The sequence below is a fragment of the Streptomyces sp. NPDC052910 genome (assembly GCF_055585605.1).
This window is the reverse complement of the sequence record NZ_JBVJJR010000002.1, coordinates 1,192,414-1,249,687: the sequence shown is the minus strand read 5'-3', so window position 1 is coordinate 1,249,687 and position 57,274 is coordinate 1,192,414. Positions and strand designations below refer to the sequence as shown.

The following is a 57,274-nucleotide window of genomic DNA, read 5'->3' as shown; positions in this document are numbered from 1 at the left end:
CGGGCCCTGTCCTCGCCGCTGCCCGTCTCCTGGGTGACCGCGGACGCGCTCTACGGCCAGGACTGGCACTTCCGCCGCATGATCGAGGAAGCCGGCCTCGGATATGTCGTCGCCGTCCCGAAGTCACAGCAGGTCAAGTCCCTCGCCGGGTGCTGGCGCATCGACCATCTCATCGGCGATGCCCCGGACGACGCCTGGGAACGGCTCTCGTGCGGTGACGGCGCCAAGGGCCCACGCGTCTACGACTGGGCGGCCGCCCAGCTGCCCGCCGTCCCGTTCTTCGACGGCGGTGAGCCCTCCCACCGCCGGTGGGTGATGGCCCGCCGCAGCATCTCCCGGCCCGACGAGATCGCCTACTACCTGGCCCACGCTCCCACCGGCACTACTGTTGACCAGCTGGTCAAGGTTGCCGGCAGCCGCTGGGCCATCGAGTCGTGCTTCCAGAGCGCGAAGAACGAGTGCGGCCTGGACCAGTACGAAGTCCGCCGCTACCCCGCCTGGTACCGGCACATCACCCTGGTGATGCTCGCCCACGCTTTCCTGGCCGCCATGACTGCCCAGGCCAGAAGCGAAAGGGGGGCCGCAGAAACGGATCACCCCTCGCCCCGCTCAGCCTGGCGGAAATCAGGCGGCTCATGGCAGTTGGCCTCTCTCGGACAGCCCACCACCAACGTCGCCATGTCGATCGGGCACTGAGGTGGTCCTGCTGGCGCCGACGCCATCAGGCCACCGCCATGCGCTGCCACTACAAACGCCGCACCGCCGGTCACGAACTTCCGCGACATGACGGCCAGTCAGCCGACTACACTCAAAAACAGGCCCCTGACCAGCGGCGATAGCGAACTGCAACTGGAGTACTAGGGCAACCGGTGATCCAGAAAGGACGAGGTGTAAATCCGGGAAGTCGCCGCTGTAATGATCTACCAGATGAGCTGGCTCTGCCTTCCGCCCCGTTCGTCAGCGGGCGCGTACGGCGTTGCTCGGCGAAGGGATGGATGGGGGAAGGGGAGCTGCGGCGGACAGGGCAGGGCGTGTTGACCGGGAGGGAGGCCGGGAGTTCCTGTCCGTGGGCCATTTCGAAGGTGAGGTCCACCAGGAGGGCTGCGGGGGCCTTCGCGACAGGTGGAGTGCCCAGTGCGGCTGGTGGGCTGCGTGGCCGCCCCAGATGGTCCAGGTGGGGAGGGAGCCGTTGGTCTTCTGGGCGGCGAAGGCGTCGAACTGTACGCCGGCGGCGTGAGTGCCGGGGCCTGCCAGGTGACGTAGCGGCCGTCGATGGTGTGCTTCCAGCCCGCGTCGGTGAGTGGCCGGGTCGCCTTGGCGATGGCGGTCTCGGTGCTGCTGGTGGACGGCCCGCGGCCCCAGGCGTCCTCGGTGGCGATGCTGTTCAGCAGGGTGCCGACGATTTGGGCCGCGGTTGGGGCTGTGGCCGTGCCGTGCCCCAAGAGGTCGCTGACGGGTGTTTCGTAGGCGGCGAAGGTCCTCTTGATGTCGCGGCCGTCAGCGTCGTGGTCGAAGAGGGCGCGCAGAGTCAGGGATTTGTGGCTGGCGACGGTGGTGTTCTCGTCCCAGGTCCTGACCTTCTCCCAGTCGGCGCGCGAGGCGAGGAAGTCGCGCAGGAGGGCTTCGTGGTCGCCGGCTTCGGCGGCGTACACCGGGACTCTCTCCGGCGCCGGCCGTTCGGGCTCGGATGTCGCCTCGGGCAGGGATGACGGGGGTGTCATCGTGGTGGTGGCCAGGGCCCTGGCAGCGCGGAGCTCGGTGTCGGTGGCGGGTGCGTGGCCGGGGCGGACGGCGTCGCCGTACAGCCGCTGGAACTCCGCGATGGCTTCGGTGGGGGTGTCGTAGGTGAGGGCGACCTGCCGCAGGTGGGCTTCGCCGTGGAGGTGGATGCTGTCACCGCCTCGGTAGGTGCCGACCGCGACGTGGGTCCAGCCGTCGTGGGCGTGGGCGTGGATGATGAGGCGGTCGGAGACGATGTCGTCGTGGATCTCCTGGGCCGCGTCGGAGACTTCGCGGATCTCCTCCCGGTTCAGCCAGTGCATGGGGTAGTCGGTCCAGGTCCACTCGGTGTCGATGTCCTCCTGCAGGCGGGGCGTGACCTCGACCGTGACGCCTGCTTCCCGCAGAGCGTGGGCGGCCCGGTCGGCGTAGTGAGGCTCCTCGTGGCCGATGCGGGCCAAGATCATCGCCTGGTCGCTGGTGGGGCGAAAGCCGTGGACGCTGAGCAGGGCCCGGGCCGCGTACGTGTCGATCCCGGTGATGGTGGCGGTCACTGCGGCGGGGTGTTCGGGGTGCCGCCCGAGCCGGACGTGGGCCTCGAGGGTGGGGTCTGGCATGGGTGCTCGATTCGCGAGGCCCGGCCGGCCGGCCGGGCGGTGGGGTCATCGGGTGACGCGCTGCGAGGAGGAAGCGGGCAGGCCGACGAATCGAGGTACTGCGAGAGCTTCGCCGGGACCTCTGGGAGGCAGACCGATCGCTTCCCTACATCTGGGATCCGGTCGACGAGATCTGACGCTAATCGCGCAGGGGCTGCGCAAGGTTTCAGGGGGGCGTCGCGGCCGTCGCTGCACGCCGACGCCCCGCCGACTCACAGGTGCGTGATCCGCTACTTCCAGCGTGCCGGAGGCGCCCAGAAGGTGTGGACTGACCGGATCCTTGACGAAGCCGACCACACCGAAGTGTAGGTACGCAATTGGAATGTCCCGTTCCGTCGTGTCGACCTGCATGTTCCCGCGATGTCTCAATCGGATGGCCCGCCATTCTGTCTCACGATCTTGGCCCATCAGGCCCTAGAGGGACGGCCCGGACTGCGCCGAGGCGCCGACGAGCGGGATCGTCGCCAGGGTTTCCCAAGTGAGGGTCTACTCGGCGCCGTTGGCGACGACGTCGACCAGCGCGACGGTTTCGAGCCGTAGGGGCGCGTGACCGGGACGAACCCGGCGGAGCCGGCGGTGGATCTGGTGATGGTCCAGGCCGACCTCGACGGTTGACGGTAGCGTCGGATATTGGAACTCTCGGAGTGCCCGGAGCGCTGGCGCAGTTCGTCCCTCCGATCGGCTGTGCTTGCCGAGAGTGGGGAGTCCGTCGGCGACTTCGGACGCTGCGTCCGTGCCGAGTGGACCGTTTGGCCAGGAGAAGTTGGCAGGAACACCGTTGATCGTTGACGCCCCTTCATGAGCATGGTCCAGACCGCTCCAGGCGCATCAAGCCGCGAAGTTGATCTTGCGCGGCTATCGACCGGCAGATACGCAAGAGCGAGAACGAGGATGCCTCGCGACCGTGCGGGCAAGCGTTCGTACGTGCTGCGGCAAGCCGGAACGGGCCGACGAAAGGCATGGCCCACACCCTCCATTATGGACGCATCCTTCAATGACTCCCTGCTGCCTGGAACAAAATTGAAGGTTCCTCGGCGCGCGCTACCGATGCGGCCGGATAGACCCACAGAATCGCATCAGTTCACCGCTCGACCCGCAGGCGCCCGCACGTAGCTGACGAATGCACGTCGAACGGAGACTCGTTCCTCCGTCTCAGTTCGCTCGCCATTCAGGAGGGCACGGGGAGCGCCGGGCAGGTACGACGACCGCGACGAACACGAATGGAAGTGATCGAGGGTGACCGCCGATATTGCCGCCAACAACGACCTGAGCATGGATGCCGCAAAGGGTCGCATGCTGGACTTCCAGAATGGCCTGAGGTTGGCGCATCTGCTGTACGCCGTGGCCGAGTTGGGCGTGGCCGATCAACTCACCGAGGGTCCGCTTCCGGTGGACGAGATCGCCAAGCGCGTTGAAGCGCATCCCAACACGCTGTACCGGGCGATGCGAGCCATCGCCAGCCGCGGAGTGTTCACCGAAGTCACGCCGAGCACCTTTGCGCTCAACACTATGGCTGAGACGCTGCGCTCGGACGTGCCGGGTTCCCTGCGGGATCACTTCCGGTACGAGGGGCAGCCGGCACTGCAGCAGGCGTACGCCGCGCTCGGGCACAGCATCCGGACCGGGGAGTGTGCCTTCGAGCACGTGCACGGTACCGACCTGTTCTCGTATCTGACCGCTCGTCCCGAGCTGGGACAGATATTCAACAACGCGATGGGCGAGATCGTCAGTCATCTCCAGAGCGTCGCGGTCGAGGCTTACGACCTGTCCGGGATTCGGCAGATTGTGGACATTGGTGGCGGCCATGGATATCTGGTGGCCCGAATCCTTCAGCGCTATCCGGAAATGCGGGGTGTGGTGTTCGACCTGCCCAAGGTCGTTCCGGGAGCCAAGGATGTACTCACCGAAGCCGGTGTCATCGACCGCAGCGAGACGGTCAGCGGGGACTATCTGACCTCTGCGCCCGTCGGCGCCGACGCCTACGTGATCTCCCACGTGATACACCAGCTGAGCGACGCAGAAGCGATCACTGTGCTGAAGAACATCCGCGAGGTCATGGATCCGGCCGGCCGGATCGTCATCCTCGATCCCGTGATCCCGGAGGGCGACGTCCCGCACCCCGGCAAGTTCCTGGACATCGTGATGATGGCGCTCACCCCGGGACGGGAACGCACGGAGGCCGAGTTCGTCAGCCTGTTCCAGGCGGCCGGGCTGCGCCACTCGGAAACGGTGGCCCTTTCGGCACCTTCGAGTGTCATCGTGGCCGTGGCCGACTGAGGCAGGCGAGGTCGAGAGGGCTTGGCTGAGGGGTCATCAGGCCGACACGCTTGCCTGCGGGTTCTGGCTCGGGTGGCATAGCGGGGGTTGATCCATGAGGCTGGGCCTCTTGTAGCTCGGGAGTTTGCAGGATCACTCGAGCTCCAGGAGGCCCAGCTTCTGCAGTTTCGCCGCTCGTCAGGCTCATCCTCGCGGGTGATGACGAGCACCGCGTGATCCTCCGCCGGCACACGCGAGCGCATGCTCAGATTCCCAGAACCGCCCGGGCGGTGAGGAAGTAGATCACCAGTCCTGTGGCGTCCACCAGCGTCGTGACCATGGGAGCCGAGACCACAGCGGGATCAATGTGGAGACGTTTGGCCAGGAGGGGCATGGCTCCGCCGACTGTCGCAGCCCATCCGCAGATGATCACCAGTGCGATGCCGACCACAAGAGCAATGTGCGCGCCCACGAACACCGTGCCGAGCGCCATCCCGAGGGCTGCCAGCATCGTTCCGAGTACCACCCCTACCCGACACTCCCGCCAGATGATCGCAGGCAGGTCGGAACCGCGTACCTCACTCACGGCGAGCGCGCGCACGGCGGTGGTCGCTGCCTGTGCCCCGGCGTTTCCGCCTGTGCCGATCAACATCGGAATGAACATGGCGAGTTGGGTGACCCTTTCGAGGGTGCTCTCGAATGCCTGCGTCACCGTCACGGTGAGCGTCGCGGCCAGCAGCAGGAGCAGGAGCCATACGACCCTGTAGCGTGCCAGCTGCCACACGGTCGCCGCCATGTAGTGGCCGCTCCATGGCGCCGATCCTGACTGCCGTGCGACGTCCTCTGTGTCCGCCTCCTCGATCACCTCGACCGCGTCGTCGATGGTGAGCAGCCCGACGAGTCTGTCCTCACTGTCGACGACCGGCAGGTCCAAGGTGTTCGTCTCACGCATCAGACGTGCCGCGTTCTCCGCGGAGTCCGCGGCGTGCGCGGGGGACGTCAGGGACGACAAGGTCAAGAACGTTGCGCCCGGGCGGGCTGAGCACGAGCTCACGCAGCTCGACGACGCCGGTCAGGCGGCGCCCTGCGTCCACCACGGGCAGTGTGTAGATGGTCTCGGCATCCGCTCCCTTGGCGCGGACGTCTTCCAGCGCCTGTCGCACGGTCAACCGCTGGTCCAGGACGACCACCTCGGGCGTCATGTAACGCCCCACAGAGCCTTCCGGGTATCCCAGAAGGGCAGCGGTCACCTGGCGCTCATGCGGGCTGAGTCCCGCCAGGACCCTCTGGACCACCTTGGCCGGGGCCTCACGGAGCATGCGCACGCGGTCGTCGGGCTCAAGCTCTTCCACCAGTTCGCGGAAGGCCACGTCTCGCAGTCCCATCAGGATGGCCTGCTGGTCGACGGGTTCCAACTCCTCGAAGACCTTGATGGCTTCGTCCTTGTCCAGCAGCCGGAACGCGACGACCGCGTCGACTGTGTCCATACGGGCCAGCTCGTCGGCGATGACGTGGGGTGGGCGTTGGCCGAGCAGGAATTGTGCGTCACGCAGGTCGTGACGTTCCAGCGCGTCCTGGAGTTCGGTGGGCATCTGGCCGTCGGGCAGCTGAGTATGCGTCATGGGAGGAGTCACCTCGGCAAGCGGTGGGACGGGATCCTCTACTACGCGAGGGCGCGTACCGACGCCGCCGGCTCCTGAGTGGATCAGCAGCCCTGACTCACAGCAGGGTCAGCTGGAGGGCACCGGTACGCGAGGTTCGACTGGGGGGTTCGCTCCGCATGGCGAACCACCTCCCCTCTCCTCCTCGTGTGGGCACGTCCGTGTGCCATGACAGCGCTGTGATGCCGGAGAGCTGTCGACGATCCCCTGGGCGGGGCTGTGTCGACAGATCAGATCGTCCCGCGACCTGAAGACGGGAGCCAGCTGTGCCGCCATTTCGTGGGGTTTCTTCCACGCTTAGCCCGGCGGCTGAAGGATAGGTCCACGCGGCGAGAGCGGCAGGCCCCGGCGGAAGGCTCCACCTTGAACCGAACCACCGGAGCCATTCGGTCGATATCAGGCTCGATTGACCAGTGCGAAGGTCACGTCGGAGGGGTCCTTCAGTACGGCGACACGGCCCACGCCGGGCACGTCGGTGGGCGCGGAGATGACCGCGCCGCCCAGCGAAACGGCCTTCGCCGACGCTGCGTCGGCGTCCTCGACGCCGAAGTGGAGGGTCCAGGCCGTCGCGTTCACGGGCCCGGTCACGAAGCCGCCGAACTCCGCCGCGTCACCGGCTGCTGTGACGCGAACGATGTCGCCTGATGCCGAGGGCACGATGGTCCAGCCGAAGACCTGGGCATAGAACGCCCCGGAGCCACCGATGTCCGGGGTGCTCAGCCCGAACCAGGACGGCGTGCCGGATTCGCGGACCAGGCCGGACCCAGGGTGCTTGTCCGGCTCCCAAGCGCCGAAGATCGCCCCGTCGGGGGCCTTGTAGACGGCGGCGCTGCCTGCGACCGACACCTTCCTCGGAGGGCTGACCACGCTGCCTCCGGTCGCCTCCACCGTCCTCGTCGTCTCGGTCAGATCGCCCGTCATGAAGTAGACGCTCCACCCGGCCGAGTGCTCCTCGCTCTCCTTGAGCTTAATCGCACCGACGATCTTCTCTTCGCGCAGCGTGAAGTTCACGTAGCCGCCCGGGAGTTCAAAGGACTCCCATCCGAAGAGGGAGCTGTAGAAGGTGCGCGCGGAGGCAACATCGGGAGTGTCGAGATCCGCCCAGCACGGTGCACCCGGAAGGTGTCGAGTGATCTTCATGGTTCTCTCCTCATACTGCAGCGATCGTTCATTATCGCGGTGGGCCGGCCCTGCTCGAGGCTCAGCTCGATCAGCGTGACGCCCTACTGCAGCGGCGCTCCAGTGAGCGCCCGCAATTCGTAGATTCCTTCCATTGGGCGGGCTGGCCTTGGCAACTTCGCTCATTCATAGGGCGCGTGAGTCGCGTCCAAAGTCTCCATGGCGCCCACCGGCGACTTGCCGACGCCCATCGGGCCGACCAGGGCGACCTGTGGCCCGGTCACCGGATGTGGAGGTTGTCGAGGTAGGACTGCGCGTTGCGGTGGGTCTCGGCCAGGCTGTCGCCGCCGAACTTCTCCGCGACCGCGTCCGCGAGGACGAGCGCCACCATGGCCTCGGCGACGATGCCCGCCGCCGGGACCGCGGAGACATCGGAGCGCTGATGGTGGGCCTGCGCGGCCTCGCCTGTGGCGACGTCTACGGTCTTCAGGGCGCGCGGCACGGTCGCGATCGGCTTCATCGCGGTCCGCACGCGCAGCAGCTCCCCGGTGGACAGGCCGCCCTCGATGCCTCCCGCACGCCCCGAGACACGGCGGATCCCCTCCAACGTGTTCACGATCTCGTCGTGTGCCTTCGAACCCGGCACCCGGGCCGTCTCGAAGCCATCACCGATCTCGACGCCCTTGATGGCCTGGATGCCCATGAGGGCACCGGCGAGGCGGGCGTCCAGCTTGCGGTCCCAGTGCACGTGCGAGCCGAGCCCCACCGGCACCCCGTAGGCCAGCACCTCGGCTACACCGCCGAGGGTGTCGCCGTCCTTGTGCGCCTGGTCGACCTCGGCCACCATCGCCTTCGACGTGTGCGCGTCCAGGCAGCGCAGCGGATCGGCGTCCAGCTGCTCCACGTCGGCGGGGGTCGGGTACACGCCCTGCGGGGCCTTCACGGAGCACAGCTCGACGACATGGCTGACGATCTCGATCCCGGCCGTCTCCTTGAGGTACGAGCGGGCGATGGCGCCCAGCGCGACCCGGGCCGCAGTCTCGCGCGCCGAAGCGCGCTCCAGGACCGGCCGTGCCTCGTCGAAGCCGTACTTCTGCATCCCCGCGAGGTCGGCGTGACCGGGCCTCGGCCGGGTCAACGGGGCATTGCGGGCGAGGTCCTTGAGGATCTCCGGGGCGACCGGGTCGGTGGCCATGACCTGCTCCCACCTGGGCCACTCAGTGTTGCCCACCATGACCGCGACTGGAGAACCCAGCGTCAGCCCCGTGCCGGACACCACCCAGGAACGTGACCTCGTCCCGCTCGAACTTCATCCGCGCCCCGCGGCCGTAGCCCTGACGCCGCCGAGCCAGGTGGTCCGCCACCATCTCCGTGGTGGCCGGAACGCCGGCGGGTAGCCCCTCCAGCGTCGCCACGAGTGCGGGTCCGTGCGACTCCCCCGCGGTCAGCCAGCGCAACTTGCTCAACGGGCACCCTCCATGAGTAATTCCTTTAAAAATCGGTTAGTTCATACGACAGAGCGGCAGATGCCGTCAGGCACCGACGCGCGGAGAAGCCCTGTCAGAAGCAGGTCAGTCTCGCGACATGCGCTCTCTGCGCTACGGCGGCGAGTGAGTCCGCTTCTCGGTACCGCGAGCTGGCGTTCTTCTCACGGAGCACCGTCAAAGAACGGATGAGTACATCGCGAGTGTCGGCGGGATCGATGATGTCGTCGACGAGACCTTGTTGGTTGGCGGACCATGCGTAGACGAAGTCGGCGCCGACGGAACGATCGTCGATGAATGGAGGCGATGCGTCAGCAGAAGCTCGGCGCATAACGAGGGAGATTCGGGGCATGGTCGCGTTGCAGTAGGCGAACAGCAGCTCGGCGGCATGCCGGAGATCGCCAGGCGGCAGCGAGGCGCCGACAACTTCGCCGGGCCTGTCGACCAAGGTGACAACGGGTACGTCGAAGGCGTCGCAGAACCGTACGAACCTCGTCGCCGCGCCACAGACCTCGGTGTTGAGAGGGTCCTGAAGGAGCCGGGGCTGATTGACCACCAACCCAACGACGTGGCCGTCCAGGCGCGCGAGTGCGCAGATGACCTTGTGTCGCGACCGCGTTCGGATGGCCAAATAGCCACTGTCGTCAGCGAGTTCACTGATGATGGCGTCCATGTCGTACGTGTCCGCTCCCTCCGCCGAGGCGAGTTTCCGCATCGACTCGGAAGCCGTCGGGACGTCGAAGCACGGAAGGACGACCGGGCCTTCACGATGGTTCAGGGGAAGCATCGACAAGAGGTGGCGCACTCCGGTGATGCAAGTTTTCTCGTCGTCATACGAGAAGTCGGCTCGAATCGACGGCTCGGACTCCGCTTCGGACGCAGCGCGGACCCGCAGGGTGAAATCCGCCATGGCCGACGCCGTGCCTGCGCCGCCGGCGCAGGGGCCGAACAGGACGCTGATCTGCGGGATGATCCCCGATGCCTGGGCAACGCGCCGGAAGATGCCTCCGTATGCGGAGGGCAGAACGGCCTCCTGGACACGGCCTCCCACACCGTCGTTCAGTGATACCAGAGGGCCTCCGGACGCCAGGGCCACGTCCATGATCTGCTTCATCTTCACGAGATGGGCCTCGCCCAGGACACCGCCGCTGTCGGGAAACTCATGTGCGTACAAGAAGATGCGCCGACCTTCCACCTCGCCCCAGCCGGTGATGACTTCACCCGTATACGGACTCTCATCTGGCGCGAGACCCGACGCGCCGGTACGGCTCGATGCTCCCAGCTCGTTGAACGATTCGGTGTCGAGGAGCAGTTCGATACGTTCGCGAGGTGTGAGCCTGTTCCCTCCTTCCGAAGGGCCGGTTGTGACGGTCGTCATCACGGCGTCTCCTCTGGCTGCCGATGACCGGGCGGGGTGGGCAGACGCAGCCCTCGGTGGATGTCCACGGCGGCGGACGAACTGTTGAGCGTGATGTAGTGCAGGCCCGGGGCCCCCTCGTCGAGGAGACGCTGGGCTAGTTCAGTTGCGTGGTCCACGCCGATGCGGTGCGATTCATGGGGATCGTACTGCGCGGTCCGCAGACGCATCGCGAGGTCGTCGGGGAAGGTGGCGTTGCTGAGGCGGGTGAATCGACTGATCTGGTCGTAGCGGGTCGCAGGCATGATCTCGGGGATGACGGGCGTGCCGCAGCCGGCGGCCGTGAGCCGGTCGCGCAGTCTCAGATAGTCCTCGGCCCGGAAGAACATCTGAGTGATGGCATAGTCTGCGCCTGCCCGGCATTTGGCCACGAAATGGCGAAGGTCGCTGTCCCAGTCGGGCGAGCGCGGATGCCGCTCAGGGAAGGCGGCCACGCCGATGCTGAAGTTGCCGCAGTCGCGGACGAGTTGCACGAGTTCGGAAGCGTGGTTCAGTCCGTTCGGATGGGGAGTCCACGGCCCGTTCGGATCTCCGGGTGGGTCTCCCCGCAGGGCGAGCACATCACGGATGCCGGCATCGGCGTAGCGGCCGATGATCGTGCGCAGTTCGGCCTTGGAGTGGCCGACCGCCGTGAGATGCGCCACCGGGCGCAGGGTCGTGTCTTCCGCGATTCGTTCGGTGAGGGCCGCGGTTCGCTCTCTGGACGAGCCGCCCGCCCCGTACGTCACCGAGACGAAGGCCGGGTTGAGGGCTTCGACGCGGCGCAGCGCACTCCACAGAGACCGTTCCCCTTTGACGGACTTGGGCGGGAAGAACTCGAAGGAGTACGACCGGTGGCCGGACTCGATCAGCTCGGCAGGACTGGGCCGGACCGTCGTGACAGGCATGGGGGCGAGGGCAGGCGCGGTCATGATCGGTCACCTCCCGGCGGCATTCCGGTCACGGAGCGGACATCGGTCTCGTACGCCGTGGCCAGCAGAGGGCGCAGGGTGGCAGGGGTGGCGGCGTAGTTCTGGGTGCCCACACAGGACAGGGCGAGTGCCGCCAGGGCGGATCCCACCTGTGCACAGGCCGCGGCGTTCTCACCAGCACTGAGCGAGGCCAGGTAACCGGCCCGGAAGGCGTCGCCGACACCGGTCGGATCGACGACTGTCGCTGCAGGGGCGGCGGGGATGCCGAGCGGGGGCTCATCGTTGCGTTCGACCCGGCTGCCCTTCTCGCCGAGGGTGGTCACCCACGTGCCGACCCGCCGCAGAACGTCGGTCTGCGTCCAGCCCGTCTTGGCGAGCAGTAGTCCGTGTTCATATTCGTTGGTGAACAAGTGGTCGGCGCCGTAGACCAGTTCGCGGATCTGCTCGCCGTCGAGCCGGGCGAGCTGTTGGGACGGGTCGGCGATGAAGCGAAGACCGAGAGAACGGCATGTGCGGGTATGACGGAGCATCGCGGCGGGTTCGTCAGCGCCGATGTGGACGAGGTCGAGACCGCCGTGGTCACGGGCGACGTCGGACAGGTCGATGGCGGAGGCTTCGGCCATCGCGCCCGCGTAGAAGGAGGCGATCTGGTTGTCGTCCTGGTCGGTGGTGCACAGAAAACGGGCGGTATGACGGGTGAGGGAATGGTGGACGACCGAGATGTCCACGCCCTGGTCGGCCAGCCGCCGGCCGTACGAAGTGAAGTCAGCACCCACCGCTCCCACCAGAAGAGGGCGGTGCCCCAGGACGGCCAGTCCGTAGGCGATGTTGGCGGCCACCCCTCCGTCCCGGATCTCCAGCGTGTCGACCAGGAACGAGAGCGAAACGTGGTCCAGTCGGTCGGCCAGCAGTTGGTCGGTGATCCTGCCGGGGAACGTCATGAGGTGATCGGTGGCGATGGAGCCGGTGACGGCGATCCTCATGTCAGCACCCCGCCGCACGGCGCAGAGCGTCCACGCGGTCGGCCCGTTCCCAGGTGAAGTTCGGTAGTTCGCGGCCGAAGTGGCCGTAGGCGGCGGTCTGCGCGTAGATCGGGCGGAGCAGGTCGAGGTCGCGGATGATGGCCGCCGGGCGCAGGTCGAAAACCTCCGAGATGGCCCGCTCGATGGCGGCCTGCGGGACGGTGGCGGTGCCGAAGGTCTCGACGAACAGGCCGACCGGGTCGGCCTTGCCAATGGCGTAGGCAACCTGGACCTCGCAGCGGCGGGCGAGGCCCGCGGCGACGACGTTCTTGGCGACCCAGCGCATCGCGTACGCGGCGGAGCGGTCGACCTTGGACGGGTCCTTGCCGGAGAAGGCGCCGCCGCCGTGGCGGGCCATGCCGCCGTAGGTGTCAATGATGATCTTGCGTCCGGTCAGGCCGGCGTCGCCCATGGGGCCGCCGATCTCGAAGCGACCGGTGGGATTGACGAGCAGCCGGTACCCGTCAGTGTCCAGCTTGATTCCGTCGTCCGCCAGCCGGGCGAGTTCGTGCTCGACGACATGCGTGCGGATGTCGGGGGCCAGCAGCGCGTCCAGATCGACATCGGCGGCGTGCTGCGCGGAGACGACCACGGTGTCCAGACGGGCCGCACGGCTTCCCAGGTACTCGATGGTGACCTGCGTCTTGCCGTCCGGGCGCAGATACGGTGCGACGCCGTCCTTGCGGACCTGGGAGAGCCGGTACGAGAGCCGGTGCGCCAACTGGATGGGCAGGGGCATCAGTTCCGGTGTCTCGTCGCAGGCGTACCCGAACATCAACCCCTGGTCGCCCGCTCCTTGCGTCTCCAGCGCGTCACCGTCCTCACCGGCGGGATCCACGCCCAGCGCGATGTCCGGGGACTGGGCGCCGATCGATACGGAGATCCCGCACGAATGCCCGTCGAAGCCCTTCTTCGACGCGTCGTAGCCGATGTCGAGCACCACCTCGCGAACGAGACCGGCGATGTCCGCGTACGACGCGGTGGTCACCTCCCCGGCGACGTGGACCTGGCCGGTGGTGATCAGGGTCTCCACGGCGACCCGCGCCTGCGGGTCCTCCTTGAGGAGGGCGTCGAGGACCGTGTCGCTGATGCGGTCTGCGATCTTGTCGGGGTGGCCCTCGGTCACGGACTCGGATGTGAACAGGCGGCGAGACATGGCTCTCCTGTGGTCGCAGCGGCTGCTGACTGTTGGTTGATCGATGTTGGATCGGGGTGCCGGGCCGGAGAGCTCCTCGGGGGATGTAGAAGCTCTCCGGCCGGAAGGAACGCGGACGGGGCCGACATGGGCCTATGGCCCGGGTCCGCCGGCGGGCAGCGGCATCAAGGGGCTGCCCTCCGCGTCCCGCACAGGGGCGGAGACCGTTATCGGCTTCCGTCGGACGCGGCGGCGACGGCTCGGGCGAGTTTCACCACGCGTTCGGCCTGGACGCGGGCCGCGTTGCGGGTGATGTCGCCGACCGGTGCGGTGCTGCCCATGTCGTGATGCGCCGTTCCGTAGGGGTTGCCGTCGACGAACTTGTCCGGGTGGGTGAACCCCGGTGCCACGACGATCCCGCCGAAGTGATGGAAGGAGTGCATCAGCGCTAGCAGGGTGGACTCGTTGCCTCCGTGCGGGCTGCCGGTGGATGTGAAGCCGCTGTAGACCTTGTCGGCCAGTTCGCCCCTGCGCCACGCACCGCCCAGGGTGTCCATGAACTGTTTGAGCTGGGCGGAGACGTTGCCGAACCGTGTCGGTGACCCCATGAGGACGGCATCTGCCCACAGGACGTCCTCGACGTCGGCCACGGGGATCTCGGCGGTTGCCGCGGCGTTGGCGGCCCAGGCCGGCTGGGATTCGACGGTGTCCCGCGGGGCCAGTTCTTGGACCTTGCGCAGCCGGACGTCGGCGCCCGCCTTCTCGGCGGTCTCAGCGATCTCTCGGGCGATGTCGGCGACATGGCCGGTGGCGGAGTAGTAGACGACAGCGACCTTCACGGTGTTCTTCACGATGACGCTCACCAGTCCGCCAGGTGGAGGACCTTCACCGGCTCCTCGTCGCGTGTCTCGAGGACGCCGCTGGCGAGGTGGAAGAACGCCCGGTTGTAGTACACGAGCGGTGTCCGGTCGTCCGCGTAGGTGTCCACGACGCGGCCGATGAGGATGCTGTGATCGCCGGCGTCGACAACGGCGTGCATCGTGCAGGCGACCCGAGCACAGGCGCTGGGTGAACCGGGCAGTCCCAGTTCACAGACTTCCATGTCGCCCGCGGCGAACCGGTCGACCCCAGACTGGGCGAAGCGTCGCGCGACCGCGTCCTGGCCGTGTGCGAGGACGTTGATCAGGAAGCGGTCGGTGGACGTGAACGCCTCGTGTGTGCTGGCGGTCCTGTTCAGGCAGACCAGGACGAGGGGTGGGTCCAAGGAGACGGAACTGAACGAGTTGGCGGTGAATCCCCAGCGTTTTCCCGTGCCGTCGATTGTGGTCACCACGGTCACCGGTCCGGGAACCCTGGCCATCGCGTGCGTCAGGGCTGTGCGTTCCATCGTGTCACCTCCGGGTTCGTCGTGAGTCAGGGCTGAAGCCGGCTCGCACGCCATCCGTGATCCTGGCGGTCGTAGCGCAGTCTGCGGTGCAGTCGCTCGGAGTCTGCGGACCAGAACTCCACTGCGGCCGGGACCAGTTGGTATCCGACGAAGTGGGCGGGGCGGGGCAGGGGGATGCCGGGAGCTCCCAGACGGGCCGCTTCGGTGCGCAGTGCCGATACGGCGGCCTCGTCATCGAACGGCTCGCTCTGCCGGGAGACCGTGGACATGGAGTGCATGGGGATCGGCCTGCCGAACCAGAGGGCGTCGGACTCGGCGTCGCTGAGCTGTGAGACCGGGCCGGAGAGGATGAGCTGCTGCCCGGTCTCCCGCCAGTAGAGCAGGCCGGAGGCCCATCCGGTGGCGGCCAGCTCGACGCCCTTCTGGCTGGTGCTGTGGCTGGCGAAGACCAGGCCGCTGTCACCGACATCAATGATGGCGACGATGCGGTTGGAGGCTCGTCCCCGGCTGTCGGCGGTGGCCAGGGCGAGCGCGCGGGGTTCCCGCACACCCCGCACGGTCGCCTCGCTGATCCACTGGTGGATGAGCGGCATGGGGTCGGACGGTGGCTTGTCGTACTCGGGGAATTCGAGGTCGACCGCACCGGTGAGGCTTTCGAACTGACTGGTGTTCACGTGGACCTCGCTAGACGTAGATGGTGCCGCGGGCCGCGATGGCTCCGTGCCCGCCGACCTGCACGCTCCGGACCTGCTCGCCTGTGCCTTGCGCGGTCGCCAGCATGAGTGAGGATCGGCCCATCTCGACCCCCTGGAGGATCTGGAGCCCTTCGCCGTACGTGCTGAGTCCGTGCCGGGCCAGGTGGATGGCGAGGGGGCCGGCGGCCGAGCCGGTCGCCGCGTCCTCGACCACCCCATAGGCGGGCGAGAACATGCGTGCCCGCCACTGGGTGCCGTCGCCGGCGAAGCAGTTGGCCGCCATGTCCGGGAACCGGCTCAGGGCCCGGTGGTCCGGTGTGAGGGCCGACAGGGCTGCGATGCTCTCGAGCCCCACGAAGACGTGCCGGGGGCCGTTGCGGTAGATCTCGACCGGCGCCGTTGACTTCGGGACGCCGAGTGCCTCCAGGAATTCCGTGGTGTGCTCGTACGGTTCCCAGGTGGGGATCGGCTGCTCCATCCACACCGTCGGGATGCCCTCGTCCTCGTGGATCTGGAACGGGATGATCCCCATAGCGGTCTCCAGATGGAGCCGCTCCTCCTTGAGAGTGTGGCTCAGGGCCACCGCAGTGCCGAGCATGGGGTGCCCCGCGAACGGCAGCTCGTTGACCGGAGTGAAGATGCGGATCCGCGCGTCACCGCCCTGCTCCGGCGGCAGGACGAAGGTGACCTCGGAGAGGTTCATCTCCCGGGCGATGCGCTGCATCGACTCGGCGGTCAGGTCACATGCGTCGAAGAAGACGGCAACGGGATTGCCTTCGAGAGGACGGCGCGCGAAAGCGTCCACGACTATGTATTCGTGCACGGTGCTGCTCCCCCTTGGGCGGATGTGGTTGATGGCGCCGCTGATGCGAACACGGGCCCAAGGCCCTGCAGCTCGTGGAGGGCGTGCGCGCCCTCGACCGTGGCTTCGATGTCGAATCTGCTCCGGTGGTCCGGCGGACGGCCGATCAGTTCCCCGGCACGGTTCGGCGGGAGGGAGGCAGGACGGTCCGCCTCCCAGAGCATGACCGCGCCCCAGCGGTTGTGCTGCCGGTCGGCCATCCAGAACTTCAGCCGCAGGCCCGGGACGTCGCGCCAGACGTCGACGGCGCCGTCCCGCAGGTGTTCGCGCAGGGAGTCGATGGTCTGCGGGGACCCGTCGAGTTCCCACCAGGCGATATCAACCCGCACGGTCGAGTACCTCCCGGATCGTCTGCCCGACGATGCGCGGTCCGTCGATGGTCAGGACCGATTCGGCGTGGAACTGCATCGAGGCGAACCCGGGGCCGCGGAGGGCGTGCACATGGCCGGTTCCCGGGTCACGGCTCACTTCCACCAGCCCGATCCCCTCGATGTCCAGCTTGTCCTCGGCGCTGCGAGCGGCGAAGGTGTTGTAGAAGCCCACGCGCTCGCGGGAGCCGAACAGTTCGATCTCCCGCTGCACTCCCTGGTTGGGGACGTCCCTGCGGACGAGGCCGAGACCGAGAGTCAGGCTGAGCACCTGGTGGCTCAGGCACACGGCGATGAAGGGCCGACGCTGCGCCAGGAGGCTGTCGGTCGCCGAACGGAGATGACGGATCTTGGGGTCGTCGGCGACTCGTGGATCGCCGGGGCCGGGGCCCATCACCACGAGGTCGTAGCCGTCGAACCCGTACGGCTCGTCGAATCGGCAGACCGTTACCTTCACGCCTTGCGCGCGGAGCTGATGCCCAATCATTGCAGTGAAGGTGTCCTCCGCATCGATGACCAGCGCTTTCAGTCCCTCCAGCCCGGTGGCAGAGCGTCGGCGACTGGCGGAGTCCTGCAGCCAGAACTGGGCGATGTCGGTGTTGCGACGGCTGAGGGCGGCGCGGACATCCGGGTGCGCTCCCAGGCGGCGAGCGTGTCCAGCCTCCAAAGCGGCGAGTAGCCCGGATGCCTTGGCGCGTGTTTCCTCGACTTCCGAGACCGGATCGGAGTGCCGCACCAGCGTGGCGCCCACACCGATGCGTACGCGGCCGTGTGTGTCGATGTCTGCGGTACGGATGAGGATGGCCGAGTCGAGTGAGCGCTCGCCGTTGACGTCCCGGCCGATCAGCGCGGCCACGCCGCTGTAGTAGCCGCGGCCTTCGGGTTCGTACTTCTGGATGACGCGTGCCGCGCTCTCCAACGGACTGCCCGTGACGGTGGGGGCGAACATCGTCTCGCGCAGGATCTCGCGCACGTCACGGTCGGTGTGCCCCTCGATGAAGTACTCGGTGTGGGCCAGCCGGGCCATCTCCTTGAGGTACGGGCCCAGGACCCGGCCGCCGCTCTGGCAGATGCGGGCCATCATCTTCAGTTCCTCGTCGACGACCATGTACAGCTCGTCTGTCTCCTTGCGGTCCGCGAGGAACTCGGTGACGCCTTGCAGCGTGGGGCCGGCGGGCGGGTATCGGTAGGTACCGCTGATGGGGTTCATCACGGCGGTCCCGCCGCTCACGGAGATGTGGCGCTCGGGCGTGGCGCCGACGAAGGTGCGCTGTCCCGTGTGGATGAGGAAGGTCCAGTACGCTCCCTGCTCCCGCTCAAGCAGACGGCGGAAGAAGGCCAGTGCGCTGTGGAGCGAGTAGTCGCTGATGTCGGCCACGAAGGAGCGCTTGATGACGAAGTTGGCGCCTTCGCCCGTGCCGATCTCGTCCGTGACCACACGTCGCACGGTCTCGGCGTACCGATCGTCGTCCGCGTCGAAGCCATGGGCCGTCACGTGTGTCGGAGTCTCCGGGAGCCGCACGAGGAGTTCGGGCGCGGGCACCCTGGCCTGGTCCGTGATTGACAGAGCGATGATGGGTGAACCGTCGTCGGACGCCGTGAAGCCCCGCTCGGTGATCTGTCGGTACGGCACCACGACGAGGACATCGTGCTCTCCCCGTGACGGGTCGGCCTCCGTGTCGGTGAAGGGGATGTCCGCCAGCGTCTCGGGCAGAGTGATGTCGCCGACCAGGACGTCTACGGCGTCCGGGAGTCCGTGCTCCGGCCTGTGCAGCAGAGCGAAGGCGGCCGCCTCCAGGTTCAGCACGCTGTCGAGCACACTGCCGCGTTCTCTGCCACTCATGCGAACACCTCTGCGGACGGGACGACCATCGCGCAACGCTGCGCCGCGTAGCTCAGTGCGAGGCGGTGGTGGTTCTCGGAGAAGTCGCCGAGCGCGTCGGCGGCCAGGAACGGCTGGATGTCGTTGGTGAAAGCCTCCAGCGCTGTTGCCAGGACGCCGACGTGCGCGTAGACGCCGCACAGGATGAGCTGGTCGCGGCCTGCGGTCTTCATGCGCTCCAACAGGTCCGAGCGGAAGAACGCGCTGTACCGCCATTTCGTGAACGTCCAGTCGCCCTCGGTTGGGGCCAGCTCCGGCGTCACTTCCCGGTCGGCCGGGTCGGTGCGCATCCCCGGGCCCCAGAAGTCCTTCAGCAGTCCTCGCTGCTCGTCGGTCATCCGGCCGGGCTGCGCGGTGTAAGCCACCGGCACTCCGGCCGCGGTGCAGCGCTTGCGCAGCGTGGCGGCGTTGTGAACGAGTTCGGAACGCAGGGGGTCCGGCAAGGCGTTAAGGAAATAGCGCTGCATGTCGTGTACGAGGAGGACGGCACGCTCCGGGCGCGGCGTCCATCGTGTCACATTCTCGGGCAGGCTCTCAGCGGCGGGCAGGGGGTACGACGCGATAGGGGGCAAGCCGGCCATCAAAGGGCTCCTTTCGGTCGATGTGGCCGAACGACGGTGGTGTTCACAGAGCGTCGGACCAGGCCGTGACCAGGGAGACGGCCTGCCGGGAGTTGAGGCGGGGGTCGCAGAAGGTGGTGTGCCGACCGCTGGCCGAACCGAGTGCGGCGGCATCGGCGACGCACTCGGTCACATCGTCCGGCGTGGTCTCCAGGTGGAGTCCGCCGGCCACTCCGCCGGCTGCTGCCACCGCGCGTCGGAACTCGACGACCTCGCGGGCCAGGGTGGTCAACAGGCGGGTCTTCCTGCCACCCCGGCCGGTGACGGTGTTGCCGTGCATGGGGTCGCACAGCCAGATCACGGGATGGCCCGTGGAACGGACCGCCGCCACCAGGGCCGGCAGGCGCTCGCCGACGGCGTCGGCGCCCATGCGTGCGATCAGGGTGAGGCGGCCCGGTTCCCGGAGCGGGTCGAGACGCTCGCACAGGGGCGTGATCTCTTCGGTGGTCATCGTCGGGCCGACCTTGCAGGCCACGGGGTTGACCACGTCGGCGAGCAACTTGACATGGGCGCCGTCCAGCTGCCTGGTCCGTTCCCCGATCCACGGCCAGTGCGTGGACCCGAGCCAGCGCCTGCCGTCGCCGACCTCACGGATCATCGGGACTTCGTAGTCCAGGAGGAGCGCCTCGTGGCTTGTCCACACCAGGGGCTCGATGCTCGGCCATGCGCGGAGAGCCGGCGCGCGCCATCCCAGGTGCTCCACGATGTCGCCCGCCGACATGTACCCGGTGAGAATGCGCAGGGGGTCCGGTTGCCTGCTCTCCAGGTCGGGTTCCGGACTGTTGACCATGTGCCCGCGGTACACCGGCAGGACCTGATCGCCGATCTGCTCGAAGGAGTTCGAGCGCGGCTTGGCGAACTGTCCCGCGATGCGCCCGACGCGGAGCACGGGCTTACCCGTGACCATCTTCAGCGTGGTGGCCAGGAGGTCGAGCACGGCGGACTTTCGCCGGACGTGCTCGGCGGTGCACTCCTCCGGGTCCTCCGCGCAGTCTCCCGCCTGCACCACGTGTGCGTCACCCGCCGCGACGGACGCGAGCAGCGACCTGAGCGTGTGTACGTCGTCCACACGGACCAAGGGCGGGCGGGAGCTGAGAATTTCCCTCACACGCTGGACCTGTGAAGGATCGTTCCATTCGGGTTGCTGCAGGGCTTTGGCCCTCTGAATTTCAGTTACTGCATGTCCCACGACTGTGCCCCCCGTGAGGCAGAAAGGATTTACGGCCTGATCGTGATGGGTCTCGCATACGTGCGGACAACTTTTCAGGTGGGGATTCCCTCACGGTTGACGTGCGGGACGTCGATTCCCAGGGAGCGGAACTGCTGGCACGGGTTCATGAACTCGCGCTGCTGCTTTATCTTCCCGTTCTCGAACAGGAAGGAGTGAAGGAAATGATTGCGGTAGTCGCCTTCGGGATACCCCGGGTACCGGATCTTTCCCTCGCCGTCGCATTCGACCCAGAAGCGGTTGGGGTCCTGGGTGTCGAAGACCTCGATGTTGATCCACGCCCAGTCGGGGAAGCACTTCAGCGACCAGACGGCGTGTTCCCCCAGCCTGTCGCGGCCTCGGATCACGAGCGGTTCGCCGGTCTCCGTGGTCCACAGTCCACCGATACCGTCCTCGGTGAAGAGAAGGTGCCGACGGAGCCGGTCTTCGCCACGGGTGTTCATGTACTGCTCGACGATGGCGCGGTTGTGGGCGCGCAGATCGGTCTCGTCGGTGGGTATTCGGGGCTCTGCCATGACTGTCCTCTGCTGAGGGGGGAAGGGGGGGCGGATTCGCGTCTGGGGTCAGACCATGAAGCTGATGTCGCGGGGGTCCTGGCCGACGAGGGCGCGGCCGTAGACCTGCTCCGGGATGCCCATACCGAAGCCGGCGTGGCGGCTGCCGACGTTGATGTCGCGCCAGAGCCGCTGGAGCGGATTGGCCTCGTTGAAGGCGGAGGAGCCGTGAGCGGTCATCAGGGTGTCGACGGCTTCCCGGCACAGGCGACCGACTTGGGTTGACTCCAGCCGGTTGCGGGCCCGTACGGTTAGGTCCGTGTTGGTGCCGGCCCGGGCGTACTGATCGACGGTGTCGGCGATGCGGGTGGCGACCAGCTTGGCCATGTCGATCTTCGAGGTGGCGTCGGCGAGGTCGAGCTGGAAGGTGGGCGACTGCGTCTGGTCACGGTAGGTGGAGCCCGCGACCGGGCGGGTGGGGCCCTTGTCGCGGACGTAGGCGAGGGTCGCCTCGGCGCCGCCGATCAGCGAGCCGGTCAGTCCGATGGCGAACAGGCCGGTCAGGCTGTTGCGGTAGGGCAAGTCGGGGGCGACCACACCGTCGGTCTCACCGTTGAGGATGGGCACGTAGGCCACCAACCGGTGGCTTGGTACGAAGAGCCGGTCGGCGACGACGGTGTTGCTGCCGGTGCCGCGCATCCCGGCGAAGTGCCAGGTGTCCTTGATGCTGACCTCGTCGGCCCGCATCAGGGCGAACTGGATGTCGGGCCCTCCCTCATCGCTGGGGACGGCGATGAGGGCGCTGATCCACTGAGCGTGCAGGCAACCCGAGACGTAGGCCCACTCACCGCTGACGACGACGCCGCCGTCGGCCCGCTCGACGTTCTGGGCGGGCATCCCCAGCACCAGAGCGCACCGGGCGTCCGGGTCCTCTCCCCACACCTCGTCGACCGCGGCCAGGGGGAACAAGGACGCCACGAAGTTGCCGGCGTTCAGAACACCGGCGATCCACGCGGCGGAGCAGCAGCCACGGCCAAGCGCGATGGCAACCTCGAGCAGGGTGCGCATGTCCGTCTCGTAGCCGCCGTGCCGCCGCGGCGTCATCAACCGCAGCAGGCCCGAGTCGGTCATCGCCTCAACGACCCGTGCAGAAACACGGCGCTCGCGGTCGCATTCGACGGCGTCTTCCTGCAGCAGTTCCCGCAAAGCCTCGGCCCGCTTCACGAGCTCGACGCGGTCAGGAGTCTGCGCGGCTACCGTAACCACCTGATTTGACATTCCGAATCAATCCCTTCGGGTTTCTCGCCTCTGGAACGTTAGGACCCCGAAAACCCCAGGGTCAAGGGAATACTTCACTTCACAGGTAATTCAATTCTCCGCGACATGGGCGCGCCTCATCTGTACGGTGACTTCTCGGCCCGTGTTCGTGATTTCGGGTATTCGGTGTGTGGTGAAACGGGTTACGCTCGGCGCCTCGGCCCCGTATTCCACCGCTGGCGCAGGTTTCCGACGACAACCCGCCCGATCGTGGCCGGGTTGAGGAGAATTGTGGGTGGAGAGAGCAGGGAACTGACCTTCACGAACTCCTGGGTCAGGGCCGAGTCGTGTTCCGCGGCGCTCATGAGCCAGCCGAAGCACGCGTTGCTGATGCGCACTGGAAGCGGCCGCGGGCCGGCGACCTCAGGAAGCGAGAGATCGCTCCCGACCGCCATCTGCCAGGCGACCTCGATGCGCCGTGCGGCCGCCTTGAAGAAGCGGCGTGGCAGCTGATCCCTACCCTGGGCGAGCACTTCCTTCAGCGCCCCGGCCTGCAGTGCCGCTGTGGACATCCCCTGCCCGTACACCGGGTTGAAGCTGCAGATCGCGTCGCCGAAGACGAGAAGCCCGTCGGGGAAACGTTCCAGCCGCTCGTAGCGCCGGCGCACGCTCGCCGGGTAGCGATGCGCGACGGGGTCGTCGAGAGGCTCGGCGCCGCAGAGGACCTCGAAGACATCCACCGGGACGATGGGCTTGGCGAAGTCCAGGAACTCGCTCGGATCGGTGGGCGGGTGGTGGCCTCCGTAGCCGATCAGTGTCAGCATCCAGTGGTCTTCGCCATGCTGAAGGAAGTTGACGCCGGTCGGTCGCCCTGGGCAGGCCCCGACGATGACGACCTTCCTGCGGCCCATGGCGCCCGGCGTCACCCTCAGGTTCCGGCTGACGTACTTGATGTCGATCGCAAGTCGGACTTCCTGTGGCTGGTCGTAGCCCAGGTCCGTGAGCCATCGCGTCGTACGCCCGCCACGGCCCGTCGCGTCGACCACGAGGTCCGCGGCGATGTCCTGCTCCGCGCCACCGTCGCGGTGCACGACGCGGGCGCCGACAACCTGTCGGCCGTCCGGGGAGCTGACGAGTCCGGTGGCTTCGCAGCGGTCGATCACCTCGACGTTCCTCAACGCCCGCAGCATGGACCGCACTTGGCCTTCCAGCAGGGGACGGCTTGGCTGGTAGGTGGGGATGGGATCCGCATGGCGGCCGTCCTGGCTCAGGAGGTGGCCTCCCGGCGCGAAGTGCATCTCGGCGGGCTTTCGGACCACCGGCACGCCGTCCGCTTCGAACTTCTCGAGCAGACCAGGGAACATCTCCTGGAGCCACTTCGTGCCAGCGGGCAGTATCGCGTGCGCGTGGCGGCCCTGCGGGACCCCACGCCGGTTCTCGTCCGTCTCCGGCAGCGTGTCCCGGTCGATCAGTGTCACCCGGTCGAACTCTTCGGACAGCACTCGCGCGGCGAAGAGCCCGCCGATGCTGGCTCCCAGCACCACACAGTGGCTGCCCGGCACCCGCGACGCGGATCCGCTGGCGCTGCTGCTCCTTCGTACCCGATGCTCCTGCGGGTCGTGCGGGAGTGCGGTGTCTTCTGACATGCGATTCCTCCGCTGCGCTTGAGGGGGATACGGCGTGGCGACGTAGCAATTCGGTCTCTTTGCCGCACATCGAGATGACCGACTGAAATCCAGACAAATTCCGGTCGCGCCAGTAAACCCGACTCGTAACCTTGGGGATGCCGCGCGTACACAAGCGAGAGCGGGCTCGCGATTGTGGCAGGCTGGGCGAACCGGCGGGATGTCGGAATGCCACCCCGTCTGAATTCAACCAGGACCGCCCGGTGGCAGAGAGTGAGACACCGCCACCGGAATTGCCGATTCCGAATTCTGTTTCTTGCCGGGCCGGAATCTTCGCGTCAGGCGGCTGAAATGTCGGTGGGGTGAGTGAGCGTTCCCGTGGCCAGCCAACACGCCGGCAGCGGCGCCACCGCGCGCCCGTACCCGATACGGGGATCGTCGCCCGCGTACACCTCCGGCCGCCAGCCGTGGCCGCCCATCCAGGACTTCAGGTCATCGCGAGCGGAGAGCCAGGAGGCCCCCTGCTCCTCGACCCGTTCACGCACGGGCCGACCCTCTTCCCCTAGCATGGCCGCCTTGAGATGCTCCAGCATGAGCTGGCTTCCAGGGGCGGACAGTTCGGTGAGGCCAGCCAGGATCGCGTCTCCGGCGGTGTCCGTCAGATACATCAAGAGGCCCTCGATCAGCCAGACCGTGGGCTGCGCCGGATCGAAACCCGCAGCCAGCAGCGCCGACTGCCAGTCCTCCCTCAGATCAGCGGCCACCCCGTGGCGCTCGCACGCGAGAGACAGGCCGGACCGTTCGATCAGAGCGTCCTTGAACGCCGTCATCTCCGGCAGCTCTACCTCGAACCAGCGCGTCCCGGCCGGTAGATCTAGCCTGACGGTGCGCCCGTCCACGCCCGCGGCCAGCGTGACGACCTGGCGGATCCCGCGCTGGGTCGCGGAGATCACCTCGTCGTCGAAGAACCGCGTGCGCACCGCGAAGTACGTGGGGAAGCCGCGCGCGCTGTTGTGGGTCTGCTTGATCACCTCGGCCACGTCCGCGAGTACCGGATCCTCCGCGAGCGCCGAGAGCATCGTGGCTGCGAGCGGATCCCGGAACAGCGCGTCCGGACGGTCGCTTTCCAGTTGTCGCATCCATGCGACAAAGAGTGCCGTCTGCCCGACACCGACCGAGGGCGTCTTCAACTCGACCATAAAATCCTCCCAAAGGCGAGCTCAATTCGGCGCAAATAAGGCTCGATTCTACGCCAGAATCGGCGCCCGAAACATCTATCGAAATGGCTTGATGTTTTCCTAACGAGTGACACTTGAAAGAGGGGTAAGGGTGCGCACCCCCGTCCGCTGTGCGTACCAACTATGCACGAACTCTCATGCCTTGTCGGTGAGAGCTGATGGAATTTTGCGTGCAGCTACGGCTGCAGTGGTAGCGTGCAACGGGTCACATTCAACTTTATTCCACAGAGCAAGCCCCCACTGAAGGATGTGTGCATGCTCGACACCTTGGACCGTGCCCTGATCCACGCGCTGCACATAGACGGCCGCGCGCCCTTCAGCCAGATCGCTGCTGTCCTCGACGTCTCACCGCAGACCATCGCCCGCCGCTACCGCCGACTGCGCGACGAGGCATCGCTCCGTGTCGTCGGGCTCGCGGATCCTCACCGAGCCGGTCAGACCCAATGGCTCGTCAGGCTCACTGCCGCGGCGAGTTCCGCGCAGGACCTCGCGCACGCCTTGGCCCGGCGACCGGACACATCGTGGGTCAAACTCACCTCTGGCGGCACGGAGATCGTGTCGGTCATCCACACGCCCACCGACGATGCCGTGGGCAACTCCTTGCTGCTGCGCGACATCCCTCGCACCAACAACATCACGGCGGTGTCCGCCCACTGCCTGCTGCACATGTACCTCGGCGGTCCCACCAACTGGCGGCGGAGCGCCGACACTCTGAGCAAGGAGCAGCAGCGCGCTCTGGGGTCACATGAATCGGCCGACGGCGCATATATCCCCGTGCCTCGTCAACTGAGCGACGCAGACGGGGAGTTGCTGGTCGCGCTGCAGAAGGACGGGCGGGCCAGCCATGCGGAACTTGCTCAGGCGACCGGCTGGTCCCCGGTCACCGTTGCACGCCGTCTGGCCGACCTGCAGGCGGGGGGAGCGATCTTCTTCGATGTCGAAGTCAACACAGGGCAGTTCGGCGCGAATACCCGGGCACTGCTGTGGATGTCGGTGAGCCCCGCGCATCTGGAGCACGTGGCGACGACCTTGGCGGGCCACGACGAACTCGCGTTTGTCGCCGCTACCACCGGCCCGACCAACCTCGTGGCCCAGGCGCTGTGCAGTGACCCCGCCGACCTGCACCACTACCTTGCCCGGAGGCTCGGCTCGCTCGACGCGATCCAGACTCTGGAAACGAGCCCGGTGCTGCAGAACGTGAAGGCGGCGAGTCCGATGATCACGGATCTCGCTCGTAGCCGACGGCCGGGGTCGAACACGCGCGTACGGTCGTGAAGGTCAGCGTCCCGTTACACGGCGATGCGGCGGCCGACAGGCCGCCGCACGGACTGCTCATGTGCAAGGCTCGATCAGTGCTGTGCTCCGGCGGTGTCCAAAGCCTCCTTCTCGGTCATCAGCCGGCTGGCGGCAAAGCTCACCACGATCAACGCGACGGCAACCCAGAAGGCGACCTGGACTGCGTCCAGCGCGGTCGAGGGGCCGCCGGGCTCCGCACGGTTGAGGTAGACGCTTCCCAGGATGGCGACCCCGAGCGTGGCGCCCAGCTGCTGGACGGCGTTCAGCAGTCCGGCGGCCGACCCGATCTCCTGGGGCTGCAGCGGCTTCAGGGCGATGGTGAAGAAGGCAGGGCCGAAGAGGCCGGCTCCCAGGCCGATGACGCCCAGTGCGATCAGCAGCGGCTTGGGGTAGGTCGTCGGATCCGCGGCGTGGTACACGGCGATGGAGGCCAGCGCTCCGACCAGGAGCACGGCGAGACCGATGGTCATCGTGTGGTGTCCGAGGCGCCGCACCAGGTGGGCGCCGGCGATCCACGAGGCGATGGCCAGGCCGACCGACCACGGAGCGAGCGTCAGCCCTGCGGCGAGCACGTCGGTGCCGACCCCCAGCTGGAGGTGCACCACTATGACCATCATCAGGCCGTTTGTCACGGCGAAGAACGTTGCCGACGTCATCAGAGCGGCCGGAAACCTCCGGTGCGCAAACAGGCTCGGTTCCACCAGCGGGCTACTGCCGCCTGCGGCCGCACGGCGCTGGTACAGAGCGAACCCGACCATGACGATCAGCCCGGCTGCGATCGCCCCCCAGCTCCCCCCGGACATCGCGGCGATGTCGCCTCCGATGAGGGGGTAGACGATGAGTCCGGTACCGATCACCGCCAAGAGCGTCCCGATCACGTCGAGTGCGGGCGGCCTCGGCGCCCGGTCCTCCAGCATCTTGGGCGTAATGGCCAGCACGATCACGGACAAGGGGACGTTGACCAGGAACGTCGCTCGCCACGACGAGCCGAACAGGTCGGCGTGGGTCAGGACGCCGCCGAGGACCGGGCCGCAGACGGCGGCCAGTCCCATCACGGGGCCGATGCTGCCCAGGGCCTTGGACATCTCGTCGCCGGAGAACATGGTTTTGATCAGCCCGATGGTCTGGGGAATGACCACGGCCGCGGCCGCTCCCTGCACCACACGGAAGCCAATCAGGAGACCCACCGTGGGCGCCAGGGCACAGGCGATGGAGGCGAGCATGAATCCGGTGACGCCGATGGTGAACATCCGCCGTCGGCCGACGATGTCACCCAACCGGCCGCCCGTGATCAGCAGAACGGCGAACGGGAGGGTGTAGGCGGTCGTGAACCACTGGATATCGGACGCCGATCCACCCAGGTCGGCGTGGATCGCGGGCGCGGCGACCTGCACGATGGTCGCGTCCAACAGGTTCATGGCCTCACCGAGCAGCAGTGCGGTGAGCGCCAGCCACCGCCATCGGTACGCCGCTGTGGGGGTCGGCGCGATCACGCGCTCAGCAGTCATCGGAGTTCCTCTCCAGCGTTGTCGATACGTCGACTCGCCCACCTGAGGTCAAGGCAGCGAGCTCGACCACCCTCAGAGTGGAAGGGCGGGGCCGGCGGCATCCAGCCGGAGCGCACAAATAGAAGATTCCTTCCGTCCAGGGCGCCTGCGGTGGTGATTTCCCACGCCACACTCCCCTGCGCCCACGCGGCCATCGAGGCCGCCGCGGCGGACGTCCGCTCACGTGACGGTGTGAGCTTCCTTCAGCCAGCCGCTTGGGATGGAAGAAATGTTCCAGTACAGCGGCGTAACTGGAGTCGATGGGTGTGATCACTCCACCCTGGGATCCCTTGGTCACCCCGCGTGCACCAGGGCTTCATATCCCTACGTTCTTCCTGTTCAGGAGGGTGCATGGCAGCCCTGCCCGCTACCCAAAGAGAAGTCCGCCTCGTCGCCCGGCCCGACGGACTGCCGCAGCTGGAGCACTTCACGGTCGTCGAGACGCCCCTGGCCGTACCGGGGCACGACGAAGCGCTGGTCCGAAATCTCTTCTTCCAGGTCTTCGCCACGCTGCGCCTGCTCATCACGGGCGTAAGGCAGGACACTCCGTTTCCCGTGCTCAGTCCCGGCGACACCCTGCTCGGGGCAGCGATCGGTGAGGTCGTCCGCGCGCCGGAGGGCAGCGCTCTGCAGCCCGGCGATCTCGTCTCGCACGGGCGGGGCTGGCGCGAGTACGCCGTCGTCCCCGCCGGCGAGTGCGCCCGCCTGGACGACGAGGCTTTCCCCGACCCGATCGCGCACCTTCAGCGCGGCTGGACGGCCTACGCAGCGTTGACGCGGGGCGTCGAACTCCGCCCCGGGGACACCGTGTTCGTCTCCTCGGGCGGCAGCGGAATCGGCGCGATGGCCGGGGTGATCGCGAAACGGCTGGGCGCTGGCCGCGTCATCGCCAGCACCAGCTCGCGGCAGAAGGCCGACCGCCTCGTGAACGAGCTCGGTTACGACGCGGCCGTCGTCCGCGGTGCCGCACCCCTCGCCGAACAGTTGGCGAAGGTCGCGCCGGAGGGCATCGACGTCTTCTTCGACAACGTGGGAGGCGAACAGCTACAGGCCGCCGTGGAAGCCGCACGTCCGGGCGCCCGCTTCGTCTTGATCGGCGCCCTGTCCGGCCAGCTCTCCGAACACGGCACCGGCACCGCAGCACCCGTCCAGCTGGACTCCATGCCCCTGATCCGCAAGCGGATCGTGATGCGCGGCTTCAGCTCGGACGACTTCGACGACGAAGCCGAGTGGACCGAGAAGTTCGGTGCCTGGCTCCGAGCAGGGGAGACGGTGTTCCCCCACGCTCGGATCAAGGGCATCGAGCACGCCCCACAGGCCCTGCTGGATGTGATCGGGGGGCAGCACGTCGGCGCCGTCATCATCGAGCTGTAGCCCGCTTTCCCGGTGTACACAACTCCGTTGAGTCGGGCGGAGGTTGTGCGCCTTCGCCCGACAGGCATCCCCACCCGCACCTCATACGCCGAGAAGGAGTCCCGGTGCCGCGAGCCACCGCACACGTCCTCGACCTCCCCTTCGATTCCCGTCCCGAGCCGGACGAGCTGATACAGGCAGCCATGGACTGGCACTTCAATCCTGACACAGGGTCCAGGTTCTGGCTGGATCGGGCGAAGACCCTGCCCTTCGACCCCCGCAGCGACATCCGCACGCACGAAGACCTCCGACTGTTCCCCAACATGACGGCCGAACTGCGCGACACCCGTGCCGAGGACCTGATCCCGCGGGGTTACGGTCAACACCCCGATGTCATCGGCGTGTTCGAGAGCGGCGGGACCACAGGGGCACCCAAGCGGGTCGTCCTACTCCGCGACTGGCTGCAGCGCATGCTCCACTGGAGCAACGCCAACCTCGACGCGCACGGATTTCCCGGCGGCGCCGACTGGCTCGGGCTCGTCCCGACGGGCCCGCACATCGTGGGTGAGTACTTCCGAAGGTCCGCGACAAGCCACGGGCGCCGCGGCTTCACCATCGACCTCGACCCCCGCTGGGTGAAGAAGATGATCTCCAGCGGACGGCGGCAGGATGCCGACGCCTACGCGGAACACGTCATCGACCAGGCTGCGTTCGTGCTGCGCACCCAGGACGTCGGCGTCATGACCATCACGCCCCCGCTGCTCGAACGCCTCGCACGGCGCGACGACCTGACCGAACTGGTCAACGAGAAGGTCAAGGCTATCCGCTGGGGCGGCACACAGCTGGATCCCGACTCCCGCTACCTCTACAAGACCGAGGTCTTCCCGAAGACGGTCCTGTGCGGCAACTACGGCAGCACGATGATCCTCGGGTTCGCGGGCGAGCGCCCGGACCTCCCGCAGGACTCCGGCTGTGTCTTCGATTCCTACAGCCCGTACGTGACGTTCTCCGTCGTCGACCCCGAAACGCTGGAGCCCGTCACCTACGGTGATCGCGGCCGCGTCCTGGTCAACCACGTCAGCAAGTCGTTCTTCCTGCCCAACAACTTGGAGAGGGACACAGCAACCCGCATCGAGCCGCTGGCCGGTCAGGTCGGCGATGCGGTGGCGGACATCGCTCCGGTCGCAACTTTCGAGAACGAGGCTGTGATCGAGGGGGTCTACTGATGGCGAACGCCTCCTCCGATGTCCTGCAGCTTGACGCCCTGGGGACTCAAGGCGCGTTCCGGGCCCGCAACCACATGGCCGTCCACGACGTGGCGGGCCAAGAGGTCGCCAGCCTGAGCCTGGTGCCTTCCCTGTTCGTCGAGCGCACGATGAAGGCCCTGCACCGGGCCGCGACTCCCGCACTCGATGACCGGATGGGCATGATCAGCCGTGCTGCCGAGCTCTTCGCGACGGCCACATTGGGTGACCAGTCGGCCGAAACGTACGAGCACCAGGTCAGTCGGGTCGGCGGGATACCGATCTCCGTGGTGCGTGCCACCACCCGGGCCATTGCGAGCCGGATGAAGAAGGCCCACTACAGCGTGGAGCACGCCCGGCCGTCCGGAGCGGTGCGTCGATGGGACGACCCGCTGACCCGCACCGGCCGTGCGGTGTGGACACGGCGTGGGAGCGTCTTCGCCGTGCACGCGGCCGGCAACCACCCCGGCCCGCACAGTCTCTGGCCGGAGGCCCTGGCGCTGGGCTATCGCGTCGCGATCCGCCCCTCCCGGCGCGAGCCGTTCACGCCCCACCGGCTGGTCACCGCACTGCGCGCTGCAGGCTTCGGCAACGACCAGGTGGCCCTGTTGCCGACCGACCACTCCACCGCGGATGCCCTGCTGCGAGGGGCCGATCTCGGACTGGTCTACGGAGGTGAGGAGGTCGTCCGCAAGTACGCCGCAGACCCATCGATCCTCCCGCAGGGCCCAGGGCGCTCAAAGATCCTTCTGACCGCGGAAGTGGACTGGCGGGACCACGTCGACACCATCGTCGACTCCGTCAGCGGTCATGGCGGCACTGGCTGTGTCAACACAACCGCCGTGTTCGTGGAGGGGGACCCGACCCCGCTCTGTGAGGCGCTGGCCGAGCGCCTGTCATCCGTGCCCAGCCTCCCGCCGGAGGATCCCAAGGCGATCTTCCCCGTGCAGCCGCTCGCCACGGCTAAGGCACTCGATGCGCACGTGTCACGCAGGGCCGAGGGCACCAAGCCGTGGCTCGGCGGCGACGGCGTCGCTGACGAACTGGGGGACGGCAGCGCCGTGCTGCGGCCCGCCCTCCATCAACTCGACCGGCCTGACGCGCCACAGGCTTCCTTCGAGCTCCCCTTCCCTTGCGTGTGGGTGGCTCCCTGGTCGCGTGAAGCGGGCCTCGCACCCTTGAGGAACAGCCTGGTCCTGACCGCGATGACACACGATGCCCGGCTCGTTGAGCAGCTGCTGGACGAACCGTCGATCAGCAACGTCTACGTAGGGGACCACCGAACGTTCTGGATGGATTCCGGTATGCCACACGACGGCTATCTCGCCGAGTTCCTGATGCGGTGCAAGTCTGTGATCAGGGAGTGACCCGTTCTGCGTGGCGGCAGACACCCGCCGCCACGCAGCCGAGGGGGGATGGGCCCCCTCTGCGTTCCGGGCCCGCCGGACCCGGTCAATACCGAGCGGAGCACCGACGTGCACAGGCGCCGCCTCCGGCGATGTGCCGCGCCAGGCCACGTGGTGCGTGAAGGATGGTGCGCACATGCTCGACAACCTCGACCGCGCTTTGATTCACGCGCTGCACATCGACGGACGCGCCTCCTTCACACACATAGCCAACGCGCTGGCCGTATCCCCACAGACGATCTCCCGCCGCTATGAGAGACTGCGCGACCACGCCGCGCTCCGCGTCGTCGGGGTCCCCGACCCGCACTTGACAGGCCACGAGCAGTGGCTGCTCCGCCTGACCGCCGCGCCAGAGGCAGCAGTGGATCTCGCTCACGCACTGGTCCGGCGCCAGGACACCTCCTGGGTCTATCTCACCGGAGGCGGTACCGAGATCGTCGCAGTGCTCGAAACGCCGCTGGGCACAGCGCACGGTCACTCCCTGCTGTTGCACGAGCTGCCGCCCAGCATCGGGCTGACCGCGGTCTCCGCCCACCACCTGCTGCACACCTACGTCGGCTGGCGCACCCCCTGGCGGATGAGCGCCAAGGCCCTCACATCCCGGCAACAACGCTTGCTGGGCGGAACGAAGTTCACCGGCCGCCTGGAGTCCACCGCCGCCGAACAGTACCGGCAAATGCGGCTTTCCCCCGCGGACCACGCCCTGATGGACGCCCTGCGGCAAGATGGCCGCACCGGCGTAAGCGACCTTGCCGCCGCCACGGGCTGGTCGCCGGCCACGGTTTCGCGGCGCCTGGACAGCCTCCGCGACTGCGGAGCAATCTTCTTCGACGTCGAGATCGACTCCGCACTTCTGGGAGGCAGTACCAGAGTCCTGCTGTGGATGGCGGTCGCGCCGGCCCACGTCGACGAGGTCGCCACCACATTGTCCCGCCACGACGAACTCGCTTTCGTGGCCCACACCACCGGCCCCACCAACCTGGTGGCGCACGCACTGTGCAAGGACACCGCCGCCTTCTACCACTACCTCACCCACGGTCTCGGCTCAGTGAAGGCTATCCGTGCCTTGGAGACAGCTCCGGTTCTGCGGACTTTAAAAGCGGTGGGAGCGTCGGTCCCTCGAAGCCTACGAATGCCCCGGCCTGAGGCCCCATGAAGGGGGCGTTCCCGGGAGGGCGGGGAGGAGAGCCCGCCCCGGCGGGACGCAAAGCTGCGAGCGGACGGCCAGACGGGGCAGGGCCGCCGCTCGAAGGAGTCATCACTCCCCAACTCGCGGCGTAGGAGAGGCCCTTCGTGAGCGGGAGAGCGCATTCCGCTTCCACGCAACGTGGCCCTGGTGCAACCTGACGCAGCCCTTGATCACCAACCGTTGGAGCCTTGCGCAGGACGCGCGAGCTACCCCTCCCCGGCAGCCGGATTACGCAGCGCGCGCAGCAGGGCGGCCCCCTCTCCGTGGCTGCGGACGATGGGATAACGGCCGTGGAAGATGTGCTCGTGTATCAGCGGGGACAGCCGGGAGCGGATCTCCTGCGAGATCGCCAGCCCGCCCCGCTCCAGGAAGGCCGTGAAGCGTCGAAGAAGCTGGTGGAGTCTGCCAGCGGGTGCCCACGCCTGGTGTACCTCCCCGTTGCGAGATCGGAACTGCTGCGGCGCAATCGAGCAGCGCAACCAGCGCGAGGACGCCAACGCGCTCACCGTCACCCCGAGGTACTCGATGTCGGCGTACGACTTCTTCGCCCGCTGCGAGCCGCCGGACCCCGCCGAGGACGCCCTCGTCTACACCGGCGACGTGGACGCCGTCCTGCGCTGAAAGCCGCTCACTCCTCCTCGGCGCCGCGTGGACAGGTACCGAGGAGCTCAGCGACCGGGCGGTCCGCGGCCAGGACCTCGGCTCCGAAATCGGTCAGGTGCATGCGGTGTCCGCACTGTCCGCGGATCAAGAGCTGCCCCCGCAGGTCGCGCTCCAGGTGCTGTAGCTGGACGGTCATCGACGACGGTGACATGCCCGTGGTGCGGCAGCAGGCCGCGAGCGAGGGATAGCCCACGGTTTGCACGAACCGCAGGAGCCGACGGCGCCCGTCGACGGTACGCACGGCGGGCTGCAGAAGGACGGGGAAGCGGTCGACGCCTGGAGCGTCAGCGGGGCGTCGAGGCTTGCGCTTCTTCTTGGGCGTGCGGCGCATGGTCGCGCGGTCCCAGGTCTCTCGTGGCCGGTCAGCCAAGGTGCGTGCCCACAGCTCGACCGCTTGGACGACTTCCTGGCCCAACGGCGTGAGTTCCAGATGCCGGCCTCGGCTCGCGCGGATGAGCAGCGGGCTGCGGACGTCCTCCTCCAGACGCTTGAGTTGCATCGTGAGCGTCGCCGCGTTGATGCCGTGTGTCTGGCACCGAAGCGGAGCCGTCGATGGCCATCAACCTGGGCACCGGCTCGGGCACCACCGTCAGGGAGCTGTGTGCCGCCTTCAACCAGGTCGTCGATACGCCGCTCGCCACCGTCGATGCGCAGCCGCGCCCCGGTGACGTTGCCGGCGGCTACACTAAGAGCGACCGAGCCAAAAGGCTCCTGGGGTGGGCACCACAGCTCTCCTTGGAGGAGGGGATCCGGTCCTCGCTGGACTGGATCCCGGTACGCGAAGCGATGTTGAAGGACTGACCACGCCTCCCTCATGACGTCCCGGTCCTTCTTTCGAGTCGGGAAGCAGACGGGTTTCCACGCCAAGAAGGTGCCGCATGGCGGGAGCACGCGGCACTCCAACGGTGCTCGGCGGGGGCATCCCAGTACGCGAGGTGCGGGGCCGGCGAGGCGTACGGCTCGCGCCCGCCGATGTACCAGACGTGGTTGGCCTGGCCGGTGGTGATTTCGGTGGCGCCGTCGGGGACGCGGCCGTCGATCTTGACCACGGCGTCAGACGATGTCGCCGAGGTAGCGGGCGGGGGACTCGCCGTGGGTGAGTTCGGCGATCAAGGTGCGCAGGCCGTGGGGTAGCAAGTTGAGGCCGGGCACCTTCTTCAGCTCCACCCATTCCAGGCCGGTCTGAACATCGTCTTCGGCGTGGCCGCCGAGCTTGTCCGGGTTGCCCTCGGGCTGGCACAGGAAGATCGCTTCGACCCGGTGGTCTTCCGGGGCACCGCCGTGGTTGGCGCCGATGTATTCGCGCAGCCACAGCAGACGCGCGGGTGTGATGTCCAGGCCGGCCTCCTCGTGGATTTCGCGGCGTACCGTGGCGCCGAGGGTCTCGCCGGGATGCTGGCCGCCGCCGGGCAGGAAGTAGCAGTCCTGGCCCTCCCAGTGGGCGCGCTGGAGCAGGATGCGGTCATCGTAGAGGACGACGGCCCTGGCCGCGTTGCGGACGGTCGCGGTAACGGGTTCAGCCACAGGAAGGTCCCACCTGTGATCGGGCGGTGGGTGTTCAGCTTCAGTCCTACCTGAAGCGAGGCGACGTCCAGTGGCCATGGCCCAGACCCGAGGCCCAGCCTGCGGCCGGGCCCTGCGCGAACGCTTACTCGGCGAGGCCGGATCCCCCGACCCCGTGCTGACCCTCGTGGTCTCGATGATCGCCGCCGAAATCCATGGCCACTGCGGTCACCGTATGCTCAAGTGCCGCCGTCTCGCGATGGGCTGGACCGTGGCCCAAGCCGTGGCCGCCGCTCACCGACTCATCCAGGAGGCGGGCCTTCCAAGGTCGGGCTGACCGAACGCTCGTGGAAGGACTGGGAAGCCGGCCACCCGCCGAGCCCCGACTACCAGGATTTCTTGTGCCGCCTGTTCGCCACCACCCCGGTCTCGTTGGGCTTCGCCCACGACTACTCGCCACAGAACCCTGATCCACTTCGGAACGGGACCGCCGCGGATGCGATACTCCCCGCAAGGCAGGCATGCACCAGAAAAACTAACCCGGACGACGGGACGGAGGTGGCGGAAACGAAGCGTCGCAACGCGATCAAACTCGCCGGACTGGCCTTGGCGGCTCCGACCGCCGCCACCCAGTTCCTGGAACAGGCCGCCGCCAAAGCCATGGAGTTCACCCGGCAGGCCGAGGCCACCTCACTCGGCTCCGGCACCCTCGACCATCTCGACCTCGTGGTCACCGAGTTCAACCACGTCTACTCCCTCAAGCCGCCCAAGGCAGTCTTCGACGCCGTGCTGGACTACCGCCGCAAAGTCGACCGCTTCCTGAAGGATGACCACACCCACCGTCAGGAACGCGAGCTGCGGGCGTTCGCCGGCTGGCTGTCCGAGCTCTTAGCGTGGCTCGCCCACGACCTTGGAAACGCGCGCACCGGCCTGGCGTTCGCCACCGACGCGTTCGTCCAGGGTCGGCAGGCCGGGCGCGGCGAACTGTGCGCGTGGACCATGGAAGCCGCTGCATCCATCAACCTGTATGAACAACGGCCCACCATGGCCCGTGAAGCCGCCCTCAAGGGCCTGGCCGAAGCGCCGGCCGGTCACCCGCTGACCGTGCGGCTGCATGCCCAGGCCGCCCGCGCCGCCGCCGACGGCGATGCTGAGGGCTTCACCACCGCCTTCCCCGCCGCCGAGGACGCCCATCGGCTCCTGTAGCCCGCTCTCCCCGCCGCTTCGGCATGGACGTCCTGCCGCTCGCGGACTATGCGCTCACCTCGTATCCGGTCACCTCGTTCATCTGGCTCGGCCAAGCCGAACAGGCCCGCCGACACGCCGAACGCGCGCTCGCGACTTATGAGGCTGCCCCCGCGGCGTCCCGGTCCCCCAGCGGGAGGCCATCGCCCGCATCGACCTCGCCCTCGCCCATGCTCAACTCGACGACCGCGACGACGCGGTAGCCCTCGGCCATCAGGTCCTGGACTCCACACGGGTCGTCGACTCCGTCCGCAACTGAGCCGGAGACCTCGCCGCCTTCCTGGCCCGCCGCGCCAAGTGCGGAGCGTTGGTGGTTCTCACCGAAGGTGCGGCGCCTGCCCGATGAGTGGTTCTGACCAGCTTCGAGATCGAACAGGAGTGGATGGGCGCAATATCGACTCTCGTCGCGCAGGGCGATTCATAGCAGGCGATCCCCGGTTGGCGAAACCGAGGATCCTGCAGACCATTAACTCTGTTCATGCTCGGCTGCGCTTGGCGGTGGAGTCGTTGCAGACGTTATAGACGGCGCCGTAAACCTCGAAGGAGGCGGCAAGCGGCATCTTCTGCTGTTGCCCTCGTGGTTGCAGGAGAGGGTGTCGCTGAGGTGTAGCGCCCCATCCATCAATGGGGCATTCCCATGCCCTCAAGGAAAGCGAGTTGTCCTGTACGCTCCGATAAAGAAGCTTGCCCCGAACGCCAAGGGGCAGGTCCGATACCGCTTCGTTGTGGATACAGGGACCGGCCCTGCCACTGGGAAGCGTAAGCAGCTGACCCGTACGTTCGACACGCTAAAAGAGGCGAAGGCGGAGTACGCGCGCATCACTCACCGTCGCCACGAGGGAACCTTCGTCCCGCCAAATAAGATCACTTTGAACGAATGGCTTGACCAGTGGCTCGCCAAGAAAGCGGAAGACCTCGAAGAGACCACGATCTACAACTACGCAGTAACCCTGGACCGCGTCGGGGGGAAGCTTGGACACATTCGGCTTCAGGAACTCACCGAAGATGATGTCGAAGCGTGGATGACGTGGGCACTCCGAGAGGGGCGCGTCCGTGAAACCAAGGCAGGTCCCGGGCTGGGCGTGACCTCGGTTGATACGTCCCTCGCGCGTTTGCAGGAGGCGCTCAACAGGGCGGTGACTCGTCGTCTGGTTGCAGTGAACGTTGCGCAAGAGGTCACAATTCCACGGAGAGTACGCAAGGCGGAACGGAAGACGAAGGCATCCGTGCTCCCCTGGGCCCCTGCTGAAGTCCAGGCTTTCCTCGCGGCGGCCAGAGGGGACGACCACAGGCGGTTCTTTGCGGCCCTGCTGCTCTCGCTCATGGGGCTCCGTCCTGCCGAGGTATGCGGCCTGCGCTGGGAGGACGTAGACCTGGAAGCGGAGACGTTGAACGTTGCCAACACGCGGACGCTGTCTGGGAACAAGAAGATCATTGAAAAAGACACGAAGTCGATGGCGGGGGAGCGGCTGCTACCCCTCCCGCCGATGGTGCGCGACGCCCTGCGGGCGCTGCTTGCGATTCAGGCAGCGGATCGCTTGGTAGCCGGGGAGGCGTACGTTTACACGGGCTACGTTCTCGTGGATGAGCTCGGCACCGCGCTGAATGGTAGGCAGCTTCGCGTTCGCGCATACCTGATCACGGACCAGAGTGGTCTCCGTCGCGTACGCCTGTACGATGCCCGCGCCGCGTGCCTCACGTACCTGGCGAACAAGGGCGTGTCGGATCACACCCTTGCCCGGTGGGCCGGCCACACGAACGTCAAGACGACGAAGAAGTGGTACGTGAAGCCGGGCGTGGATGACCTCCGTCCCGCGGCGGAAGCCTGGGGCGGCTTGGTGGAGGCCAGTACCCCCTTCCGTGAGATTTTGTGAGATGTGGGAGCGTGAGCGGGTGAGCGAGAGTACGCCGAACACCCTGCAATACCGCTTTGACGGGCCAGAAGACGCCCCGGTCCTGGTCCTGGGCCCGGCCCTCGGTACCACATGGCACATGTGGGACCGGCAGGTACCCGAACTGGCCCGCCAGTGGCGCGTCGTACGGTACGACCTGCCGGGCCACGGCGGCGCGCCCGCGCGTCCCGCGGTGACGGTCGGCGAACTCGCCGACCGGCTGCTGGCCACTCTCGACGCGCTCGGCGTCGAACGCTTCGGGTACGCGGGCTGCTGCATCGGCGGCGCGATCGGGGCCGATCTCGCCCTGCGCGACCCGGAGCGGCTCGGGTCGCTCGCCCTGATCGGGTCGGCCGCCCGCTTCGGCACGGCGGACGCCTGGGGCGTACGGGCCTCCGAGGCACGCTCGCACGGTCTCGACCCCGCGGCGCGGTCCGCGCCCGAGAACTGGTTCACCCCCGGCTTCGCCGCGGCCCAGCCCGCCATAGTGGACTGGGCCGTCCACATGGTGCGCACCACCGATGTCCCCTGCTACTCCGCCGCCTGCGAGGCGCTGGCCGCCTTCGACGTCCGGTCCGGCCTCGACCGGGTCGGCGTGCCCACGCTCGTGCTCGTCGGCGCCGAGGACCGGGTGACGCCACCCGCGGACGCACGTGTCCTGGTCGCCGGCATCCACGACGCCCGGCTCGCCGTCGTCCCCGCCACGCGGCACCTGGCTCCCGTCGAGCAACCCGCCGCCGTCACCGACCTGTTGGTCGGCCACTTCTCTGCGGACTGGCGCGCGCCGCGACCGCAGGGCACCGGCGGGCGGCGGCGCGCTTCCGGTACGCCGACGGGTGGGGCGGGCGAGGCGTCTCCGGGCCTTCCGACGCCCGGTGCGCTCGGTGCGGCAAGTGCGTCCGCCGGGTCGGGTGTGGGTGTAGATGTGGGTGTAGGTGTGAGCGCGGGTTCGGGTCCGAGCGTGGGCGGGGTGGGCGGTCCGGCCGCGCCGGCCGCGCCTACGGGGGCCGGGGCGCTTGGTGGCGCGCTGGCGTCCGCCGTTGCCGGAGCGACCGGCGGCCTTGCGACGCCCACCGGGCCGGAGGCGCACGTCGCTCCGGGTGCGTCCTTCGCCGCGGGCGGGTCTGCCGGTCCGGGCCTGTCCGTAGACGCGTTCCCGACCGACCGGGATACGGCCGACGGTCTTTCGGCGCCCATAGGTCCGGCCGAGTCCATCGGTCCGGCCGCACCCGCCGGTCCGGCCGCACCCGCCGGTCCGGCCGCACCCGCCGGTCCGGCCGCGCCTGCCGGTCCGGCCGCCCCCGCAAGCTCGCCCTCGGCTACCCCGGCAGCGCCCACCGATCTTTCGGTGACGGCGCCGGGCGCGCCCGCCGGCTCGTCGATGCCTGCTGGCCCCTCCCAGGGCGCCCCGGCCGCTTCCGCCGCGCCCGCCGGCTTGTCGATGCCCGCCGGGCCGCCCCCGAGTGCCCCGGCCGCTTCGGGTGTGCCCGCCGGCGCGTCGGGGTCCGCCGGTTCGGCCCCGGTCGGCCCGGTCGCCCCCGTCGGCCCGTTTGCGGCCACGGCCACCGCAGCCACCGCGCCCACCGCTGCCGCCGCGCCCACCGCTGCCGCCGCGCCCACCGCTGCCGCCGCGGCCGCCGCGCCCTTCGGCCCGCAGGCACCCGTCGGCCCGTCCTCGGTCGTACCGGCGGATGGTCACCCTGACCCGTCCGGACCCGTGGGGGCCACCGGCCCGGGCGGCGCCCAGCCGTCGGCCTCGGCCGGCCGGGCCGCTGTCGCCTTCGCCGCCGCCGGGCCGGTTGCCGCTTCCCCGCCCTCGCCGGCCGACTTCGCCGCCGGCGAGGCGCCGACGGCGTTGATGCCGCCGATCGTCCTGGGGGACGGCCCGGTGGCTTCCGCCGGTCCCGGCGAAGGGCCGTCCGGGGGCCGGCCGCCGCGCGTCGCGGGCGCGCCGCAGGGCGTGTTCGGGCCGCCCCTGGTGGACGGCATATCGGGCGCCGCCCCTGGTCCGGCCCCTTTCGGCGCTGCGCCCGGGCCTTTCGGTCCCGTGGGCGGTTCCCGGCCGGGCGCGGCCGTTCCGGCGCATGGACCGGAAGCCATGCTGCACAACGGAACGGTGCGGGCGGACGTCTTCGGCCCGGTGGGCGCGCCGGTCGGCAGTCCCTACGCCACGGCGGGTCCCGCGCCCGTCCCCGGCCCCCCGGCGGACGGAGAACCGGCCGGCAGCGCGCGTCACGGTGTCCCGACGCCGTACGGCTCTCCCGCCGGAGAAGCCGGCCAGGCGGGTTCCGCCGCCGTGCCCGGCCCCCCGGCGGACGGAGAACCGGCCGGCATTGCGCGTTACGGTGTCCCGACGCCGTACGGCTCTCCCGCCGGAGAAGCCGGCCAGGCGGGTTCCGCCGCCGTGCCCGGCCCTCTCCGCTCGCCTGTCGTCGAGGGAGCCTTCGGGCTGGCCCAGGGTGCGTTCCCCTCTCCGGCCGGACCCGGTGCCGGTGGACTCGGCCACGGCGCCGACGCCGACCGTCCGCTGTCCGGCGCCCAACAGCCGGACGCGGTAGGGAGATTGGATGCTACGTCCGGTGGCCTGTCGTCCGCCTCCGCCGCCCCGGCGGGGGGAGTACCCGCCGCCAATCCCGGGGCGCGCGATACGGGCGCCGCGGGCTCCGCGGTGGGCCCGTCCCCGCAGGGAGACCCCGCGCGGATCGACGTGCCGACCACCGACATGTCCCCCGTGACCGCTTCCCTCCAGGAGGCGTCGCGGTCCGCGACGGACGCCCCGGCCCCCGCCCGTGTGCCGGACGCCGAGAAGTCATCGGCGGCTCCGTCCGTTTCCTCCACCGCCGGTGTAGGGGGCGTGGGCGGCCCGGTCACCGGCCCCGCCCGGGTGGACGTGCCGACGACGGACATGTCCCCGCTGCCCGCGCCGGGTTCGGCCGGCCGTGGTGGGGCGGATACCGACGCGGAGGCAGGCGGTGCGGACGTGTCGCGTGCGGGTGGGCCGGTGGCCGCGGGCTCGGCTCGTGTGGACGTGCCGACCACCGACATGTCCCCCCTCTCCGTGGCACCTTCGGTCCCGGGCGGCACTGCCTCCGGCTCCGCCCGGGCGGACGTGCCGACCACCGACATGTCCCCGGTGTCCGCACCTGGCACGGCGGCCCGTTCCGGGGCCGGAACAACACCCGCCGTCGAACGGGCCCGCGTGGACGTGCCCACCACAGAGATGTCCCCGGTCTCCGCCGTCGCCCGGCCGGACTCCGGCCGGGCGGCGGCCGGGAGGACGGGCGTCGGGGTGGGTGTGGGCCGGCAGGTCGCCTTCGGTGCGCAAGGCGGGCGGCGGGAGACGGACGGGTCGGCGGGGAGCCGGCCGGATACGTCCGCCGCGTCCGCCGCGACCGATGTGCGCTGTGCGTCATCCGGTGTATCCGACGTGCCCGGCAGCCGCACCCATGTCGCCGGTGCTACCGCCACGGAGCCGGGCGGTAGCACCGGCGGGACCACAGCCCCCACCGCACCTGGCACCTCCACCCCACCTGGCGCCCTCACCGCGCCTGGCACCTCCACGGCGCCTGGCGCCCTCACCGCGCCTCGCACCCCCGCGGCGCCTGGCACCTCCACGGCGCCTGGCACCCCCGCGGCGCCTGGCACCTCCACGGCGCCTGGCGCCCTCACCGCGCCTGGCGCCCTCACCGCGCCTGGCACCCCCACGGCGCCTAACACCCCCACCACACCTGGCACCCCCACCGCACCTGAAATCCCCACCGCGCCCGGCACCGACACCGCCACCACCAAGACCGCAGCCACCAACCCCCGCACCACACCGACCGCCACCCCCCACAGCCACACCGAACTCGCCCGCCGAGAGGCCCCCGCCCCCGGCGCGGAACAGCCCGGCGCGGACGCCCCCGGCACCGACGCCCCCGCCACACCCGACGGCCGCCCCCGCCGTGCCCGGCACCGGGCCCGGGACGCCTGCTCGGCGGACGCCCTGACCGTCGTGGGGCCGGGTGCGGACGCCGGGGCCGCTCCCGGCCCGGGTGGGGCGCTCGACGTGCGGCGGCGGGCGCTCGGGGAGGCGCACGGTGAGACGGCCGGCGCGGCGGATCCGTTCACGCGCGAGTTCGAGGACTTCGCGGCCCGTGTCACCTGGGACGAGAGCTGGTCGCGCCCGGGCCTCGACCCGAGGACGAGGGCGCTGCTCACCCTGACCGCGCTCACCGTGGGCGGTCACCTGAGGGAGCTCCCCGGCCACGCCCGGGCCGCGCTCCGGCTGGGGGTGACGCCGGGCGAGATCCAGGAGGCGCTGCGGCATACGGCCCTGTACGCCGGGCTGCCCGCCGCCCGGGCAGCGCTCGACGCGGTCCGGCCGGTCGTGGCCGACCGGCCCGTCGGGTCCCCTGAGGACGGCGAGCGGGGCGCGCCCGGCCGTCCCGACCCGCACCGCTAACGCCATCATGAGGACATGAGACTCACCAAGTACGGCCACGCCTGCGTCCGTCTGGAGAAGGAAGGCCGCGCCCTCGTCATCGACCCCGGCGGGTTCACCGAGGAGGACGCGGCCGTCGGGGCGGATGCCCTGCTGGTCACCCACGAGCATCCGGACCACTTCGACGCGGGCCGGCTGCGGGCCGCCCTGGAGGCCGACCCGGCCACCGAGCTGTGGACGCTGCGCAGTGTCGCCGAGCAGCTCTCGGCCGCGTTCCCGGGGCGGGTGCACACCGTCGGCGAGGGCGACGCGTTCACGGCCGCGGGGTTCGACGTCGAGGTCCACGGGCAGTTGCACGCCGTGATCCACCCGGACATCGAGCGGATCACCAACGTCGGCTACCTCGTGGACGGCACCCTCTTCCACCCCGGCGACGCCCTCACCGTCCCCGGCCGGCCGGTCGACACGCTGATGGTGCCGGTGATGGCTCCGTGGAGCAGGGTCGGCGACGTCATCGACTACCTCCGGGAGGTCGCGCCGCGCCGCGCGATCGACGTCCACGACGCGCTGCTCACCGACCTCGCGCGGCCCGTCTACGACCGGATGCTCGGCCCGGACGGCCCCGGCGTCGGAGGGGCGGAGCACTCCCGGCTGGCGGTGGGGGAGAGCGTCGAAATCTGACGTCCCGGCCCTCGGGCCACCCCTCGTCAGGCCACATCTCGCACCTCCCACCTCCCACCCCCCACCTGCGGAAACGGGCGTTGTCAGACCCTCCCGTTAGGGTGGCCGCATGCGCATCGCCACCTGGAACGTGAACTCGATCACCGCCCGCCTGCCCCGGCTGCTGGCCTGGCTGGAGAGCAGCCGTCCGGACGTGCTGTGCCTCCAGGAGGTCAAGTGCGCCGCGGACGCGTTCCCCTACGAGGTGCTGCGCGGCCTCGGTTACGAGGCCGCGGTCAACGCCACCGGCCGGTGGAACGGTGTGGCCGTCCTCTCCCGCGTCGGCATCACCGACGTGGTGACGGGCCTCCCGGGCGGCCCCGACTTCGAGGGCGCCCAGGAGCCCCGGGCCATCTCGGCCACCTGCGGGGCCGCCCGCGTCTGGTCGGTCTACGTCCCGAACGGCCGGGACGTCGAGCACGACCACTACGGCTACAAGCTCCGCTGGTTCGAGGCGCTGCGCGACGCCGTGGCCGCCGACGCCTCGGGCGACCGCCCGTTCGCCGTCCTCGGCGACTACAACGTGGCGCCGACCGACGACGACGTCTTCGACCCGGCCGTCTTCGAGGGCGCCACGCACGTCACCCCGGCCGAGCGCGCCGCCCTCGCCGCCCTGCGCGACACCGGCCTGTCCGACGTCGTTCCCCGCCCGCTGAAGTACGACCGCCCGTACACCTACTGGGACTACCGGCAGTTGTGTTTCCCGAAGAACCGGGGCATGCGCATCGACCTCGTCTACGGCAACGCGGCGTTCTCCGGCGCAGTCAAGGACGCGTACGTCGACCGCGAGGAGCGCAAGGGCAAGGGTGCTTCGGACCACGCGCCGGTCGTCGTCGACCTGGACGTCTAGGTCCGGCTGCTCCGGCCACTCTGTCCGCTCCGGCCGTTCCGACGGCGACCGGAGCGGGACGAGCGCGAGGACGGCCGGGCATCCTGCGTCCTGCCGGGTGCCCTGCCATCTCCCGCCCGCGCCGCAGCCCGCCGCGCCGCCGGCCGGGCCCGGCTCGCTCAGGCGAGGTGGCCGGTGACGCGCCGAAGCGCGATGGCCGTCGTCGCGTGTTCCTTCTCCGTGATGTCGCCGACAAGTTCCGTGCGCACCCGGGCCATGCGCTCCTTCGCCGTCGCGAGACCGGCGCGGCCCCGGTCCGTGAGGGCGGCCGGCCGTCGGCGTCGGCGACAACCGGCCCCGGTGCACGAGCGCGTCGGCGGCGTGGGCCGTCACCTCGGCGCCCACGCCGTAGGGCACGTCCACGGCACGGGTGCCGTCCCTGGTCAGGCCGTGCTCGGCCCGGACGACGTGGTCGAACGCCCACCACTGAGCCGGGTCAGGTCGATGCCCGCCGGGTGACGCGGGCAATGGGCGGCTGGGCGGGTGCGGCGATGCCGTTCCGCGAGCTGTTCACGGAGGTGTTCACGTTCGTCGTGATGACGAAGCCAGGAACTCGAAGGCGGTTGCGGGCAAGCCCCGCCCGGCCTCCCGCGCCTCGCCTCACTCCGGCTTCGGCCGCGACCGCAGGTACCGCATCTGCGCCTGGCTGAGATCGTGCGTCTTCCGCATGTGGCGGGTGATCACCTCCAGCTCCTCCTCCGTGTGCTCGTCGAGCAGTGCCCGCCAGGCCCCGCCGAGGTCGTCCCACACCGCGGCGACGCGGGCGACCCGCTCCGGCACCGGAGTGACCAGCACCTTGCGGCGGTCCTTCGGGTCCGGGGTCCGGGCCACGTAGCCCTCCCGTTCGAGCCGGTCCACCAGCCGGGTGGCCGATCCCGTGGTCAACCCCGTCATGTCGGCGATCTGCCGGACGGTGAGCGGCTCGTCCCCGGCCGTCAGCAGGCTAAGGCACTGCACGTCCGTCGGGTGCAGGCCGAGGTGGTCGGCGACGGCCTGGTTGAACAGCACGTATGCCGCCATGTAGCGGCGGGACTCCGTCGACAACTCCTCGTACAACCGGGCCCGACGCGGGTCTGTCACCTGGATCACACTCCCAATCGCTGCGTGGCGCAGCAATATCCCGTAATCTCCTGCGTGGCGCAGCGACTGCGCCGCGCAGCAAGTTTACGTGATCCCCAGCCCGCCCCCCCTGCCAGGAGAACCCCGTGCTCACCATCGCCGTCACCGGAGCCACCGGAGCCCAGGGCGGAGCCACCGCCCGAGCCCTGCTCGCCGCCGGTCACCGCGTGCGCGCCCTCACCCGCCGCCCCGCATCGTCCGCCGCCGAAGCACTCCGACGCCTCGGCGCCGACGTCCGCCACGCCGACTTCGACGACCGCGCCTCCCTCGACACCGCCCTCGCCGGCGCCGACTCCCTCTTCGCGGTCACCACCCCGTTCGGCACCGACACGGACACCGAGACCCGGCAGGGTGGAACCCTCGTCGACGCCGCGGCCGCCGCCCGCCTCGGGCACGTCGTGTTCACCTCCGCCGCGCACGCCGACCGCGGCACCGGGATCCCGCACTACGAGAGCAAACACCTGATCGAGCGGCACCTGCGTGCGTCCGGTCTGCCCTGGACCGTGATCGCCCCGGCGGCCTTCATGGACAACTACGCCGGTGGCTGGACCCTCGACGGGCTGCGGGACGGCGTCTTCGCCTGGCCGATGCCCGCCGACCGGCCGCTCACCCTCATCCCCGCCGCCGACATCGGCGCCTTCGCCGCGCTGGTCCTCGCGCGGCGCGACGAGTTCGCCGGCCACCGCATCGACATCGCCTCCGACGAGCTCACCCCCGCCCGCATCGCGGAGACCCTCGCCGCGGCCGCCGGCCGCCCGGTCGTCCACCGGGAAGTGCCGCTGGACCGGGTCCGGGAGTGGTCCGCCGACCTGGCGGCCATGTTCGCGTACTTCACCACCGCCGGCCTCGACGTCGACGTCGCCGGGCTGCGCCGCGCCCACCCCGAGGTCGGCTGGCACGGCTTCGCCGACTGGGCCGACGGCCAGGACTGGGCGGCCCACCTGGCCGCCGACCCCGCCTCGGCGCACCGCCACTGAGCCCCTGACGACCGCCGCACCGATGAGGAAGAACCCCCGCATGAAACCCGACAGCGTGAAACCCGACAGCGTGAAGCCCGGTGGCATGAAGCCCATCGGCTACTGGCTCAACCGCACCGACCGGGCCCTCACCCGCGCCATGGACGGCATCCTGGCGGAACACGGCCTCACCAGGACCGCCTGGCAGGCCCTCAACGTCGTCCGCGCCGGGAGTGAGAGCGTCGCCGAGGACGAGATCCTGTCGGTCCTCGCCGCCAACGCCGACGCTTCCGCGCTGCGTGCCACCGTCCGCGTCCTGCTCGACGACGGCTGGGTGAGCCGCCCCGCGCCGGGGCGGCTCACCCTCACCCCGGAGGGGAACCGGCGGCTGGTGGCGGCCGCGGAACGCGTCGACGCGTTCCGCTCCGTCTCCGCCACCGGCATCTCCCGGGACGAGTACCGCACGGCCGTCCTCGTCCTGGAGCGCATGACCCGCAACGTCGAGAACCTCGGAACCGCCGCGGCCCACGCCGACGACTGAACCACCGATCCGTGCCCGGCCGACCCGAGTCCGTCGGTCCCGCGCTCGGTGCCCCTGCGGAGGGTCCCAGCCGCTACGGAGGATCTCAGCCCTTACGGCCGGACCCTTACGGCCGGGCCCAGCCGACCCGAGCCCAGCCGACCAGAGTCCGGTCGGCCCGAGTCCGTCGGTTTCGCGCCCGGTGCCCCTATGGAGGGTCCCAGCCGTTACGGAGAATCTCAGTCCTTCCTTACGGCCGGGCCTCTACGACCGGGCCCTTACGAAACCGGGCTCCCACGGAACAGGCCCCCTACGGCACCCGGCCGCACCGAGCCCACCTCACCCCTCAACCCTCACCCCTCAACCCTCACCCCTCACCTCTCGCCCTCATCCCACCAGCCGCCGCAGATCCACCGCGTCCGCGAACGCCTTCATGCCCGCGTCGTTGGGGTGCAGGTGGTCTCCGCCGTCGAAGCGCGGCAGCATCCGGTCCGGGCGCTGCGGGTCCCGGATGGCCGCGTCGAAGTCGAAGACCGCGTCGTAGATCCCGCCGTTCGCCCTGATGTGCCGGTTGATCGCCGTGCGCTGGGCGTCGGCCGCCGCCGTGCAGTCGTGGAAGCCGCCGCATGGTGCGATGGTCGCCGCGATGACGCGCAGGCCGCGCTCGTGTGCCCGTTCCGCGATCGACCGCAGTGCGGTGATGACCTGGGTGGCCGTGGTGCCGGCGCGGATGTCGTTGACTCCTTCGAAGACGATCACCGTCCGGGCCTGGGTCTGCGCCAGTACGTCGCGTTCGAGCCGGTGGCCCGCGCTGACGCCGCTGAGCGTGGTGCTCGGCCCGCTGCCCTGGTAACGGTCGTCGACCACCCGGTTGCCGGAGATCCCGCTGTTGAGCACGCCGTACGCCGGTACCGCGTGCTGGGCGCGCAGGCGCCGGGCCAGCAGGTCGGGCCAGCGGCCGTTGGCCTCGGGGGTGGACCGTTCGCCGTCGGTGATCGAGTCGCCGAGCGCGACCACCGACCCCGGGCCGCCGCCGACGTCCACGCCGGTGAGCAGCGGCCAGTTGGTCAGCGTCCCGGTGTACGCGCCCGCGTCCCGGTCGGCCGTGCGGTCGCCGCCGCCGTCACCGGTCAGGTACGACTGCTGGTTGGTGTAGTAGTGCACAGGCAACGCCCGTACGGTGCCGGGGAGATGGACGCTCACCAGCAGACTGGTGTCGGGCGGCACCCGGAAGCCGAGCGGATCGCTGAAGCGCTGTGTCCCGGCCGGCAGGACGACCGCCTGTTTTCCCCCGAACGTGAGCGTCCGGGGAGCGGCCGCCGCTGCCGCGCCCTTGCCCCGGAGGGCCACCGTCACATGGCCGATCCGCACCGGTTCCGCGGCGAACGTGTTCTCCAGCCGGACGCGCGTCGTCGTCCCGCCCGCGCTGCCGTGCACCACCAGCCGCAGCGTCCGGTCCTTCCACGGACCGACGGCCGCGTACCCGGACGTGGGAGCGGCCCAACTGCCGGTCCACCCGTTCGAGGGAGCGCGCAGCGCCATCGAGAAGACGTGCAGTCCGGCCGACGCGCGGGGGGCCTGCGGCAGGACGACCGACTCCACCTCGCGCCCGCGGGCCACCGGCACGGTGACCGCGTGCAGGCGTGTGGTCTCCGTCCGCCGCCCGCCGGGGGTGTTGAGGTGGGGGAGGCCGACGGCCTTGGTGGTCAGCGGGCCCCGCCGCCAGTCCGGGGCGGTCAGCCGGTACGTGGTGCGGGACCCGTCGCGGTAGCGGACGGTCCCGGTGCCGCTGACGTCGCCGCCCGGCCCGGACGCCGCGCTCCCCGCGACGAGGAAGGTGAGCGCCTCGCCGCTGCCCCGCAGCCGGACGGTCTGGCCGGCCGCGCGGACGTTGTCCGGTGTCCCCGGCGCCGCGTCCGGCCAGCGCAGGGGGGCGCCGTCCACCGGCAGCTCCCGGCCGGGGGTCCAGCCCGCCGCGGCGAGGTCCTGGGCGGAGAAGGAGCCGCCCGCCCCGTCGAAGTCCGCCTCCCTGGGCCGGGCGTCGTCGCTCACCGCCTTGTTGTCGAAGAGCCGCTCCAGGGGGAGCGGCTCCTTCGCCGGTTCGGCCGGCGCGCCGGGGCGGGCGAGGGCCGGGGCGTTCGCGAAGGCGACGGCGCAGACCGCCCCCGCCACCACGGCTCCCGCCGCCCCCCGCCGTCTGTGCCGCCGCTTCGTGAGTGCCGTGCCGTGCGCTGTCCGGAGCATGCTGCTCATGCCTCCCGTGATTCCCCACGCTGAATGTGGCGGGATGAAGTTAGGGAGACCACCGGACCGCGTCAAGGAGGCCGCCGGGCATCGTCCCGCCGGTCCTCCCGCCGCGTGCGGGTGGTGGGGCCATCTGCGCGAGTGCGATCCTTGCCGGTATGAACATTCCCTTTTTGGACGGCTGGCGCAGGCGGCACGACGCGGCACGCGGGGGCGCCGCGCACGGCACGGCCGACTGGGACCCGGAGGGCCTGGCCGAGCTGCTGTCGGAGTGCGAACTGCTGCGCGCGCAGGCGGAGTCGGCGGGCGTGACGCTCGACGACGGGCCGTCCTCCCTGGACGCCCTCGACCAGTTGCAGCCGCGCTGGCGCGGCGACGAGGAGCTTCAGTCCTGGCTGGGCAACGACGCGGGGCTGTACCTGGGGACGGTGCTGGTCCGCACCGTCGGCGGCGCGGCCTGGCACATCCGGTCCGACGGCCAGCCGGTGGTCCGGCTCGCCGGGGGCCGTGAGGTGGACGTGGTGGAGACCGGGCACGCCTGGGCGGAGGACGGCGCTCCGGAGCTCTCGCAGGTGTACGCCGAGCTGTCCGAGAACTGACGGCGGGAGGCCGGGCCCCGCAGGGGTGCCCCGCCGGCCCCGGGCCGGACCCCGGACGGGGTACCCGGTCGGACCCCACACCGGGCCCCTGCCGGCCCCCACACCGGGCGCCCCGGGTGGGCCGAGACCGAGCCGCCCCCCCCGCACCGGGCTCACACCCCGCGACCCCTGACTCCGGGCCCCCGCATCGGACCCCTTCCGGGGCCCCGCACCGGGCGCCCCCGGCTCTGGGCCGGGACCAAGCCACCCCCCCCGCACCGGGCCCACACCTCGCGCCCCTGACCCCGGGCCCCCGCATCGGACCCCTTCCGGGTCCCCGCACCGGGCGCCACCGGGTTTAAGGCCGGGACCGAGCAACCCCCGCACCGGACCCCTTCCAGGGCCCCCGCACCGGGCCCACACCCCGCGCCCTCTGGCCCCGCGCTCCCGCACCGGGCGCCCCGGGTTTGAGGCCGGGACCGAGCCACCCCCCGCACCGGACGCACATCCCGCGGCCCCCTGCCCCCGCGCGCCCGCCCCCTCCGTACTCGGCTCGCCGGGGACCGGCCCCTCACCCCGTGAACGGAATCACGTACTCCAGCCGCCACCGGTCCGCCCGCACCACGATGTCGGACGTCTCCACCGCCCGCTCGTCCCCGTCGAAGTGCGTCCGCTCGACGACCGTCACGCACTGCCCGGCCGCGCAGCCCAGCGCCTCCGCCTCCGGCGTGGTGGCCGGCCGGGAGCCGACGAGCTCGTGGGCCCGGACGACCCGTACGCCGATGGCCGCCAGCCGGCCGCGCACACCCCGCCGGGCGTACGGCCCGCGCTCGGGGTGGACGACGTCGGTGCCGGCGGTGACGGACAGCGGCTCCCAACTGGTGGCGAGCTGCACGGGCCTGTGGTCGGCCAGGTACTCGTACTCCGTGCACAGCACCGGATCGCCCGGGGCGATGCCCAGACGCTCGGCGATCCGTGCCGGGGCGGGCGCCTCGGCGGAGGACGCCTCCCAGGTCAGCGCGGTCCCCCCGGGCGGCCGGCCGGACGGCAGGCCCTTGTCGCGGACGGTGTGGATCTCCGCCGCGAACGGGGTGTCGACCGCGCCCGTGGTGCGCAGCAGGGTGCCCAGCGGCGCCCGGTCGGCGACGAACACCCCGCGCCCGAACTGCCCCTCCGCGTACCCGGCGGCCTTGAGCACCCGGACCGCCCGGTCGACGGTCTGGTCGCTGGCCGCGTAGGCGCGTTTGAGCTCGGAACGGGAGGGGATCCGGGCGCCGACGGTCAGCGAACCGTCGTCGATGCGCCGCCGCAGGTCGTCCGCGATGCGCAGATATACGGGCCTGCTGTCGCCCACTCCGGGCTCCCTTCCCCCTGGCCGTCGACCGGCCTCGATCAGCCGCGCCGACCGCCGGCCGCCGTCCGCCGTCCGCCGACCGGTCGGCCGCCGACCGGCCGTCCCTTGACTGTCCCCTGCCTGGTCCTGCCCTGACCTTGCCGTCCCCTGGTTCTGCCCAGGCCGTCCCCTGCCCTGCCCTGGCCGACCCCGAGTCCTCCCCTGGCCGACCCCGAGTCCCGCCCTGGCCGACCCCGAGTCCGCCCTGGCCGACCCCGAGTCCTGCCCCGGACGTGCCCCGGACGTGCCACGGTCCGCCGGTTCCCCCATCCGGACCACAGGCTAGGTACCCAGGCTGGGTCTGTGTACCTAGGAAAGCCCTGGTGGTCACCGGCGGACGGCGGGGGAGGGCGACGTGCGGGAGGGGCGAATGTCGGGCTGGTACCCCTCTGTACGCGTGTCGGCGGTGACGTCCCGGAACGCCCCTGGATAGGTTGCTGCGACCGGCCGGTCCGGACAGGGCGAGAGTGAGTTGGGCAGAGCATGGCCGTCGATCCGCTGATCGAACTGCGTGGCGTCAACAAGCATTACGGGAAGCTGCACGTCCTCCAGGACATCGACCTCACGGTCGGCCGGGGGGAGGTGGTGGTGATCATCGGTCCGTCGGGTTCCGGGAAGTCCACGCTGTGCCGGACGATCAACCGGCTGGAACCGGTCGACTCCGGAACCATCACCCTGGCCGGGCAGCCGCTCCCGGCGGAGGGCCGGGCCCTGGCCCGGCTGCGGGCCGAGGTGGGGATGGTCTTCCAGTCCTTCAACCTCTTCGCGCACAAGACCGTCCTCGCCAACGTCTCACTGGCCCAGGTGAAGGTCCGGGGCCGGGGCAGGGAGGAGGCCGACCGGCGCTCGCGCGAGCTGCTGGAACGGGTGGGGCTCCTGGCCCACGCGGAGAAGTACCCGGCCCAGCTCTCCGGCGGCCAGCAGCAGCGCGTGGCCATCGCCCGCGCCCTCGCCATGGACCCCAAGGCGCTCCTCTTCGACGAGCCGACCTCCGCCCTCGACCCGGAGATGATCAACGAGGTGCTGGAGGTCATGCAGCAACTCGCCCGGGAGGGCATGACGATGGTCGTCGTCACCCACGAGATGGGCTTCGCCCGCTCCGCCGCCAACCGCGTGGTCTTCATGGCCGACGGCCGTATCGTCGAGGACCGCGTCCCCGAGGAGTTCTTCACGGCCCCCGAGAGCGACCGGGCCAAGGACTTCCTCTCCAAGATCCTCAAGCACTGAGCGGGTGACGCACATGGCACACCGCACCGCGGGCCGGGCCCTCGGCGCCCTCGTCGCTCTCACCGTCCTCGCCCTGCTCGCCGCCGCCTGCGGCAAGGAGGGCAGCCCGCCCGTCAAGGGACCGGCCCCCGGCGACCTCCCCGCGTACCGCGTCGCCACCGGCTTCACGCTGCCGGAGTCGGCCGGCTGGCGGGCGGCCAGGGGCCGCGGTCACCTCACCGTGGGCGTCAAGGAGGACCAGCCCTACCTGGGCGAGAAGGACCCCGCCACCGGTCACTACTCCGGCTTCGACATCGAGATCGCCCGGATGATGTCCGCCTCCCTCGGCTTCGACCCCAAGACCCTCGCCTTCCGCACCATCGCGTCCGCCAACCGCGAGACGGCCCTGCAGAACGGCCAGATCGACTACTACGTCGGCACCTACACCATCAACGACCTGCGCAAACGCCAGGTCGGCTTCGCCGGGCCGTACTACGTCGCGGGGCAGGGGCTGCTGGTGCGCAAGGACGAGAAGGCCGTCGAGGGCCCTCAGGACCTGGACGGCAAGCGGGTCTGCTCGGTCGCCGGGTCCACCCCGTTGCAGCGCATCCGGCGCGAGTTCCCCAAGGCCCAGGCCGTCGCCTACGACACGTACTCCATCTGCGTCGACAACCTGCTCAGCCTCCAGGTTTCCGCCGTCACCACCGACGACACCATCCTTATGGGCTTCGCCGCCAAGGCCCCGGACGAGCTGAGACTGGCCGGGAAGCCGTTCTCGAAGGAGCCGTACGGCATCGGCGTCCCGCGCGGCGACACCGCGCTGCGCCTGGCCCTGGACGACGCCATCGAGGAGCACGAGCGGAACGGCGACTGGAAGAAGGCGTACGACGCGACGCTCGGCCGGTCCGGCGTCCCCGCGCCGAATCCGCCGGCCGTCGACCGCTACGGCACCGGGAGGGCCACGCCGTGAACGTCCTGACCGACAACCTCTCCCGCTACGGGGAGGGTCTGCTCGGCACCGTCGAACTCACCGTCTACGGCTCGCTGCTGGCCCTCGTCCTCGGCTTCCTGATGGCTTCGTTCCGCGTCGCGCCCGTCGCCGCGCTGCGGGCCTTCGGCACCGTATGGGTGACGGTCCTGCGCAACACCCCGTTGACGCTGCTGTTCTTCGCGGTGGTGCTGGGCCTGCCGAGGTTCGGCGTGGTGCTGCCGTTCCGGCTGTTCGCGGTGCTCGCGCTCGGCTGCTACACCTCGGCGTTCATCTGCGAGGCGGTCCGCTCCGGCATCAACACCGTCCCCGTCGGCCAGGGCGAGGCCGCCCGCAGCCTCGGCATGACCTTCGGGCAGACGCTCGGCACGGTGATCCTGCCGCAGGCGTTCCGGTCGGTGATCCCGCCGGTCGGCTCCACGCTCATCGCCCTCGCCAAGAACTCGGCCATCGCCGGCTCGTTCAGCGTCACCGAGCTGCTGGGCACCTACAAGACGCTCAACGAGCTGGGCTACGACATCATCTGGACCTTCGTCTGGATCGCCGTCGGCTACCTGATCGTGACCCTGACCATCAGCGCGGTCTTCAACGTGCTGGAGAAGCGGTGGGGAGTGGCCCGGTGACCGGAACCGCCCTGTACGACATCCCCGGCCCGCACACCCGCCGGCGGCACCGCCTCTACGGCCTGATCGCGAGCGTCGCGATCGCGGCCCTCGTCGGCTGGGTGGTGTACCTCCTCTTCGACACCGACCAGTTCACCGCGCGGAAGTGGACGCCGTTCGAGTACGTCGGCATCCAGGAGATGCTGCTGCGCGGCCTCGCCAACACCCTCCGCGCCTTCGGCTACGCCGCCGCGTTCTCGCTCGTCCTCGGCGGGCTGCTGGCGGCCGGGCGGCTCTCCGACCACCGGCCGCTCCGCTGGGCGGCCACGGTGGTCGTGGAGTTCTTCCGGGCCATGCCCGTGCTGGTGATGATCTTCTTCGTCTTCGTCGCCCTCAAGGTCCAGCCGCTGCCCGCCCTCGTCACCGGCCTCACCCTCTACAACGGGTCGGTGCTCGCCGAGGTCTTCCGCACCGGCGTCGACTCCGTCGAGCGCGGGCAGCGGGAGGCCGCCTACGCGCTGGGGATGCGCAAAACGCAGGTCATGACGTACGTCCTGGTGCCGCAGGCGGTCCGGGCGATGCTGCCGACGATCATCAGTCAGCTCGTCGTCGCGCTGAAGGACACCTCGCTCGGCTTCCTCATCACCTACGAGGAGTTCCTGCACGCCGGCAAGCTGATCGCGGGGAACCTGGACTACGGGCTGCCGTTCATCCCCGTCGTCATGATCATCTCGCCGGTGTACATCGGGATGTGCATGCTGCTGTCCTGGCTGGCCACCTGGGTCGCCAAGCGGCAGCGGCGCAGCGTCAAGACGGAGGCGGTGGAGGTGGCGCCGGCCGAGCCGGGGACGCTGCTCCCCGGCCCGGCGGGGCACCACACGCAGCCGTAGCGCATGGGCGCGCGCGGCCGTAGCCCCGTCGAAGGGATCAGGCGTCCGCGCCCAGCCACAGGTCGGGGCCGAACACCTCGTAGTGCAGGTCCGCCGGGGCGACGCCCGCCGCCAGCAACTGCGCCCGCGCCGCCCGCATGAAGGGGAGCGGCCCGCAGAGGTACGCCACGGCGCCGGCCGGGACGCCGATCGCCGACAGGTCCGCGTAGCCGGTGCGGTCGGCGGGCCACTCGCCCTCCGGCCGCTCGTACCAGACGTGCGCCTCCGCGTCCGGCAGCTTGGCGACGAGCCGGCGCGTCTCCTCGCGGAAGGCGTGCTCGGCCTCGCCGCGGTCGGCGTGGACGACGATGACGCGGCGGGCCGAACCGGTCGCGGCCAGGTGGGCGAGCATGCCGGTCATCGGGGTGCAGCCGATGCCCGCGGACACGAGGACGACGGGCCGGCCGTCCACCTCGTCCAGCACCACGTCGCCGAACGGGAGGCTCACCCGAAGCTCCGCTCCGACGCCCACATGGTCGTGGAGGTGGTTCGAGACCTCGCCCGCCGGGTCGCCCGGGACGCGCTTGACGGAGAAGCGGAGGGCGTCGTCCGGCCAACCGGAGAGGCTGTACTGACGGATCTGCCGGGCGCCGTCGGGCAGTTCGACGCGGACCGACACGTACTGGCCGGGGCGCCCGGCGGGCAGCTCCCGGCCGTCGGCCGGCCGGACCTCGAACGTGACGACGTCCGCGGTCTCCCGGTGGCGGCCCACGACGCGGCAGGGCAGGAACACCTCGCCGGCCGGGACGCCCGCGCCCTCGTACAGCCGGGACTCCAGGGCGATCAGCGCGTTCGCCATCAGCCAGTAGACCTCGTCCCAGGCCGCCGCCACCTCGGGAGTGATCGCCTCGCCCAGCACCTCGGCTATCGCGGCGAAGAGGTGCCGCCGGACCAGCTCGTACTGTTCCGCCGTGACACCGAGCGCCGCGTGCTTGTGCGCGATGCGGGACAGCATCGCGTCCGGGCGGACGTCCGGGTGCTCCACCAGCGCCGTGGCGAACGCGGCGATGGCCCCCGCGAGGGCCTGGCGCTGCGATCCGTTGGCCTGGTTGCCGCGGTTGAAGAGGTCCCGCAGCAGGTCCGGACGGTCGGCGAACAGCCTGTCGTAGAAGAGCGGGGTGATCTCGCCGATGGCCCCGCCGACGGCGGGCAGGGTCGCGCGGACGATCTCGGTCGACTTCGGGGACAGCACGGCGGCTCCTCGCGGTTCGCGCCCCGGACGGATAATGCGCATCCGAGACTCGTATTTCAGGGTGTGCGGGCGCCGCGTGGCGGACGGCGCCGTTTTGCTTCGGGTCAGTCGAGTGGGTCGGGTCCGGCGGTCAGACTCAGCAGGACCGGCCCGGTGGGCTGCCGGACCAGGTCCTCCACGGTGAGCGGGTCGAGCGCGGCGTAGAAGGCCTCCTGCGCGTCGCGCAGCGCCCCCCGCAGCCGGCACGCCCCGCGCAGCGGGCACGGCGTCTCGTCCTCACAGCCGACGACGTCTCCCGTGCCCTCCAGGGCGCGCACCAGCCGGCCGACCGAGCCCGTCAGCCCCAGGGAGGTGAGCGTCAGCCCGCCGCCCCGGCCCCGCCGGGTCTCCACGACCCCCAGGTGCGTCATACGGCTGACCACCTTGGCCGCGTGCGTGTACGGCACCCCCACCGCGGCCGCCACCTCGCGGGTGGTGGGCGCGGCGGCCTCGGGCCCGCCGGATGTCACGGCCAGGCGCATGGCGATGCGCAGGGCGATGTCCGTGCTTTTGGTCAGTCGCACGGATGTACTTTATCTAATCGGACTTTCGGAGTCGTATTAGGGGGCGGTCTCTCGCGGCGGACCGGTCCGGGCTGCTTCGGCCCGCTTCGGCCTGCTTCGGCCCGCTTCGGCCTGCTCCGGGCGGTCCGGCTCGCGAAGGGGAGCCGGCGCTCGCCGCCGGCGCACACCGCCGCGTCGGCTCGTGACGGCTGGTCGTGGTGAACCGGCCGGCCCGGCGCCCGTCGCCCGGCCGGTTCGGCGGCGCCCGGCGCCCGGCCCGGCCCGGCTCGGCCCGGCTTGGTCCAGCCCGGCTTGGCCCGGTGTGGGACGTGGCGTGGCGCGGCCGGGTGTGGGACGTGGCGTGGCGCGGCCCGGTGTGGGGCGCGGTCTGGCGCGGCAGGAAGGGCGCCGTCGCCCGCGGACGGCCGCTGATCCGGCGTCACGTCCGGCCGTCCGTTCCGCCGGCCCGCGCGTCGGCCTCCGCGCCGGCCTCCGCGTCCGCGCCGGCCTCCGCGTCCGCGCCGGCCTCTGCGTCCGCGTCCGCCTCCGCGCCGGATCGCCGCCGTCCGCCACGTTCTCCGCCCGCGTCCTCCGTCGGG

49 protein-coding genes and 2 pseudogenes (1 of these 51 cut by a window edge) are annotated in these 57,274 nt (G+C 69.9%); 22 read left to right on the top strand and 29 right to left on the bottom strand.

All coding sequences use genetic code 11. The annotated features are described in order from the left end of the window. On the top strand, positions 1–696 hold part of the coding region annotated (locus ACZ6X9_RS10960) for an IS701 family transposase (RefSeq protein ID WP_469777614.1) (this coding region is incomplete at its 5' end). 321 nt of the annotated region lie to the left of the window's left edge; 696 of 1,017 annotated nt are visible. A gap of 224 nt (positions 697–920) precedes the next feature. Here the strand turns inward: ACZ6X9_RS10960 and ACZ6X9_RS10955 are convergent. Then, positions 921–2,336, bottom strand: coding sequence for a DUF317 domain-containing protein (locus tag ACZ6X9_RS10955; RefSeq protein WP_469777613.1), 1,416 nt, complete (start codon positions 2,334–2,336; stop codon positions 921–923). A gap of 1,275 nt (positions 2,337–3,611) precedes the next feature. On the opposite strand from ACZ6X9_RS10955, the gene ACZ6X9_RS10950 reads away from it, so the two are divergent. Next, positions 3,612–4,652 (top strand): methyltransferase, encoded by a 1,041-nt coding sequence (locus ACZ6X9_RS10950; protein ID WP_469777612.1) that lies wholly within the window; start codon positions 3,612–3,614, stop codon positions 4,650–4,652. A 244-nt stretch (positions 4,653–4,896) separates the two neighbouring features. Here the strand turns inward: ACZ6X9_RS10950 and ACZ6X9_RS10945 are convergent, their stop codons facing one another. From ACZ6X9_RS10945 to ACZ6X9_RS10850, 20 genes and pseudogenes are all read right to left on the bottom strand, one after another. Further along, entirely contained in the window at positions 4,897–5,583 is a 687-nt protein-coding gene (locus tag ACZ6X9_RS10945) for a magnesium transporter (protein ID WP_469777611.1), read from the bottom strand. Continuing rightward, positions 5,576–6,253 (bottom strand): magnesium transporter MgtE N-terminal domain-containing protein, encoded by a 678-nt coding sequence (locus tag ACZ6X9_RS10940; protein ID WP_469777610.1) that lies wholly within the window; start codon positions 6,251–6,253, stop codon positions 5,576–5,578. Before ACZ6X9_RS10940 ends, ACZ6X9_RS10945 begins: the two co-directional genes overlap by 8 nt. A 435-nt stretch (positions 6,254–6,688) precedes the next feature. Further along, complete coding sequence (locus tag ACZ6X9_RS10935; protein ID WP_469777609.1) at positions 6,689–7,432, bottom strand: VOC family protein; 744 nt, start codon at positions 7,430–7,432, stop codon at positions 6,689–6,691. A 259-nt stretch (positions 7,433–7,691) separates the two neighbouring features. After that, a pseudogene (gene aroC / locus ACZ6X9_RS10930) lies at positions 7,692–8,877 on the bottom strand (chorismate synthase). 94 nt (positions 8,878–8,971) lie between these two features. Further along, positions 8,972–10,273 (bottom strand): carboxyl transferase domain-containing protein, encoded by a 1,302-nt coding sequence (locus ACZ6X9_RS10925; protein ID WP_469777608.1) that lies wholly within the window; start codon positions 10,271–10,273, stop codon positions 8,972–8,974. Continuing rightward, a complete protein-coding gene (gene metF, locus ACZ6X9_RS10920; RefSeq protein ID WP_469777684.1) occupies positions 10,273–11,199 on the bottom strand; it encodes a methylenetetrahydrofolate reductase [NAD(P)H] in 927 nt (308 codons plus the stop codon). Before metF ends, ACZ6X9_RS10925 begins: the two co-directional genes overlap by 1 nt. A gap of 20 nt (positions 11,200–11,219) precedes the next feature. Then, a complete protein-coding gene (locus ACZ6X9_RS10915) occupies positions 11,220–12,206 on the bottom strand; it encodes a carbohydrate kinase family protein (protein WP_469777607.1) in 987 nt (328 codons plus the stop codon). Position 12,207: 1 nt separating this feature from the next. Next, positions 12,208–13,401 (bottom strand): methionine adenosyltransferase, encoded by a 1,194-nt coding sequence (gene metK, locus ACZ6X9_RS10910; protein ID WP_469777606.1) that lies wholly within the window; start codon positions 13,399–13,401, stop codon positions 12,208–12,210. 206 nt (positions 13,402–13,607) lie between these two features. After that, entirely contained in the window at positions 13,608–14,231 is a 624-nt protein-coding gene (gene wrbA / locus ACZ6X9_RS10905) for an NAD(P)H:quinone oxidoreductase (protein WP_469777605.1), read from the bottom strand. Between the two features lie 8 nt (positions 14,232–14,239). Then, on the bottom strand, positions 14,240–14,767 hold the full coding sequence (locus tag ACZ6X9_RS10900) for a flavin reductase family protein (RefSeq protein ID WP_469777604.1): 528 nt from the start codon (positions 14,765–14,767) through the stop codon (positions 14,240–14,242). A gap of 26 nt (positions 14,768–14,793) precedes the next feature. Beyond that, positions 14,794–15,441 carry a phenazine biosynthesis FMN-dependent oxidase PhzG gene (gene phzG / locus ACZ6X9_RS10895; protein ID WP_469777603.1) on the bottom strand — a complete coding sequence of 216 codons (648 nt, stop codon included), beginning with the start codon at positions 15,439–15,441 and terminating at the stop codon, positions 14,794–14,796. 10 nt (positions 15,442–15,451) lie between these two features. Then, positions 15,452–16,285, bottom strand: a complete 834-nt coding sequence (locus ACZ6X9_RS10890) for a PhzF family phenazine biosynthesis protein (RefSeq protein WP_469777602.1) — start codon at positions 16,283–16,285, stop codon at positions 15,452–15,454. Next, complete coding sequence (locus ACZ6X9_RS10885) at positions 16,270–16,653, bottom strand: hypothetical protein (RefSeq protein ID WP_469777601.1); 384 nt, start codon at positions 16,651–16,653, stop codon at positions 16,270–16,272. The genes ACZ6X9_RS10890 and ACZ6X9_RS10885 overlap by 16 nt, the downstream gene beginning before the upstream one ends. Continuing rightward, positions 16,643–18,535, bottom strand: a complete 1,893-nt coding sequence (locus tag ACZ6X9_RS10880; RefSeq protein ID WP_469777600.1) for an anthranilate synthase family protein — start codon at positions 18,533–18,535, stop codon at positions 16,643–16,645. The genes ACZ6X9_RS10885 and ACZ6X9_RS10880 overlap by 11 nt, the downstream gene beginning before the upstream one ends. Continuing rightward, positions 18,532–19,155 (bottom strand): isochorismatase family protein, encoded by a 624-nt coding sequence (locus tag ACZ6X9_RS10875; RefSeq protein ID WP_469777599.1) that lies wholly within the window; start codon positions 19,153–19,155, stop codon positions 18,532–18,534. Before ACZ6X9_RS10875 ends, ACZ6X9_RS10880 begins: the two co-directional genes overlap by 4 nt. Before the next feature lie 43 nt (positions 19,156–19,198). Next, a complete protein-coding gene (locus ACZ6X9_RS10870; RefSeq protein WP_469777598.1) occupies positions 19,199–20,383 on the bottom strand; it encodes a 3-deoxy-7-phosphoheptulonate synthase in 1,185 nt (394 codons plus the stop codon). A gap of 74 nt (positions 20,384–20,457) precedes the next feature. Continuing rightward, positions 20,458–20,937: a PhzA/PhzB family protein gene (locus tag ACZ6X9_RS10865; protein WP_469777597.1), complete on the bottom strand. Its 480-nt coding sequence runs from the start codon at positions 20,935–20,937 to the stop codon at positions 20,458–20,460. Between the two features lie 48 nt (positions 20,938–20,985). Further along, positions 20,986–22,194 (bottom strand): acyl-CoA dehydrogenase family protein, encoded by a 1,209-nt coding sequence (locus tag ACZ6X9_RS10860; protein ID WP_469777596.1) that lies wholly within the window; start codon positions 22,192–22,194, stop codon positions 20,986–20,988. 182 nt (positions 22,195–22,376) lie between these two features. Continuing rightward, entirely contained in the window at positions 22,377–23,819 is a 1,443-nt protein-coding gene (locus ACZ6X9_RS10855; RefSeq protein WP_469777595.1) for an FAD-dependent oxidoreductase, read from the bottom strand. A 317-nt stretch (positions 23,820–24,136) separates the two neighbouring features. Continuing rightward, the gene (locus ACZ6X9_RS10850) at positions 24,137–24,997 is read right to left on the bottom strand and encodes an SAM-dependent methyltransferase (RefSeq protein WP_469777594.1); all 861 of its coding nucleotides are present in this window, start codon (positions 24,995–24,997) and stop codon (positions 24,137–24,139) included. Between the two features lie 294 nt (positions 24,998–25,291). On the opposite strand from ACZ6X9_RS10850, the gene ACZ6X9_RS10845 reads away from it, so the two are divergent. Beyond that, positions 25,292–26,311, top strand: coding sequence for an Lrp/AsnC family transcriptional regulator (locus ACZ6X9_RS10845; RefSeq protein WP_469777593.1), 1,020 nt, complete (start codon positions 25,292–25,294; stop codon positions 26,309–26,311). A gap of 74 nt (positions 26,312–26,385) precedes the next feature. On the opposite strand, the gene ACZ6X9_RS10840 is transcribed toward ACZ6X9_RS10845, so the two are convergent. Further along, positions 26,386–27,840, bottom strand: coding sequence for an MFS transporter (locus ACZ6X9_RS10840; protein ID WP_469777592.1), 1,455 nt, complete (start codon positions 27,838–27,840; stop codon positions 26,386–26,388). A gap of 390 nt (positions 27,841–28,230) precedes the next feature. Between ACZ6X9_RS10840 and ACZ6X9_RS10835 the strand changes: the two genes are divergently transcribed. From ACZ6X9_RS10835 to ACZ6X9_RS10815, 5 genes are all read left to right on the top strand, one after another. Continuing rightward, positions 28,231–29,253 (top strand): MDR family NADP-dependent oxidoreductase, encoded by a 1,023-nt coding sequence (locus ACZ6X9_RS10835; RefSeq protein WP_469777591.1) that lies wholly within the window; start codon positions 28,231–28,233, stop codon positions 29,251–29,253. Between the two features lie 104 nt (positions 29,254–29,357). Next, positions 29,358–30,458, top strand: a complete 1,101-nt coding sequence (locus tag ACZ6X9_RS10830; RefSeq protein WP_469777590.1) for a phenazine antibiotic biosynthesis protein — start codon at positions 29,358–29,360, stop codon at positions 30,456–30,458. Next, on the top strand, positions 30,458–31,843 hold the full coding sequence (locus tag ACZ6X9_RS10825) for an aldehyde dehydrogenase family protein (RefSeq protein ID WP_469777589.1): 1,386 nt from the start codon (positions 30,458–30,460) through the stop codon (positions 31,841–31,843). The genes ACZ6X9_RS10830 and ACZ6X9_RS10825 overlap by 1 nt, the downstream gene beginning before the upstream one ends. Before the next feature lie 175 nt (positions 31,844–32,018). Further along, positions 32,019–33,038 (top strand): Lrp/AsnC family transcriptional regulator, encoded by a 1,020-nt coding sequence (locus tag ACZ6X9_RS10820; protein ID WP_469777588.1) that lies wholly within the window; start codon positions 32,019–32,021, stop codon positions 33,036–33,038. A gap of 471 nt (positions 33,039–33,509) precedes the next feature. After that, positions 33,510–33,692 carry a hypothetical protein gene (locus ACZ6X9_RS10815; protein ID WP_469777587.1) on the top strand — a complete coding sequence of 61 codons (183 nt, stop codon included), beginning with the start codon at positions 33,510–33,512 and terminating at the stop codon, positions 33,690–33,692. A 7-nt stretch (positions 33,693–33,699) separates the two neighbouring features. Here the strand turns inward: ACZ6X9_RS10815 and ACZ6X9_RS10810 are convergent, their stop codons facing one another. After that, positions 33,700–34,254 (bottom strand): helix-turn-helix domain-containing protein, encoded by a 555-nt coding sequence (locus tag ACZ6X9_RS10810; RefSeq protein WP_469777683.1) that lies wholly within the window; start codon positions 34,252–34,254, stop codon positions 33,700–33,702. A 32-nt stretch (positions 34,255–34,286) separates the two neighbouring features. On the opposite strand from ACZ6X9_RS10810, the gene ACZ6X9_RS10805 reads away from it, so the two are divergent. Continuing rightward, complete coding sequence (locus ACZ6X9_RS10805) at positions 34,287–34,535, top strand: hypothetical protein (protein WP_469777586.1); 249 nt, start codon at positions 34,287–34,289, stop codon at positions 34,533–34,535. 252 nt (positions 34,536–34,787) lie between these two features. On the opposite strand, the gene ACZ6X9_RS10800 is transcribed toward ACZ6X9_RS10805, so the two are convergent. Beyond that, the gene (locus ACZ6X9_RS10800; RefSeq protein ID WP_469777585.1) at positions 34,788–35,258 is read right to left on the bottom strand and encodes an NUDIX domain-containing protein; all 471 of its coding nucleotides are present in this window, start codon (positions 35,256–35,258) and stop codon (positions 34,788–34,790) included. A 537-nt stretch (positions 35,259–35,795) separates the two neighbouring features. On the opposite strand from ACZ6X9_RS10800, the gene ACZ6X9_RS10795 reads away from it, so the two are divergent. From ACZ6X9_RS10795 to ACZ6X9_RS10770, 6 genes and pseudogenes are all read left to right on the top strand, one after another. Beyond that, a complete protein-coding gene (locus tag ACZ6X9_RS10795; RefSeq protein WP_469777584.1) occupies positions 35,796–36,443 on the top strand; it encodes a hypothetical protein in 648 nt (215 codons plus the stop codon). 632 nt (positions 36,444–37,075) lie between these two features. Next, the gene (locus ACZ6X9_RS10790) at positions 37,076–38,356 is read left to right on the top strand and encodes a tyrosine-type recombinase/integrase (RefSeq protein WP_469777682.1); all 1,281 of its coding nucleotides are present in this window, start codon (positions 37,076–37,078) and stop codon (positions 38,354–38,356) included. Between the two features lie 19 nt (positions 38,357–38,375). Beyond that, positions 38,376–39,153: pseudogene (locus tag ACZ6X9_RS10785) on the top strand (alpha/beta fold hydrolase); the annotation flags it as partial. A gap of 602 nt (positions 39,154–39,755) precedes the next feature. Beyond that, positions 39,756–42,818 (top strand): carboxymuconolactone decarboxylase family protein, encoded by a 3,063-nt coding sequence (locus ACZ6X9_RS10780; protein WP_469777681.1) that lies wholly within the window; start codon positions 39,756–39,758, stop codon positions 42,816–42,818. A 15-nt stretch (positions 42,819–42,833) separates the two neighbouring features. After that, entirely contained in the window at positions 42,834–43,478 is a 645-nt protein-coding gene (locus tag ACZ6X9_RS10775) for an MBL fold metallo-hydrolase (protein ID WP_469777583.1), read from the top strand. Between the two features lie 109 nt (positions 43,479–43,587). Then, positions 43,588–44,367, top strand: a complete 780-nt coding sequence (locus ACZ6X9_RS10770) for an exodeoxyribonuclease III (protein WP_469777582.1) — start codon at positions 43,588–43,590, stop codon at positions 44,365–44,367. 639 nt (positions 44,368–45,006) lie between these two features. On the opposite strand, the gene ACZ6X9_RS10765 is transcribed toward ACZ6X9_RS10770, so the two are convergent. Beyond that, complete coding sequence (locus ACZ6X9_RS10765) at positions 45,007–45,495, bottom strand: MarR family winged helix-turn-helix transcriptional regulator (RefSeq protein WP_469777581.1); 489 nt, start codon at positions 45,493–45,495, stop codon at positions 45,007–45,009. 116 nt (positions 45,496–45,611) lie between these two features. Here ACZ6X9_RS10765 and ACZ6X9_RS10760 point away from each other — a divergent pair, with 116 nt between their 5' ends. Both ACZ6X9_RS10760 and ACZ6X9_RS10755 read left to right on the top strand, forming a co-directional pair. Then, positions 45,612–46,502 (top strand): NmrA/HSCARG family protein, encoded by an 891-nt coding sequence (locus tag ACZ6X9_RS10760; RefSeq protein WP_469777580.1) that lies wholly within the window; start codon positions 45,612–45,614, stop codon positions 46,500–46,502. Positions 46,503–46,542: 40 nt separating this feature from the next. Beyond that, the gene (locus ACZ6X9_RS10755) at positions 46,543–47,022 is read left to right on the top strand and encodes a MarR family winged helix-turn-helix transcriptional regulator (protein ID WP_469777579.1); all 480 of its coding nucleotides are present in this window, start codon (positions 46,543–46,545) and stop codon (positions 47,020–47,022) included. A gap of 366 nt (positions 47,023–47,388) precedes the next feature. On the opposite strand, the gene ACZ6X9_RS10750 is transcribed toward ACZ6X9_RS10755, so the two are convergent. Then, positions 47,389–49,245: an SGNH/GDSL hydrolase family protein gene (locus tag ACZ6X9_RS10750; RefSeq protein ID WP_469777680.1), complete on the bottom strand. Its 1,857-nt coding sequence runs from the start codon at positions 49,243–49,245 to the stop codon at positions 47,389–47,391. A gap of 158 nt (positions 49,246–49,403) precedes the next feature. Between ACZ6X9_RS10750 and ACZ6X9_RS10745 the strand changes: the two genes are divergently transcribed. Beyond that, the gene (locus tag ACZ6X9_RS10745; protein WP_469777578.1) at positions 49,404–49,844 is read left to right on the top strand and encodes a DUF6278 family protein; all 441 of its coding nucleotides are present in this window, start codon (positions 49,404–49,406) and stop codon (positions 49,842–49,844) included. A gap of 550 nt (positions 49,845–50,394) precedes the next feature. Here ACZ6X9_RS10745 and ACZ6X9_RS10740 read toward each other — a convergent pair. Further along, the gene (locus ACZ6X9_RS10740; RefSeq protein WP_469777577.1) at positions 50,395–51,177 is read right to left on the bottom strand and encodes a GntR family transcriptional regulator; all 783 of its coding nucleotides are present in this window, start codon (positions 51,175–51,177) and stop codon (positions 50,395–50,397) included. A 522-nt stretch (positions 51,178–51,699) separates the two neighbouring features. Between ACZ6X9_RS10740 and ACZ6X9_RS10735 the strand changes: the two genes are divergently transcribed. The 4 genes from ACZ6X9_RS10735 to ACZ6X9_RS10720 are packed head-to-tail and all read left to right on the top strand — an operon-like array spanning position 51,700 to position 54,902. Further along, positions 51,700–52,443, top strand: a complete 744-nt coding sequence (locus tag ACZ6X9_RS10735; protein WP_469777576.1) for an amino acid ABC transporter ATP-binding protein — start codon at positions 51,700–51,702, stop codon at positions 52,441–52,443. A 13-nt stretch (positions 52,444–52,456) separates the two neighbouring features. Beyond that, entirely contained in the window at positions 52,457–53,392 is a 936-nt protein-coding gene (locus ACZ6X9_RS10730; protein WP_469777575.1) for a glutamate ABC transporter substrate-binding protein, read from the top strand. Continuing rightward, positions 53,389–54,033 carry an amino acid ABC transporter permease gene (locus ACZ6X9_RS10725; RefSeq protein ID WP_469777574.1) on the top strand — a complete coding sequence of 215 codons (645 nt, stop codon included), beginning with the start codon at positions 53,389–53,391 and terminating at the stop codon, positions 54,031–54,033. The genes ACZ6X9_RS10730 and ACZ6X9_RS10725 overlap by 4 nt, the downstream gene beginning before the upstream one ends. Further along, positions 54,030–54,902, top strand: coding sequence for an amino acid ABC transporter permease (locus ACZ6X9_RS10720; protein ID WP_469777573.1), 873 nt, complete (start codon positions 54,030–54,032; stop codon positions 54,900–54,902). The genes ACZ6X9_RS10725 and ACZ6X9_RS10720 overlap by 4 nt, the downstream gene beginning before the upstream one ends. A gap of 37 nt (positions 54,903–54,939) precedes the next feature. On the opposite strand, the gene ACZ6X9_RS10715 is transcribed toward ACZ6X9_RS10720, so the two are convergent. Both ACZ6X9_RS10715 and ACZ6X9_RS10710 read right to left on the bottom strand, forming a co-directional pair. Next, positions 54,940–56,133, bottom strand: coding sequence for a globin domain-containing protein (locus ACZ6X9_RS10715; protein WP_469777572.1), 1,194 nt, complete (start codon positions 56,131–56,133; stop codon positions 54,940–54,942). A 104-nt stretch (positions 56,134–56,237) separates the two neighbouring features. After that, the gene (locus ACZ6X9_RS10710; RefSeq protein ID WP_469777571.1) at positions 56,238–56,696 is read right to left on the bottom strand and encodes an RrF2 family transcriptional regulator; all 459 of its coding nucleotides are present in this window, start codon (positions 56,694–56,696) and stop codon (positions 56,238–56,240) included. Positions 56,697–57,274: the final 578 nt, after the last annotated feature.

What these genes read in the sequence shown, in the direction of transcription:
- ACZ6X9_RS10865 (WP_469777597.1), bottom strand. Translation starts at nt 20,937, where the DNA reads ATGGCAGAGCCCCGAATACCCACCGACGAGACCGATCTGCGCGCCCAC.
- ACZ6X9_RS10935 (WP_469777609.1), bottom strand. Translation starts at nt 7,432, where the DNA reads ATGAAGATCACTCGACACCTTCCGGGTGCACCGTGCTGGGCGGATCTC.
- ACZ6X9_RS10755 (WP_469777579.1), top strand. Translation starts at nt 46,543, where the DNA reads ATGAAACCCGACAGCGTGAAACCCGACAGCGTGAAGCCCGGTGGCATG.
- metK (WP_469777606.1), bottom strand. Translation starts at nt 13,401, where the DNA reads ATGTCTCGCCGCCTGTTCACATCCGAGTCCGTGACCGAGGGCCACCCC.
- ACZ6X9_RS10850 (WP_469777594.1), bottom strand. Translation starts at nt 24,997, where the DNA reads ATGGTCGAGTTGAAGACGCCCTCGGTCGGTGTCGGGCAGACGGCACTC.
- ACZ6X9_RS10915 (WP_469777607.1), bottom strand. Translation starts at nt 12,206, where the DNA reads ATGAGGATCGCCGTCACCGGCTCCATCGCCACCGATCACCTCATGACG.
- ACZ6X9_RS10835 (WP_469777591.1), top strand. Translation starts at nt 28,231, where the DNA reads ATGGCAGCCCTGCCCGCTACCCAAAGAGAAGTCCGCCTCGTCGCCCGG.
- ACZ6X9_RS10770 (WP_469777582.1), top strand. Translation starts at nt 43,588, where the DNA reads ATGCGCATCGCCACCTGGAACGTGAACTCGATCACCGCCCGCCTGCCC.
- ACZ6X9_RS10880 (WP_469777600.1), bottom strand. Translation starts at nt 18,535, where the DNA reads ATGAGTGGCAGAGAACGCGGCAGTGTGCTCGACAGCGTGCTGAACCTG.
- ACZ6X9_RS10945 (WP_469777611.1), bottom strand. Translation starts at nt 5,583, where the DNA reads ATGCGTGAGACGAACACCTTGGACCTGCCGGTCGTCGACAGTGAGGAC.
- ACZ6X9_RS10780 (WP_469777681.1), top strand. Translation starts at nt 39,756, where the DNA reads ATGCCTGCTGGCCCCTCCCAGGGCGCCCCGGCCGCTTCCGCCGCGCCC.
- ACZ6X9_RS10940 (WP_469777610.1), bottom strand. Translation starts at nt 6,253, where the DNA reads ATGACGCATACTCAGCTGCCCGACGGCCAGATGCCCACCGAACTCCAG.
- ACZ6X9_RS10875 (WP_469777599.1), bottom strand. Translation starts at nt 19,155, where the DNA reads ATGGCCGGCTTGCCCCCTATCGCGTCGTACCCCCTGCCCGCCGCTGAG.
- ACZ6X9_RS10750 (WP_469777680.1), bottom strand. Translation starts at nt 49,245, where the DNA reads ATGCTCCGGACAGCGCACGGCACGGCACTCACGAAGCGGCGGCACAGA.
- ACZ6X9_RS10820 (WP_469777588.1), top strand. Translation starts at nt 32,019, where the DNA reads ATGCTCGACAACCTCGACCGCGCTTTGATTCACGCGCTGCACATCGAC.
- ACZ6X9_RS10825 (WP_469777589.1), top strand. Translation starts at nt 30,458, where the DNA reads ATGGCGAACGCCTCCTCCGATGTCCTGCAGCTTGACGCCCTGGGGACT.
- ACZ6X9_RS10900 (WP_469777604.1), bottom strand. Translation starts at nt 14,767, where the DNA reads ATGGAACGCACAGCCCTGACGCACGCGATGGCCAGGGTTCCCGGACCG.
- metF (WP_469777684.1), bottom strand. Translation starts at nt 11,199, where the DNA reads ATGCCTGTCACGACGGTCCGGCCCAGTCCTGCCGAGCTGATCGAGTCC.
- ACZ6X9_RS10745 (WP_469777578.1), top strand. Translation starts at nt 49,404, where the DNA reads ATGAACATTCCCTTTTTGGACGGCTGGCGCAGGCGGCACGACGCGGCA.
- ACZ6X9_RS10845 (WP_469777593.1), top strand. Translation starts at nt 25,292, where the DNA reads ATGCTCGACACCTTGGACCGTGCCCTGATCCACGCGCTGCACATAGAC.
- ACZ6X9_RS10730 (WP_469777575.1), top strand. Translation starts at nt 52,457, where the DNA reads ATGGCACACCGCACCGCGGGCCGGGCCCTCGGCGCCCTCGTCGCTCTC.
- ACZ6X9_RS10955 (WP_469777613.1), bottom strand. Translation starts at nt 2,336, where the DNA reads ATGCCAGACCCCACCCTCGAGGCCCACGTCCGGCTCGGGCGGCACCCC.
- ACZ6X9_RS10805 (WP_469777586.1), top strand. Translation starts at nt 34,287, where the DNA reads ATGGCCATCAACCTGGGCACCGGCTCGGGCACCACCGTCAGGGAGCTG.
- ACZ6X9_RS10860 (WP_469777596.1), bottom strand. Translation starts at nt 22,194, where the DNA reads ATGTCAAATCAGGTGGTTACGGTAGCCGCGCAGACTCCTGACCGCGTC.
- ACZ6X9_RS10735 (WP_469777576.1), top strand. Translation starts at nt 51,700, where the DNA reads ATGGCCGTCGATCCGCTGATCGAACTGCGTGGCGTCAACAAGCATTAC.
- ACZ6X9_RS10925 (WP_469777608.1), bottom strand. Translation starts at nt 10,273, where the DNA reads ATGACGACCGTCACAACCGGCCCTTCGGAAGGAGGGAACAGGCTCACA.
- ACZ6X9_RS10855 (WP_469777595.1), bottom strand. Translation starts at nt 23,819, where the DNA reads ATGTCAGAAGACACCGCACTCCCGCACGACCCGCAGGAGCATCGGGTA.
- ACZ6X9_RS10775 (WP_469777583.1), top strand. Translation starts at nt 42,834, where the DNA reads ATGAGACTCACCAAGTACGGCCACGCCTGCGTCCGTCTGGAGAAGGAA.
- ACZ6X9_RS10840 (WP_469777592.1), bottom strand. Translation starts at nt 27,840, where the DNA reads ATGACTGCTGAGCGCGTGATCGCGCCGACCCCCACAGCGGCGTACCGA.